Raw genomic sequence first — 56,713 nt, 5'->3', positions numbered from 1 at the left:
ACCGGCCCGGTGACAATGGTGCAATGGGCGTTCGTGCGCGACGATCAGCCCCGGTCCGAAACGGTGAAACAGGTCGCCCTGGCCATTCGCGACGAGGTCTGCGATCTCGAAGCCGCCGGTCTGGCCGCGATCCAGATCGACGAGGCCGCGTTTCGTGAAGGATTGCCGCTGCGTCGTGCGCAGTGGGACGAATACCTGCGCTGGGCGGTGGATGCCTTCCGGCTGGCCAGCTGCGGGGTCGCCGACGACACCCAGATCCATACCCATATGTGTTATTCGGAGTTCAACGACATCATCGGGGCGATCGCCGAGATGGATGCCGACTGTATCTCGATCGAAACTTCGCGATCGCAGATGGAGCTGCTGGATGCCTTCGTGCAGTTTAGCTACCCGAATGAAATCGGCCCCGGTGTCTACGACATCCATAGCCCGCGGGTGCCGGATACGCGCGAAATGATCCAGCTGCTGGAAAAAGCCAGCGACGTGTTGCCGGCCGAGCGCATCTGGGTGAACCCGGATTGCGGGCTCAAGACCCGTGGTTGGGCCGAGGTGGAGCCGGCGTTGCAGCACATGGTGGAAGCCGCCCGCCAACTACGTGAGCAACGCGCGGCCTGAGGTGTTGAGGTGATACGCAGTTTGGCGTAACAAAGCGCCCCGGTTCGCCGGGGCGTTTTTGATGGTCGTGCTTACCAGTAGCCCAGCAGCTTCCACCAGGCGATGCCGAGTGTTGCGAAGAGCAGGATATTGATCACCGACATCACGAAGCCGGCCAACCACCAGCGGCCCATCGTTACATAGCCGCTATTGAAGATCACCGGCGACGTGCCCGTGGCGTAATGGGTCAGCCCCATCATGATGGTAGAGGCAGCCACCATCATGAGCACGAATGCCTCGGTATAGTCGGCCGGTACGATCGCTACACCCACGCTCAGGAACGCGAGCATCATGGCGGTGATATGGGCCGTCGTGCTCGCGAACAGATAGTGGGAATACAAAAACAGCAGCACCAACAGAGCCGCCGCCGTCAGCCAGCTCAGCCCCAGCGCGCTCAGCCCGCTCTGGATGAGCCCCGAGAACCATTCGATCACGCCCTGTTCGTTGAGCTGGGCGGCCAGCATCACGAGCGCGCCGAACCAGATCAGCGTGTCCCAGGCGCTCTTCTCGGCGAGCACATCGTTCCAGTCGATAGTGCCGGTGATCACGATCAGGAACAGGCCGAGCAGGGCGACCGCGGTGGGGCTCAGCTCGAAGCTCGGTCCGAGAATCATCGCGGGCACGTTCGCCCACAGAATCAGCAGCAGGACGAAGATCGCGATCATCACGCGTTCGGCGCCGCTGAGCGGGCCCTTCTTTTCCAGTTCGGCCTGGGCGAATTCCACGGCATGGGGCGTGCGCTTCAATTCCGGCGGCGCCAGCAGCATGAGCACCAGCGGCATCAAGACCAGGCAGGCCAGGCCGGGCACCAGCATCGCTAATGCCCAGGTCGTCCAGCTCAGGTTGAAATTGCCGCCGGTGGCCTGCGAAACATAGCTGAGCACCAGCGGGTTGGGGGCGGTGGCGGTCACGAACATGCCCGAGGTGATGGCATTGGCATGCATGTTCACCAGCGCCAGATAACGCCCGATCCGGTTCTCGGTGCCCCTGTCGGGATCGGAATCGAAGGCATCGGCGATCGAACGCATGATCGGGTGGACCACGCCGCCGCCGCGGGCGGTGTTGCTGGGCGTGAGCGGCGCGAGCACCAGATCGCAAACCGCGATGCCGTAGCCAACGCCCAGCGTGCGCCGACCAAGCAGACGGATGAAGATCAGCCCGATCCGACTGCCCAGACCGGTTTTCTTGAGCCCGCAGGAGATCATGATCGCCACAACGATCAACCAGATCAGCGGGCTCGAGAAGCTGTCCAGCGCATCCGCGACCGCCGCGCCGGAGCTGTCCGCGGTGACCTGCGACAGCGACACGACCACGATCGCCATCAGCGCCATGACACCGATCGGCATCACCTTGAGGATGATGGCCACAATGGTTGTCGCGAAGATCGCCACCAGCCGCCAGGCATCCGGCGTCAGCCCGGCGGGCGTCGGCATCAACAGCATGCCCACGAGTACCGCGGTCGCAATGGCGGCGGGCACGATACGAAACGGAATCGTCTGCCGGAAAAACAGCCATGTGTCGCGAAGGGGGCCGATCATCGTGTTCGTCTTGTTGCTCACGGGTTGGGAGAAGTCGAGGGCGCGCCCGCGTTCAATCGAATCATCCCGGCGCGCGTAAAAGCTACACGCGCTTATCGAAACACGGCCCCGGCCGGCGATCTTTGATATAAATCAGATGCGCGAGCGCCGGGGCGTCTTTGCCTGTCTCAGCCAAGCCAGCGCTGGGGATGATCGTCGGCGAGCACGCCGTCATTCCAGTCCGCCCAGCCGGTGAACGGAATCGGCCGATCGGTAGCAAAGCGTTGCAGACGCTCGGTCCAGCGTTGCCGGCAGTCCTGCAGATGGGCGTCGAAGCCGTCGCGATCCTGATACGCGATCCCGCCGCCCTGAATACCGTGGGCGACGAACGGCGCCAATACATCGAAACCCATGTAGTGCAGCGAGTAGTGCATCGGCCAGAGCAGGCGCTCGATCGGCCCGCCACGCCCGTACGGCGAAAACGTCCGGGCCGGGCCGCCGGTGGTGACTGACAGGATGGCCCGCTTGCCGCGAAAAACGCCTTCGTCGTAGCGCATGCGCCCGGTATAGAGCGCGCCATAGACGAACACGCGGTCGAACCAGCCCTTGAGGATGGCCGGTTGGGCATGCCACCACAGCGGGAATTGCAGGATGACCAGATCGGCCGCGTGCAGACGATCGATTTCGCGTTGGATGTCCGCCGCACGGCGTTGCTGGTTGCCGGCATGGCGTTGTTCGGTCAGTGCCGAGAAATAGGCCGTGTCGGCCCGTGTGTCGTAGCGGGCCGGGCCCTCGACCGGGTCGAAACCCTCGCCGTAGAGGTCCGAACGAGTGACGGTATGCCCCTTGTTGGCAAGTGTTCGCTCGGCGGTATCGGCGAGCGCGCCGTTGAAGGAGGCGGGTTCGGGATGGGCGAATACGATATGGGCGTGCATGGCGCGGGCCTTTAGAAAACCAGGCGCGCAGTTTGTGGTTTGCGATACCGTCGCGAAATAGACAGAAACGAGGAATAGGTTTGCGTTTATGCAAGAAGATATCGCCTGGGACGATCTGCGTCTGGTGCTGGCCATTGAACGGGCCGGGACGCTGGCCGGTGCGGCCCGGACGCTGGGCCTGCATCACGCCACGGTCTATCGGCGACTAATCGCCTGCGAACGCGCACTGGGCACCCGGCTGTTCGAGCGTGATCGTGGTCGTCATGTACCGACCGCCGCCGGTGCTGAATGGGTGGCCGTAGCCGACGATATGGACGGCGCGGTGGTGGATGTCGCGCGTCGTATGGCCGGGCGTGATTTTCAGGCCGCCGGCACGGTACGCCTGACCACCACGGATACGCTGCTGCACGGCCTTGTTTCGCCCGTATTGGCAGCGTTTCGTCAACGTTTCCCGGCTATTCGTCTGGATGTGCGTTTGTCCAACGCGCCCCTCGATCTGGCACGCCGCGATGCCGATCTGGCGATTCGTGCCGGCGACGCGCCGCCGGATCCGTTGATTGCCCAGCGGCTTGGCGAGATTGCGATCGCGCGCTATCGCTGCGCGCAGCATCGGCCGCCGCCCAACGCCTGGGTCGGGTTGAGCGAAGCCGTATCGTTTGCGGCCCTGCATCGATGGATGGCGGCCCATGTCGATGAAGACGACATCGCCTTGCAGGTCGACAGCATGCTTGCCATACAGCGTGCGGCCGCCGATGGCCTGGGCGATGCGCTGCTGCCTTGTTATCTCGCCGATACCGATACGCAACTGCTGCGCGTTGGCACGCCCATACCGGAATTGGCCACGCCAGCCTGGCTGCTTGTGCATCCGGACATGCGACGCACGGCACGCGTTCGTGCACTTAGAGATGCACTCATCGACGCGTTCGCCAGCCCGGATGTGTGTTCGCGACTGGCGGGTGGATAGGCCGCCGATTCAGTTGCCGAGCGTGCGTTTAAGCCCTTCGTGGGATGCAACGAAACCCAGACTTTCATAGAAGCGCAGGGCATCGGGGCGTTGTTTGTCGGTGGTGAGCTGGATGAGTCGGCAGCCGTGTTCTTCTGCGCGCTCGATCGCCCATTCGAACAGCTTGCGGCCGAGGCCCTGGCCGCGTCGACTACCGGCGATGCGTACGCCTTCGCCAGCGCGCGCCAACTACCTTGATAGGTGAGATAGGGGATATAGGTTAGCTGCAGCATGCCCGCGATCTCGCCGTCCTGCTCGGCGACGATGAGTTCGTTGTTGGCGTCGGCATCGATCGCTGCGAACGCCTGTTTGTAACTTGTCGGCAACGGGTTGGAAGGGCACTCGCGTGTCGCGCCCAGGGCATCGTCGGCCAGCAGCTGCACGAGGGCGTCGAGATCTGCGGCCCGTGCAGTACGAAAAACGAGTTCGGACATGGTCACTCCCGGTGTTGTTGAACGCGGTCAGCCGGCGCGCTCGGCATCGGCGCTCTTGGCCTGTTTGTGGCTTTCTTCGTTCGCGCCGTGCTGCCAGTAGCTGGAGATATACATGTCCTCGCGCGCGACCTTGCGCTCTTGCTTGAGGTAGGTGCGCAGGCGGCGCATGACCTGGAATTCGCAGGCGCACCATATCGCGGCGCGGCCTGCGAGCCAGTCAAGTGCACAGACCGCATCGAGGAGGGCGTCGCTGTTCTCGCCGGGGTGTGGATTGATCACCCAATGCAGTTGCACGGGCTGTGGCGCGGCCAAAGGCTGGATATCGCGTTCGTCGAGCACTTCGATCACCGCATGGCCGCGGGTGTCGGCCGGCAGCTGTTCCAGGTTGGCGCTGATGGCCGGCAGGGCGGTCATGTCGCCGATGAGCAGCACCCAGTCGGCGCTGGCATCGACACGTTTTCTGGGACCGGGGCCGGCGATCGCGATGTGGTCGCCGGGCTGGGCGGTTTCTGCCCAGCGGGCAGCCGGGCCATCGTCGCTGTGGCGGACGAAATCGATATCCACGGCATCCGGGCGCTGGGCACGAATGGTGTACGTACGCAGCAAGGGCCTTTCACGCTCCGGGTGCGGGAGCTGTAGCTTCACATAGGCGCTCGGCTGGTCGGCCGGGAAGTCGATCATGCCTTCGCCGCCCAGCGTGATGCGCCACATGTTGGGCGTGATTTCGTTCTTGTCGAGCACGGTGAAATTACGGGGCGGGGCTTTTCGGTTCATTGCGGGTTCTCGTGGGTTTCGAGATTGACGATCATCGCTTCCGCGAGTTCGACGAAGCGCTTGATATCGGTCTCGGGCAGTGCGCGGGCCATGCGGGCGCCGGCCTCGGCTTCGACCGTGCGAATACGCTCGGCCATGGTGGAGCCGGCTGGGGTGAGTTCCAGTTGTCGATAGCGGCTGTCCTGGGGATGCGGGTAGCGCGTGAGCAGGCCTTCGCTTTCGAGATCCTTGATCAGGCGGGCGATATGGCCCTTGTCCTGGCGTGCGCGCGCAGAGATGTCCTGGGCAGATGTGCCGGGGTGGCTGGCAATGCCTTTGATCATGCGGATCTGGGCGACGCTCAACTCGATGCCCGCTGTCGCGTAGCCATCGCGCATCGCGCGTTTATAGGCGTGCAGCAGCTGATGCAGGGTTTCGCCGATCGGTGAATGCATGGCGGCAGTTAGTTGACCAAGGCAACTAATTATTTGTGCATTGGTTGACGTTGTCAACTAATGCGCTGCCCGGTCCGTAATCAGACCACCCGTAATCTGGCGGGTTGTTAAACTACGCCGCCTGTCATTCCCTGCCCGGCCTTTTGTCATGACGATCACTACCCGTTTCGCGCCGTCGCCGACCGGTTATCTGCATATCGGGGGCGCACGCACCGCGCTGTATTCCTGGCTACATGCAAAAGCCAGCGGTGGGCGCTTCGTGTTGCGTATCGAGGATACCGACCGCGAGCGCTCCACCGACGAGGCCGTGCAGGCGATTCTGGATGCCATGGCATGGCTCGATCTCGAGCACGATGGCGAGATTTACTACCAGACCAAGCGCTTCGACCGCTATGCCGAAGTCATCGATTGGTTGCTCGCCGAAGGCAAGGCCTATCGCTGCTATTCGAGCGCCGAGGAAGTCGAAGCCATGCGTGAGGCCGCGCGTGCCAAGGGCGAAAAGCCGAAATACGACGGCACCTGGCGGCCGATGCCGGGCAAGACATTGCCGGAGCCGCCCGCAGGCGTGGACCCGGTCATCCGTTTTGCCACGCCGCTGGATGGTCAGACCGTCATCCACGACATCGTCAAGGGCGATATCACCATCTCCAACACCGAGCTGGACGATCTGGTGATTGCCCGTGCCGACGGCACGCCCACCTACAACTTCTGTGTGGTGGTCGACGATATGGATATGGGCATTACCCATATCATTCGTGGCGACGATCATGTGAACAACACACCGCGCCAGATCAACATCCTGAAAGCGTTGATCGGCGACTTTGCCGAGCTGCCGGTCTATGCCCATGTGCCCATGATTCTGGGCGCCGACGGCAAGCGCCTGTCCAAGCGCCATGGCGCGGTGGGCGTGATGCATTATCGCGAAGAAGGATTCCTGCCGGGCGCGCTGCTGAACTATCTGGTGCGCCTGGGCTGGGCGCATGGCGACCAGGAAATCTTCACCCGCGAACAGATGCTCGAGCATTTCGATATCGAGCATGTCCAGGGCGGGGCCTCCACCTTCGACCCGGACAAGCTGCTATGGGTGAATCAGGAACACCTGAAGATGGCCGCGCCCGAGGCGCTGGTGGGCGAGCTGCGCTGGCATCTGGCACGGCTGGGCATCGAGGGCGTGGACGATACCCGGCTGGCCGAAATCGCCGCGATCCAGAAAGGCCGGTGCAAGACGGTGCTGGAAATGGCCGAGCAGAGCCTGTTCGTGTTCCAGCCGGTGGCTGAATACGAGCCCAAGGCGGTCAAGAAACATATCAAGACCGCCACGCCCGATCTGCTCGCCCAGGTACGCGACGGACTCGCGAAACTGGACGACTGGAACGGCGACGCCGCGAGTGCGGTGGTCAAGCAGGTCGCGGCCGACAACGAGGTCGGCATGGGCAAGGTCGCCCAGCCCATTCGTATCGCGGTGACCGGCGGGCCGGTGTCGCCGTCGATCGACGACACACTCGTTCTGCTGGGTCGCGATGAAACGCTGGCACGCCTGGATGCGGCGGTGGCCGCGTTTGCCGAGGGATAGGGTTATATACCGGGCACATCAACGGACTTGATTATGTACAAAGTTCAGCCTACGGGGTGAACATCAGGCCACTTCGCCCCTCGAGCGATCTGTCGTTCGCGGTTAGGGGCGGGTAAACCTGCTTGCGTGCGCACAGCTAGCTGAGTTTATAACGCATCAAGAAGTCATTTATCCGCCGGTCATGCCGATTCATTGACTTGGGCCGCGTTGGGACATCGACTGTATTGGCGCTGCAGCATCGGCGGCATTAGCGGTGCTCCGCAGATCGCACAGATCAAAGACAGGAAGGCGCGGCCGTTCGTTGCTGTCCGACGCATGGGCCGAGCGCTTTTTCATCTGTGTAATCTGCGAAATCTGCGGTTGCGCTTGAAGAACGAAGCCATCGCGCCGGCGAACACCGAAATCTACACACGGCGATGCCGGTAAAGCAGGGCGTTCAATTCGGCCAGGCTCGTGATCGTGTAATCGGGCACGATCGCCGTGTCATTCTCCGTACCTTCGCGGTTGAGCCAGACCGACGTCGCGCCGATCGCGTTGGCGCCGGCGATATCGGTGTCCAGCCCGTCGCCGATATGGATCATTTCTGTCGGGCCGCAGCCGGTATGCGTGAGCGCGTACGAGAACATGTCGGCTGCCGGTTTGGGACGGTGGGTGTCGTCGGCAAACGCGATTACGTCGAAGTAATCGGCGATCCCCAGCCGCTGTGGATGGGTATTGCCGTTGGAAAGCAGCGCGAGGCGCGGACCCGGATCAAGACCGGCGAAAAACGGGGCGGTGTCGGCATACAAGGGCGTCGAACCCAGCCGGTATTGCAGATAAGCCGTATAGAGTTGATCGGCCAGCCGGTCATCGCGCCGATCGTGTTCGGCGAGCAGCGCCTGAAATGCACGCCGGCGAATCTCGGCAAACGACAGGCCCGAGGCGCCTTCAGCGGCGAGGATGCGATCGCGTATCGCCATCATCGGCGCGATATTGACGAGTGTCGCGGCCAGATGCGGGCGCCGGTCGATGAGCAGCCCGCGCACCCGTTCCAGCGCCGTGCGCATGCCGGTGTCGAAATCCCAGAGCGTCATGTCGCCGTCGAAACTGAGCAGCCGATATCGCAACGCGCGGGTGACCGGATTCGTATCAAGGGAAATACCATAACAGCCACGCGCTCGCTACAATGCTTGTTCAATTGTCGAGGTCCGCATGTCCACTACCTATCTAGAACTGCAGGTGCTGAGCACCGGCCAGACCTCGCGCCTGGCCGAAATGTTTCGCCTGCTGGGCGAGCCCAATCGCCTGTCGCTGGTCTATGCCTGCCTCGAAGAGCCGCAGAGCGTGCAGACGCTGGCGGCCGATATCGATATTTCCATGTCGCTGGCCAGCCATCATCTGCGCCTGCTGCGCTCGGCACGCCTGCTACGCGCCGAACGGCGCGGCAAACAGGTCTTCTATGTCGCCGCCGACGCGCATGTACAGCGTGTGCTGCGAGATATGGTCCGGCACAGCGACGAGGCGTAGACGCCATGAGCCATGCACACGATCACGACCACGACCATGATCACGGTCTGGGCGGGCATCATCATCACGGCGGCAGCGGCCGCGTGCTGCTGTTCTCGTTGTGTCTGACGCTGGCCTTTGCCTTCGTCGAGGCGGTTGGCGGCTGGTGGGCGGACTCGCTGGCATTGATGTCGGATGCCGGGCACATGTTCACCGACAGCTCGTCGCTGGCGATCGGCGCGCTGGCGGCCTGGATGGCCAAGCGCCCGGCTTCCAAGGTGCATTCCTTCGGCCTGCAGCGTGCCGAGGTGCTGGGTGCGTTGATCAATGCCGTGCTGATGATCGCCGTGGTCGTCGCGATCGCCGTTTCCGCGATCCAGCGCTTTGCCGAGCCGCGAGACGTGGCCGGCATGCCGGTGATGATCATTGCCGGCATCGGTCTGGTGATGAATATCGTCGTGGCCGCGATTCTCATGCGCGGCGAACAGACCATGAACGTGCGCGGCGCACTGATTCACGTAATCGGCGACCTGTTGGGTTCGGTAGCCGCGATCGTGGCGGGTGCGGTGATCCTGCTCACCGGCTGGATGCCCATCGATCCGCTGTTGTCACTAGGCGTGAGCGCGCTGATTCTGGTTTCGGCGTGGCGGCTGCTCAAGGACGTGGTGCATGTACTCATGGAAGGCGTGCCCAAGGGGCTGGATGCTGCGCGTGTGAGCGATGAACTGGCGGGCGTCGAAGGCGTGCACTCGGTGCACGACCTGCATATCTGGAGCCTGTCCTCGAGCCAGCGCGCGCTGGCCGCGCATATCGAGATCAGTCGCATGAGCGACTGGCAGGCCATCCTGCCGCGGCTGCAGACACTGCTCGCCGAGCGATTTTCCATCACCCATACCACGCTGCAGCCGGAAGACCGCCAGACCGCGATGGCCTGTGCAATGGATTCGGATTGCGGCGTGGCCACGTAAGGGCAGACAACGGGCAGGGGTCGGCCATGTCGATACAACTCAAGCGTATCTACGACTCGGTATCCGAGAACGACGGACGCCGCGTTCTGGTGGACGGCATGTGGCCGCGCGGCGTCAAGAAAGCCGATGTGGAACTGGACGACTGGTACAAGTCGGTGGCGCCGTCGCGCGATCTGCGGCGCTGGTTCGGCCACGATCGCGATCGCTGGGAGACATTTCGCGAGCGCTATCGCGCCGAGCTGGATGGCTCCGACAATGAGGATCTCGACGCCCTGCGCGAAATCGTGGCCCGGCAAGACCAGGTAACGCTGCTTTTTGCCGCCCGCGATACCGAATGCAACCACGCCGTCGTGCTCAAGGACTGGCTGGAAGACGCCGCATGAGCGACACGGCCGGCATGAACGAGGCCGAACGCGTACGCGCGGCCTGTATCGAAGCCGCGCTCGCCGGCTACGAGGAGGCCGCTATCGCCGGTCTCTGCGGGGAAGGGGCGCTGGAGATGGCGATTAGCGCGATACGCCGTCTCGATATGGCCGAGATCCTAAACCACGGCGACGCCTCGGCGGCCGAAAATACCCGGCAAGGGGATAGCCCAGGCGCATAGCCGCGCCGCGGGCGAGCATGAAAAAGCCCGGGCGGCGTCCTGCGCACCCGGGCTTTGGAACTACGCGCGAGCGTCGGGCGAGCTATTTGCTCTGGTAGTACTGCATCAGAATCTCGGCGACTTCCGGACGCGAGAATTCTTCCGGCGGGGCGATGCCGTTGCCGAGCATTTCGCGCACCTTGGTGCCCGAGAGCAGCACGAAGTCGTCCTTGGTGTGATCGGGTACGTCGCGCATCATCACGACCTTGCCGAGTTTCTTCGAAAAGGCGGTGTGATCGGCCGCGAAGATCTCGATCTCCAGGGCATCGTCGGGCACGCGCTCCTCGAAGATGGTCTGGGCATCGAAGGGGCCGTAAAAGTCGCCCACGCCGGCATGGTCACGGCCGACAATGAGATAGGAGCAGCCGGCGTTCTGGCGGAACACGGCATGCAGCACGGCTTCACGCGGGCCGGCATAAAGCATGTCGAAGCCGTAGCCGGTGATCATCACCGTGTTCTTGGGGAAATAGTGGTCCACCATCGTACGGATGGCGGCATCACGCACGTTGGCCGGAATATCGCCGGGCTTGAGCTTGCCCAGCAGCATGTGCACGAGAATGCCGTCGGCGCCGGTGGCTTCCATGGCCATCTTGCAGAGTTCTTCATGCGCGCGGTGCATGGGGTTGCGGGTCTGGAAGGCCACGACCTTTTCCCAGCCGCGTTCGGCGAACTCGTCGCGAATCGACTGCGCGGTACGGAAGGTATCGGGGAAATCCTTCTCGAAATAGCTGAAGTTCAGCACCTGAATTGGCCCGTGCACGACATGGCGGCCAAGCGATTTGAAGGTGGCCACGCCGGGGTGTTCTTCGTCGGTGGTGGTGAAGATCTGCTCGAGCAGCGTGTTCAGCTCGTCGTCGCTGAATTCGTCGACGCCCTCGATGTCCTGCACCGCGATCACCGGGTTGCCTTGGACGTTTGGGTCGCGCAGGGCGATACGGGCCGCACCCTTGATCGGCTCGATATCGTCGACCAGGTTGAGCACCGGCACCGGCCAGAAAAGGCCATCGGCGGTGCGCAGGTTTTCGCCGACCGACAACGCATCGGCCTTGCTCATGAAGCCGGTCAGCGGATTGAAATAGCCGGCACCCAGCATCACGGCGTTGGCGGCGGCCGCGGAACTCACCGTAATCGCCGGCAGCTCGCGGGCTTCCTGTATCAGTTGCTCGCGGTCGGCCTCGTCGGCCACATACAGCGGATTGAGCGTATCGGAACCGTGCGGTTTGATCATGTCGTCGCGCCTTGGATTGTCGAATGGCAAAAACGAATCGCGCGGCGCCATCGGCGCTCGCGCGAGCTGCCACGGCCGGGCTGGACTGTGGCGCTCGGTTTTAGAATTTTGCGGATTCTAACGTATTGCGCGTGGGGATCGCGCAATGCCTGCCCGTAACGGGCGGGACAGCGCTTTACGAGCTTTTCTTGCTGGTATCGTTTTCGCAGTTGTCCGCGCGACACTCGCCGTAGAGCACGAGCGTGTGCTTGGACAGGTCGAAACCGGACTTCTGGGCCACGTCGCGCTGGCGCTGCTGGATCTCGGTATCGAAGAATTCCTCGATCTTGCCGCACTTCACGCAGATGAGGTGATCGTGCGGGCCCTGTTCCAGCTCGAACAGGGCATGGCCGTCCTCGAAATGGTGGCGAATCACCAGGCCGGCGTCCTCGAACTGGGAGAGCACGCGATAGATCGTGGCCAAGCCGATATCTTCGTCCTCCGCCATGAGGCGGCGATAGACATCCTCGGCCGAGAGATGATCTTCCCGGTTGTTTTGCAGCACTTCCAGGATTTTCAGGCGCGGCAGTGTCGCCTTGAGTCCGGCTTTGCGCAGATCGCTGGTTTCCATGCGTCGGCACCTCGATGAATCGCAGAACGGCCCGTGTCGATCGGGACCGTCCGGGCGCTGAATGCTTCAGCCCGGTCGTGGCGCCGTCCTAACGCGTATGATCGCGATCGTAGGTCAGCGCTCGGCCGATACAGCCTCGGCTAAGTTTACCTTCATGATAGGCCAATTGGCCAGACACGAAAGTGCTCATGATGCGGCTTTCAAACGTATGGCCGGCAAACGGCGACCAGCCGCACTTGGCCAGAATCGGTTCCCGGTCGACCACGGTCTGACCGGTCATGTCCACCAGCACCAGATCGGCCCAGTAGCCTTCGCGAATATAGCCGCGCTCTTCGATATCGAAGCGATCGGCAACATTATGCGCGCTCTTGGTCACCAGCTGTTCCAGGCTGAAGTGCCCGGCGCTGACCTGGTCGAGCAGCGACGGCATCGCATGCTGGACCAGTGGCAGGCCGGCGGGCGCGGCGAAATAGGGCTGATTCTTTTCCGAGAGTTGATGCGGTGCGTGATCCGTGGCCAATACATCGATGCGGTCGTCGGCCACTGCTTTCAACAGCGCCATCCGGTCGGCATGGGTCTTGATCGCCGGGTTGCACTTGATCAGCGTGCCGCGGGCGGCGTAATCGCTGTCCTCGAAAAACAGATGATGGGTACAGGCCTCGGCGGTGATCTGCTTGTTCGCCATCGGCCCGGTTTCGAACAGATCCAGTTCGTCGGCGGTGGTGATATGCAGGATATGCAGCCGTGCGCCGTGGCGCCGGGCCAGATCGATTGCCTTCGACGATGAGGCATAGCAGGCCTCGCGCGAGCGAATCACCGGATGCTCGCTCATGGGCACGTCCTCGCCGTAGAGATCGCGCGCGCGTTGTGCGTTGGCCTCGATCATCGGCGTGTCCTCACAGTGGGTGAGGATGGTCAGCGGCGAATGCTCGAAGATCTGTTCGAGCGCGGTGTCGTCATCGACGAGCATGCGTCCTGTGGAGGCGCCCATGAAGATTTTCACGCCGGCGGACAGGCGCGTGTCGAGCTTCTTGATTTCTTCGATGTTGTCGTTGGTGGCACCGAAGTGGAAACCGTAATTCGCCGTGCAGCGGCCTTTCGCCAGCGCATGCTTGGCCACCATCGCGTCGTGGTCGACGGTCGGCGGCTTGACGTTGGGCATGTCCATGAAGCTGGTGATGCCACCGGCCACCGCCGCGGCCGATTCGCTGGCCAGATCGGCCTTGTCGGTCAGGCCTGGCTCACGAAAATGCACCTGGTCGTCGATCATGCCGGGCAACAGGTAGTGCCCCCGGGCATCGATGACTTCGACATCGGACGGGGCAGCGATATGGGGGGCGATCTTTTCGATACGCCCGTCGCGAATCAGCACATCGGCTTCGCTGCGCTGGCCTTCGTTAACGAGACAGGCGTTCGCAATCAGATAATCGGTCATGCGGCGAGGCAGGTAGGAATTTGCCCCAGTTTATGACCTGTGAACGTTTCGTACGAGTCCACGGTCTCGGCTATGCCGGGCCGTGGCAGCCGGGATTGTCTTCAGGCGTGGCTCGACAAGTCGATGCCGCGCTCGGGCAGCATCACCGGAATGCCGTCGTCTACGCGATAGGCGGTATGCCGGTCGGCGGTGACCAGCGCGGCCTCGAGCGGGGCGTCGACCGGGCTGTCGTCGGCATAGCGTGCCTGGCCGGACTCGACCCGCGCGTTCAGCCGGGTGAGCGTGTCCTGATCGGCCAGCGTGACCGCCGCGCCCGATACCGGGCACACCAGAATATCCAGCAGTTTCTTGTCCACGAAGGCCACTCGTTGGGATCCAGGCCGGCGATTCTAGCATCGCCGGGTCGCCGGTCGCGCGCTATTCAAGAATCGCGGCCCGCGGCCGCTATCCGCTGTCAGGATATAAGGCGTAAACGAACGCAAACATGCGCTCGGCGCGCGAAGAGAATGGCATGCAAGACGCGACCGACTCCCTCATGAGTGTCTATCGACAGCGCATCCACCTGCATATGGTCTGGATCGCGCTCGGGTTCATTCTGCTGTGTGTCGGCGTGGGGCTGGTCACGGCCAGCCTGCTGCTCGCGCTGGCCGTGATCGTGCCGAGCGCAGCGTTGAGCCTGCTGGTCGTCTCTGTCGCCCCCGGCACGCGGGCGAGCGCGTTCATGCTCGCGCTGCAGTTCGTCGTGCTCGCGGCATTGCTGGTCGAACAGACCGGCGGCATGGTCGAAGCGCATCTGGGAATTTTCATCGGGCTGCTGGCCCTGGTCGCCTATGCCGACTGGCGTGTCATCGTCGCGGCAACCGCCATGGCGATCCTGCATGCGTGCCTGTTTGCTTATCTGCAATCACGCGGTCTGGTCACGTTCTATGCCGAGCCGGGCGATACGGCGGCCTTGGTGCGCCGGCTGGCGATGCACGTGAGTGTGCTGCTGGCCTATGCCGGTGTGCTCGTGTATCTGACGCGGCTGTCGGGGCGGGCCATTCGGGATCTGTGCGATATCCAGGTGTTCGCCGAAGTCGCCGAACGCGGCACGCTCACCCAGGCGTTTACAGCGGCGCGCCTGCAACGTCCGGCGATCGCGGCGGTCGCGCGTCTGCAGGCGCGGTTTTCGCAACGCCTGGCCACGGCCGGCAAGGCCGCGGATGCAGTACGCCGGCTCAGCGGCGATGCCACGCAGGCACAACAAAAGCTTCGGCTTCAGGCCGAGCGCAGCGGCGTGCATATCGAGCGCATGACCAAGAGCACCCAAACGCTGGCCAGCGCCAGCCGTGAAAGCACCGGCCAGGCCGAGCAGACCCGGGAACTGGCCACGAATGTGGGCGGCGCGCTCGATCAGAGTGCCCAGAGCGTACAGCGCCTGGACGATACGATGGCCCGGGTCGACGAAAGCGCGCGCGATATCGCCCGGCTGCTCGGCGAACTCGATGCGATCAGCCGACAGACCAACCTGCTCGCGCTCAATGCGTCGGTGGAAGCGGCCCGCGTGGGCGAGCAGGGGCGCGGTTTCGCGGTGGTGGCTGGCGAGGTGCGCACGCTCTCCCAGCGCAGCAGCGATGTGGCACGCGCGATCCGCGAACGCGTCGAGCATTCGCTCGGCCATGTCGAAACCGGGGTCGACGATGTCGAGCGCGCCGCCGAACGTATGCAGGCTGTGGTCGACGTGTTCGAACAGATCCAGCAGCGCATGCATGAAATCAGCGCCTCGAGCGGGGGCCAACAGGTCGGACTCGATGTGCTCGACGAGGGCATTCGCGCCATGCAGCAGGCAATGGCCGCCTCGGCGCAATCCATCGAAACCACGCGCGAGGTTGCTGATCGCCTGAATCGCGAAGCCGATCTGCTGGGCGAGGCGATCGGTTATTTTCGTATTCCCGACGACGATACACCCGGGCCCGGCGGGCGACGCGAACGCCGCCATCGTCAGCGTCCGCCCAAGGAATCGGTGACCGAGTCCGTACGCCGCGGCGTCTTGCCGACCTGAGCCGGGCGCTGCGGCAAAACGTCGCGACGCGTTTGAAAACAGCGGACAAGGTCAGCTGTCTGGGCACCGGATTAATATATGCTGTGTCGCCTGTTGTTCTGCACACGAGTGATCATGCGTGACGAGGTCAAGGACTACTACGGCCGTCAGCTCACCGGCAGTCAGGATCTGGCCACCACGGCCTGCTGCGATCAGGCCCCGCCGGCGCATCTAAAGCCGGTATTGGCCAAGCTCCACGACGAAGTGGTCAGCCGCTACTACGGCTGTGGTCTGGTGGCACCGGCCGCGCTTGAGGGCATGCGTATTCTCGATCTCGGCAGTGGCAGCGGGCGTGATGTCTATCTGCTGTCCGCCCTGGTGGGCGAAACGGGTGAAGTCGTGGGCGTCGACATGACCGACGAACAGCTGGAAGTCGCCCGCCGCCATCAGGACTACCATCGTCAGGCCTTCGGCTTCGAGCGCTCCAATGTGCGTTTTCTCAAGGGCTATATCGAGGCGCTCGACGAACTCGACCTGGCGCCGGCGAGCTTCGATATCGTGATCTCGAACTGCGTGATCAACCTGAGTACCGACAAGGCCAAGGTGCTGGCCGACGTCAAACGGTTGCTCAAACCCGGCGGCGAATTCTATTTTTCGGATGTCTATGCCGACCGCCGCGTGCCGGCCGAGCTGGCACGCGATCCGGTACTCTACGGCGAATGTCTGGCCGGCGCGCTCTACTGGAACGATTTCGAAAATCTCGCCCGTGCCAGTGGCTTTGGCGACCCGCGTCTGGTGGAATCGCGACGCCTGGGCATCGACAACCCGGCCATCGAAGCACGTCTGGGCAATATTCGTTTCTATTCGGCGACCTATCGGCTATTCAATATCGATGCGCTGGAGCCGGCCTGTGAGGACTACGGTCAGGCCGTGATCTACCACGGCACGCTCGCCGACATGCCGGATGCCTTCGTGCTCGATGGCCACCACAGAATCGAAACAGGCCGGGTATTTCCCGTCTGCGGCAATACCTGGCGCATGCTCGCCGAGAGCCGTTTCGCTGCGCATTTCGAGTTCATCGGCAATTTCGATACCCATTACGGCATCTTTGCCGGCTGTGGCACGACACTGCCTTTCGATGAAAATGTGCCCGCGCCAGCCGAGGCCGGTGGCTGCTGTTAGCACGAGGCCGCGGAGATTGGCTTAGGCCGCCAGGACGTAAGCCAACATGGAAAGCCCGCCTCGGGGTTGAAAGCGTTGGCAATCGGCCCCGCGGGCTGCGTTCCCTGTTGGATTACGCTGCGCTAATCCAGCCTGCGTCCTTGGTACCCATCTCCGGACTTTATGGGGCGTCGGCCGAAGCCGCGTAGGTTGGCTTAGGCCGACAGGCCGTAAGCCAACAGGGCACGGTTTCTGTGGCGCGTGCAAAAGACGCGGGTCGAATCGCTAACCCTTATTTGCGCTTTTAGCGTTCATTTGCGGACTTGCGCGCCGGCCGGAGCTCGCTAGCGTCAATAACTGCTCTTGAGCCCGATAACTGCGACCACGATTGCCAATACGCACACAAGCCGCGCCGGGCGGGCGGAATCGCCCCAGAACAGGATGCCCAGCAGGGTGCTGCCCACCGCGCCCACGCCGGTGAACACGCCGTAGGCCATGGCCATGGGAATGCTGTGCATGGCGTAATGCAGACAGGTTAGCCCCAGGCCGAAGCCGCCCACGCCCAGCACGAGACCAGAGAGATAAACGCGCCGGGTCAGGCGTTCGAAACCGGCCACGCCCACGATTTCAAAAGCCCCGGCACAGAGTAGGGCCAGCCAGCTCATGACGCGGTCTTCGCGGTCGATGTGGCGGTGAGCTTGAGCCCGCAGACCGCCGCCAGCAGCAGCGTTAGCCAGGCCAGCGCGGCCGGGTCGAAATGCATGCCGAAGGCGAAATGGTCGAGCAGGGTGGTGCCGGCCGTACCCAGGCCGACGAACAGGATATAGACCGTGGTTGCGGCCAGCCGGCGTGCGGCAACCAGCGCCAGGCCGAAACTGGCGATCACGCAGGCGCCGGTGGCGAGCCAGTCGATCACGCTATCCGCGGCGTTGAGCCCGGAAATCCAGCCAACTTCCGCGGCGGCCGCCAGGATCAGCCAGATCAGATTCCACATTGTTCGCTCCTCGCTAACTAACGGTCGTTAGTATAGCCGAGTACAATCGGAGTGCAAGGCCGGCTCGGTAATCCCGGCCGCGCTAGAATGGGCGCGATGAACGACGCTGCCGCATCGACCGCCGAACGTATCGAAACAGTTGCCCTCGCGCTGTTTGCACGCCAGGGCTATGAAGCCACCACGCTTGCGCAGATCGCTGACGGGGTGGGCATTCGCAAGCCCTCGCTCTACAACCATATCGACAGCAAGGCGGCGCTGTTTCTCGATCTCGTGGCCCAGGTCGAGGCCGCCTTCTTCGTGGTTCAGGACACAAGCCTTGCGCGGCATGCCCAAGCCGATGTGAAGACCCGGCTGCATGCGCTCGTCGAGGATTTGAGCGGGTTCATCTTCACCGAGTCCCAGGGCGCGTTCTACAAACGCTGCCTACTGTTTCCGCCGGAGGCGCTCGCTGCCCAGATCCGTGACATCAACGCCGCCAACGAACGCCGTATCGATAGCGCCCTGCGTGATCTCTACCTCCAGGGCCAGCGCGAGGGCTGTTGGCGCGATATTGGCGAGCGCGCCTTTCTCGATGCCTTCTATTGCCTGATGGACGGCCTCTACAGCCAGCGCTTCATTTACGACGAAGCCGAGTATCGGCGCCGTCTGGCTTCGAGTTGGTCGGTGTTCTGGGCCGGGCTACGCCACGTGCAGGGGTGAAGCACCGTTTGGGCTGGGGTTTACTCACATGATATAAATGTAATGTTATTTCATTTTATATTTGGTTGGGGACGTCATGCGGGGGAACTATCAATACGGGCCGGTCGCGGTACAGCGGCCGTGGCGGCGTTCGGCTGTCTGTCTGGCGCTGCTGTGCGTGCCGGTGTCGGCGTGGGCGGCCGGTAGCGATGTCGACACGCTGGCCTTGCCGGGCCAGGGCGCCGAGCAGCAGGAACTGGGCCCGATTTCGGTGACGGGCGCGCCGCTGCCGGGCAGTCCGTTGTCGCAGGCAGCGGATGTCGATGTGGTCGAATCCGACGCTATCGAAGCCAAGGGCGCCAGCAATCTGGGCGAAGCGGTCGAGGATCTGGCCGGCGTGGATTCGATCAGCACCGGCAATAGTGTCGGCAAACCGGTTATTCGTGGGCTTTCGGGCGAGCGCATCAAGATTCTGTCCGATGGTGTGGGCGTGGATCATCAGCAGTTCGGCGTACGCCATATGCCGACCACCGACACCTTCCTGGTCGATCGGGTGGAAGTCGTACGCGGGGCCTCGAGCGTGTTGTACGGCTCGAGCGCGCTGGGTGGGGCGATCAACCTGCTGCCGCCGGAAATCGCCTGGGATACGCCGGTCGAAGGCGAGGCGCTCACCCGCTATTCGACCAATAACGACCAGTGGGATACCGGCATCAAGGCCACCGGCGGCAATGGCCGCTTCGGTTATGCCGCGGGCCTCATTCGGCGCAGCGCGGGCGATATCGAAACGCCCGACGAGACGACCTATTTCCCGCCGCCGCCGGCCGAGCGCTACCGCGATGCGCCGGCCTATACCGGCAAGCTCGGTTATACCGATTTCGATCAGGTCAACGGCGATTTCGCGCTGGGCTATCGCGACGACGACGGCGGCGAGTGGACTGCGCGCTACAGCCGCTTCAACGACGAACACAACTTCCTGTTGCCGCCGCCGGCCGGCACGCGCCCGCCCTCGGCGGGCGAAGAGGGCATCGGCCAGTACATCGATAACGAACAGGTCGAGCTGGCCGGTAACAAGCAGGCCGGTGGCATAACCTGGAAGCCCAAACTCGTTTGGCAGAACAATCGGCGTCGCTCCAATGCGGCCGGTACGCCGCGAGCGGCCGGTTTCGACGACGCGATCGATATCGAATTCGATCAGTACACCGCGCGTCTGGAGGGCCAGCACGGGCCCGTGCTCGGCCTGGACGGCGGCACCGTGGGTATCGAATATGTCACCAAGGATCAGGTATCGCGCGGCACCACCCAGCTCTCGCCGGGCGGTACGGTCGACAACGCCGCCATCTTCGCCTTCGAGGAAAAAGGCATCGGCGATCTGCTGCTTCAGGCCGGGCTGCGCTACGACCATCACGAAGTCGAGGGCGAGGCCTCGAAGACGGCCAATCCGTCGCAGAGCGTGATCGACGCGGAAAAACAGACCTATGACGTGATCACCGGTTCGCTCGGTGGTATTTATAGCCTGACCCAACAGCTGTCGGTGGCGGCCAATGTGGGCCGCGGCTTTCGCGCGCCGAGCCTGTTCGAGTTGTATGTCGCCGGCCAGCACGGCGGCGTGGCGGCCTTTCAGCAGGGCAATGCCGATCTCGACGAGGAAACCTCGTTGAATACCGATCTGTCGCTACGCTGGGCCTCGGATACGCTACGGGCCAAGGCCACGGTGTATCGCAATGCCATCGACGACTACATCTTTTTGCAGGACACCGGGCGTGCGGTCAACGGCCTGCCCGTGCTCGAAAATGCCCAGGCCGATGCCGTGCTCACCGGCGCCGAGCTGTCGATCGAGAAAGATGTCAATGCCTGGATGACACTCAGTCTGGCGGCGGAAACCGTCAACGGCGAACGTCGCGACAACGACGACGAACTGCCGTTGCTGCCGGCCGATAACGTACGCGTTGGCGCCCAGTTCAAGCCAGCCAGCGAGGGCTGGCTGCGCGATCCGCGGGCCTCGGTGAGCGTGCGTTACTACGCCTCGAAGGATGCCGCCCCGGGCGAGCCGTTTGCCCAGTTCGACAACGCGCCGTTCGGCTCGGCGTCGACCGACGATTACTATCTGGTCGATCTCGGCGCCGGCTTTTCGCCGCAAATCGGTGGCCAGACGGTGCATCTGGATATGGCCATCCACAATCTGCTGGACGAGGACTATCGCGGCTTTCTGGATACCTATAAGGGCTATGCCCTGTCGCCCGGCCGCGATGTGCGCCTGACCGCGCGCCTGCCGTTCTAGGCGTGATGGGTATTGAAACACGGGCAGGCAGGTGTCGGGCTCGCCCATCGAGCCAGGCCGGTCCGCGCAATCGCGGGCGCGGTCGTAACCTGCAATGACGCGATCGGTGGCGGATGTTCCGGTCGATCGGCCGGGGCGTAGCGCTGGCTATACGATCGCGGCGGTGTTTATCGTCGCGGTCGGCTTTGCGGCGCTTTCCGGCTATACGAAGGTCGCCTCGATCGCCCTGATTGCCTGTGTGGCCATGCTGGCCGGCGGCGTGCTCGGCTATCGGGCGCAGGGTACGAGTGCATTCTGGCAGGGTCTGGACGGGGTGGCCGGCGGCGCGATGATCGCGGCCGCCTGTATTCTGTTGTTGCCCAAGGCCGTCTCCCTGGATGCGGGGCTGGCGGGCGTGGGCGTGTCGTTCGGTTTGTTGTTCGGTCTGGCCCTGCATCGCGCCTGTCGCTTCCAGGCCTGGCGCCCCGGGGCGCTGGGCGAATCCAGCCTGCTGGCGCTGACCGTGCATTCGGCCGGCGCAGGCGTGGTGATCGGTATGCTGTATGCGCAGACGCCGAGCCTGGGGTTATGGGTAGGCAGCGTCATCGTGGCCCACAAGTTTCCGGCCGGCTATGCGGTCGCACGGCGGCTGCGCGCCAACGACGGGGCGCTGGCCGGAATCCTGCTACCGGCCTGTGCGGTGGGAATCGTTGCCGCGCTCGCGGCCATGGCCACCGGCGTACTACCGCCCTCGGTCGGGGTGGGGGCGCTCGCCCAGGGGCTTGCCGCCGGGGTATTTCTACACGTGGGGCTGGAATGTGTCGCGCTTGAGGGGCCGGCCTCTGCCAGTCCCGACACGCCGGGCTGGCATATCTGGCTGCCGGTCGCGATCGGCATCCTGCTGATGCTCGGGCTGAAACTCGTTCTGGGTTGAGCCGTCTGCGTGCCGCGAACTCGATGCTTGACAGCTTCTATATAGTTTAATTGTTATGTTATGACGTATAAAGTCATGACAGAAGATGAACTCCGGGCCATGCCCGCCAACCAGTACATGAGCCCGGACCAGCTCGAGTTCTTTCGCGGGCGGCTGTTGCAGCTGCGCGAAGAAGTGCTCGTACGCGAACGCGAGATTCGCGAACGGCTCAACGACAATACCTCGCTCGCCGATCCGGGCGATCGTGCACTGGCCGAGGAGACACGCTGGCTGGACCTGCGCCTGCGTGATCGCGAAGCCCAGCTGCGCAACAAGATCGACGCCGCGCTGCGGCTGATTCGCGACGGCGATTACGGCTGGTGCGAGGTCTCCGGCGAGCCGATCGGCGTCGAGCGCCTGCTGGCCCGGCCCACTGCGACCACCTGTGCCGACGTCAAGACCGACGCCGAATTGCGCGAGCGCGCGTTTCGCGCGGCGCGCTGAATCTTACCCCAGACGTTTTCAAGAGGATTGGATATGCGTGATACACGCCTGCCGGTCACCGTGCTTTCGGGCTTTCTCGGCGCGGGCAAGACCACCGTACTCAACCACGTACTCGCCAACCGCGACGGGCTGCGTGTGGCCGTAATCGTTAACGACATGAGCGAGATCAATATCGACGCCGCCCGTATCCGCGATACCGGCGCGCTGTCGCGGGTCGACGAAAAGCTGGTCGAATTCTCCAACGGCTGCATCTGCTGCACCCTGCGCGACGATCTGCTCGCCGAAGTCACACGGCTGGCACGAGAAGCGCGTTTCGACTATCTGCTGATCGAATCCACCGGCATCTCCGAGCCCATGCCGGTCGCAGCCACGTTCGCGGTACGCGACGAAGACGGCTTTTCGCTGGCCGACGTGGCGCGTCTGGATACCATGGCCACCGTGGTCGATGCCGCCGCGCTGCTGGCCGACTATGAAAGCGCCGACTTCATCGGCGATCGCGGCGAGTCGCTGGGCGAAGAAGACGAACGCAGCGTGGTCGATCTGCTGGTCGATCAGATCGAGTTTGCCGATGTCATCGTGCTCAACAAGACCGATCTGGCCACGCCGGAGCAACGCCGCGCGGCGCGTGGTGTGATTGCTGCGCTCAATCCGGCGGCGCAGGTGATCGAGGTCGAACACGGCCGAGTCGCCACCAGCGATATCGTCGGCACCGGGCGTTTCGACTTCGACCGCGCGGCGATGTCGGCGGGCTGGGTACGAGAGCTGCAGGGCGTGCATACGCCTGAAACCGAGGAATACGGCATCAGCAGCTTCGTCTATCGGCGCCGCCAGCCGTTTCATCCCAAGCGTCTGCTCGAACTGTTCCACGACGACTGGCCCGGCGTGCTGCGCAGCAAGGGCTGGTTCTGGCTGGCCACGCGGCCCGATTTCGTCGGCGAAATGGCCCAGGCCGGCGGCGCGCTCACCCACCAGGCGATCGGTCTGTGGTGGGCCAGCGACCGGGCGGGCCAGGCACCTCAAGATGCCGAAGCACGGGCCAGCGTCGAAGCGCTCTGGGACCCGCTCTACGGCGATCGGCGCCAGGAGATCGTGATCATCGGCATGGGCATGGATGAAGCCGCGCTGATCGAGCGCCTGGATGCCTGTCTGCTGACCGAGGCCGAATGCATGGGCGGGCCCGACATGTGGCGCGAGTTCGACGACCCGTTCCCGCGCTGGCAGCTCGCCGCCCACTAAACGCCTTCTGCAACAACCGGTCGTCCGTCTGTCCCGGCGCGCGTTTGCTCGCGACGCCGGGGCCTTTTTATCGCGCTGGCTATCCGCCATCGAAACAGCGGACGTGGTCAGTGGTCTCAACGCCGTTTCTGAGCATCCATGAAACTCAGCTGGCTGTTCTTAATCACGCAGGTTGTCCGCAAATGAACGCGAAGGAACGCGAATAGGGCGAAAGACAGATCGATCGAGGCTGGGCATTGCTTCCCGGCGCCTGCTTGATTTCGTGGATAACCAGGACGCGATTAAAAGGAAGGGCGGGTACCGGTTAGTCGTTTGTTTTTAAGCTTCGTGGCTGCGGGTTGCGACTCGCGTGGTTTTACGCGCTCGCTTGACCCGAAAAGTCATCGATTCTTTTGCCGGTAGATACTTCAAAGGCTATCGCGACGGGCGTTCCGTGTTTCGATTGCGGGCGCGCTGCGTTGCGCGGGCGTGCCGACTCAAGCGCGAGCCCAGGCTATGCCGTACTGTCCAGCGCGGCCAGAATGCCCGTCAGCGACTCGCGCGGAATATCGCGGGTAATGAATACCAGTCGCGAGCGTCGATCTTCGTCCGGCCAGACGTCGAGCCACGTCATGGGGTGAAAGATATGCTGCACCCCGTGGATGACGGCGGGTCGGGCTTCGCCGGCAATATGGATCAGGCCCTTGATACGCAGCATGCGCTCGCCCATGAGCGACACCATCAGCTGCAGCCATACCTCGAGGCGATCGGCGTCGATGGGCGTATCGAAGGTAAAGCAGTGCGCACGCACGCGATCGTCGTGGCGATTCGGATCGTTGCCGACCGACGTTGGCGCAAGCGTGGGCGCCGGGGTCGCCACGGCCGGGCCCAGGCGCAGGCCGGTAGTAGCCGGCTGGGGTGTCTTTGCGGCCGGGGAGTTGCCCAGCCAGCGTTCGATATCGGCCCCATGTGCGCTTTGCGGGTCAATGCCGAGATCGGTCAGTGCGCTGGCATCGACATGGCCGTGGGTCACCGTGAGCTGGCGTGCACCGTTGTTGAGCGCGCCGAGACGTGCGCGCAGGCTGGCCAGCGTCGCGGTATCGGCGAGATCGGCTTTGGTCAGTAGCAGCAGGTCGGCCATGGCGGCCTGCTTCATCGCCTCGTCGTGGGCATCGAGGCTGGCCTGACCGTGGACGGCGTCAACGCAAGTAACCACCCCGTCCAGCCGGTAGGCGCGGGCGATACGGGCATCGGTCATCAGGGTATGCAGAATCGGCGCCGGGTCGGCCAGGCCGGTGGTTTCGATCACCAGCCGGTCGAAATGGCGTTCGCCGTCGCGTGCGAAGCGCCAGGTGGCATCCCGCAGGGTACGTACGAGATCGCCGCGTACCGTGCAGCACAGGCAGCCGCTGTCGAGTGCGACGAGTTCGCTTTCGTGGCTGGCACTGAACAACTGATGGTCCAGGCCGATTTCGCCGAATTCGTTAATGACCACCAGCGTGCGGTTCATGCCGGGTTGGCGTACCAGCTGGTTGAGCAGGGTGGTCTTGCCGCTGCCCAGGAAGCCGGTCAGCAGGGTGATGGGAATGGGCGTGTCGGCGGATGCGGGCATTAGCGGTTGAAGGGGCGGGGTGTTTCGGCGCTCGGGCCTGTCAGCGTGCCGGATCGGTGGCGTTCAGCTCGGCGGCCGCGCGTTCGAACCAGCCGATGACGGCACGATGGTGGGCCGCGCCATAGACTTCGATGAATCGCCGGGTAGCGTAATCCGCGTCATCGCGCAGCGCGTGCAGCCGTTGTTCGATATAGGCCGGGGTCAATGCTATACCGCAGTCGACCGTGATGCAGTGACGCCACTGTTCGTAGCGGCGGGGAACGACGTCGTTATGCGCTGTCATGGCGACCTCTTGCAGCAGTTTTGGGATCGGACTGGTCGAAAGCCCGCCGCATGAGCCATGCAGCGGGCCGGTTCGCGACGTGTCGTATCAGGCGGGTTCGACGACCGCGTTTCGGGATGTGACCAGTTCGCCCGGCAGATCCGGGGTGAGGGTCTCGTCGCGATAGTGAATCACCGAACGAATGGCCTGGCCGCTGCGTAACAGTTCGAATGCCGTGTTGAGCTGCTCGTGGTCCATGTTGTGGGTGATGTACGGGTCCACGTCGATGGTGCCGTTGAGCCATTCATCGACCATGCCGGGCAGCTCCGAGCGACCCAGCACGCCGCCGAAGGCGGAGCCACGCCATACCCGGCCGGTGACCAGCTGGAACGGCCGGGTCGATATTTCTTCGCCGGCACCGGCCACGCCGATGATGATGCTCTCGCCCCAGCCCTTGTGGCAGCACTCCAGCGCCGCGCGCATCAGCGCCACGCTGCCGACACATTCGAAGGAGAAATCCACGCCGCCGTTGGTCATGTCGATGATGACTTCGTGCAGCGGCTCGGAATAATCACGCGGATTGATGCACTCGGTCGCACCCAGTGATTCGGCCAGGGCGAACTTGTTGGGGTTGATATCGATGCCGATGATGCGGCCCGCACCCTGGAGAACCGCGCCCTGGATTACGGCCATGCCGACCGCGCCCAGGCCGAATACGGCGACCGTGTCCCCGGGCTGGACCTTGGCCGTATTGCGTACCGCGCCCACGCCCGTGGGCACGGCACAGCCCATGACACAGGCCTTGGACAACGGCGCGGCCGGGTCGATCTTGGCGACGGCGATCTCGGGCAGCACGGTGTATTCGGCAAACGTCGATGTACCCATATAGTGGTGCAGCATCTGCCCGCGGTAGGAAAAGCGGCTGCTGCCGTCGGGCATCAGCCCCTGGCCCTGGGTCTTGCGGATGGTCTGGCACAGATTGGTCTTGCCCGACTTGATATAGGGGCAGTTCGGGTCCTCCGGCTGGTAGAGCGGGATCACCACGTCGCCTTCCTTGACGGAGGTTACGCCCTTGCCGACATCTTCGACGATACCGCAGCCTTCATGGCCGAGAATGCAGGGGAAATTACCCTCGGGGTCGCGCCCCGAAAGGGTGAACATATCGGTATGACACAGGCTGGTGGTGACGATACGCACCAGGACTTCGCCCGCCTTGGGGCCTTGCAGATCGACTTCTTCGATCTCGAGCGGGGTGTTGGGTGCCCAGGCGATGGCAGCACGCGTTTTCATTTGCAAACCCTTGGGTTCTGTTAAGGACGTTATAACATGTCAACCTTGTCAAACATGCAGACCGGTCGGGCTTCGAAAGGATCGGTGCTGGCAAGGGCCGCCGGGCGGTGACCCGCGCCCGGCGATGTCGACCGGTGCTAGCGGTTGACGAGCCGGGCGTCGGTCAGGCGATAGAGCAGGCCGTCGTCGGTCTGGGTTTCGGCCTGGAGCGTGCCTTCAACGACCACCGGCTCCCAGGTCATTTCCATGGCGCGCTGGGTATGCACATCCACCACGGTGGCCGGGCCGCCCGGCATATGGAAAAAGCACACCGGCGGATTGGCCGAGAGGATGAACCGGGTCTGGGTGGTGGACATCTGCATGGGCAGCATATAGCCGACTAGGCGCACGCTCTGGCCGAAGCGCTCTTTCAGTGCCGCCGGGTAGGTCGCAGATACGCGAAACTGTTCGTCATAGTCGATCTGGGCCTGCATCAGCGCCGCCCAGCCCAGCACATTATCGCTGTCGTCGATGCCTTCCAGAGCGCTGGCATAGTCGTCCACCGCATCGGGTTCGCGCACGTCGAGGCCGATCTGGGTAGAAACCGAGCCGGCCGACACTGTGAGCGTATCGCGCCCCAGCGAACGGGCCACGAGGGCCAGATCGGTATAGCCGCCGTCGCGGGTCACCGGCTCGGGGCCGACGAGTGCGTTGTCGCGGGTGGAACTTAAGCTGATGGGGACATCGTCGAGCAGCTCGCCGTCGGCGTCGCGGACCTCGGCGGCCAGGTAGACAATGTCGTTCTTGATGGCCGGGATCACGGGCGCGCCGTCGCTCGGTGCGAGCTGTTCGTAGATCAGGTCGATGGACGCGGGCTCATTCGCCCAGGCCGAGCTGGCCAACAGCGCGACCGCCAGGCCTAGCAGCAGGCCGCACCCCCGCGCGAGACCACTCATTCGCCGGCCAGCGTACGGGCGATATCCACCCGATAGGCCTGAATCGCCGGCACGAGTGCTGCCAGCAGGCCCACGACCACGGCCATCACCAGAAGGCCCCATTCCGCGGGCTGCCAGGCCCAGCCGGTCAGATGAAACAGTTGTGCGTCTTCCAGCCATAACCCCAATCCCTCGGTCACCAGATGTCCGATCAGTAAACCCAGCGTGCTACCACCAAGCGCGAGCATCTGACCTTCGAGCAGGATATGGCGCAGAAGTTGCGCGCGGGAAGCGCCCAGCGAGCGCATCATGGCCAGGTCCACGCGCCGTGCGCGCAGGGCGTTGTAAAGCGCGACGAATACGCTCAGCGCGGCGGCTACGATCATCAGCGCGGCAAAGGCGGCGAGCGTGTCCAGGCCGAAGCCGATCAGCCCCAGCAGGCGGGTGATTTCGGCGACCGGCGCAGCCGCCTGCAGGCTGGAGACACGGTTGATCAGCCGTGGCAGCGTCAGGCCCGCCAGCGGCGAGTCGGAAATCAGCAGCAGCGCGGTGATCTGACGGCCCGTGGCTGGAAAGTCCGGGTCCAGGATCGACGGCAGGGGCGCCTGCTCGGCGGCTGCTTGCCGCTCGTGATTGTCGTGATTGTCGTGATCAGGGGAGCCCGGCTGTTCGGCGTGTCCGTGGGTATGCGCTTCGTCGTGCTCGTGCTCATGTTCATGGTCATGGTCATCGGCGGCGTGCGCGTCTTCGTCCGCATGGTTATGATCGTGACCGAGGCCGCCATGCAGTGCCCAGACGCTGCGTACATCGGTGAGCGCCAGCCGGTCGATCACGCTGCGCGTAGGCGCAAGCACCCCGACTACGCGATAGAGAGAATCATCATGGGTATGGCCGCTGGCGGCAAAGCCATGCACGCCAGCAAAAGTGTCGCCCACCGACAGGCCCGTAGCAGCCGCGACCTGTGCACCCAGCACGGCTTGCATGGGTGCACGCCAGCCGTGGCCATCCTCGATCTCGGCATCGTAGAGCGGCAGGAAGTCGTCGCTGGTGCCGACGATACGAAAACCCTGCACGCTGTCGCCGAGCGCGACCGGGATCGCACGGTCGACCAGCCGGTGGCGAGACCAGCGCCGGGCCTCGGCGAAATCGATGTTCCCGGTGGGCGCATCGATATGATAAATGCTCGACAGAATCAGCTGCAGCGGCGAGCCCTTGGCCCCCAGCACCAGGTCCACCCCGCCGGCATCGCGTACCAGGTTGTCCTTGAGCTGGGTCGATGCCAGCAGCAGGACCACGATGATGGCGCTGCCGAGTGCCAGCAGGAACACGTTCAACGCGGCCGTGAGTTTCTGATGGCGTAGATAGGCCAGGCTCAAGCGCCAGAGATTCATGCCACCACCGCGGCATCGCCGAGCGTGAGCCGGCGTTCAAAGCGATCGGCCAGGCGGCGATCGTGCGTGGTCACCACCAGCGCTGCACCCGCGGCCCGGGCCCGCTCGATCAGCAGCGTGGCTACGCGCTCGGCGTTGGCATCGTCCAGGCTGGAGGTGGGTTCGTCGGCCAGGATCAGCCGCGGTTCGTTGACCAGCGCACGCGCCAGTGCCACGCGCTGGCGTTGCCCCTGGCTGAGCTGGGCCGGGTAGCAGGCCTTGAAGGCGGCCAGGCCCACGCGTTCGAGCGTATCGTCAATACGGGCCGCGTCCGGCGCGAGGCCGGCAAGATAGCGTGCCAGGGCCAGATTGTCCGCCACCGAAAGCGCGGCGATCAGGTGCAGGCTTTGATAAACCAGCCCGATATGGCGGCCGCGAAAACGATCGCGGGCGGCTTCGCCCATTGTCGAAAGCGACTGTCCGCAGACATGGATTTCGCCACGCGTCGGCGTGAGTACGCCCGCTAGTAGATGCAACACTGTGGACTTGCCACTGCCAGAGGGGCCGAGAATCGCCAGCTGTTCGCCGGCGGCCACATCCAGATGTGCCAGGCGTACAACGGGCACGTCGGTATAGCGGTGCTCCAGATCGCGAATACAGAGCATGAATCGGCAGGCAGGTCAGGGACGCTATAACGTTACATTTTTTAAGCCAGGATGTCTGCTGATTTCGGTATCCCGCGCCCAAAAAAACCGGACGAGCCGGCGTCCGGGCATGTTACAAGCCCTGCGGATCGACGGCTTAGTTGACGACTTCGATCGGGCCGTGATCGTCGCAATGATCGCCGTGCGGGTGGTGCAGGTGGCCGTCGACGAGGTAGTCGATATGGTCACCATGCGGAACCGCCTCGTGGCCGCAGCCGGGGCCATGCGTGTGCGACGCGTCATGGCCGCCGCAGTCGTGGGCCGGGGTGCACTGGTCGGGGTTCTTGTCCGACACCTCGATCACGTGTTCGTCCACATGATCACCGTGCGGGTGGTGCAGATGGCCGTCATGCAGATAGTCCACATGGTCACCATGGCGCACGCCGGTGTGCTCGCACTCCGGGCCATGGGTATGCGGATGGGGCTGGTGATGGTCGTGATTGCATTCGGTCATGCTGAACTCCTGGCGTGAATGATTCGAGGCTGCGTTCGCGCATCAGCGCGAGACGGTGTCCTCGGCTGAATGTTCGAGGGCCGTGATGACGATCTGCAGTACGTGATCGTCGGTGAGTCGGTAATACATATGCTTGGCCTCACGCCGGCGGCTGACCAGGCGTGCGCCAAGCAGCAGCTTGAGTCGCGCCGATACGGTCGTGACCTTCTGGTCTTCCAGCGCGGCCAGCTCGGTAACGCACGTCTCGCCGTCGGCCAGCCGTGCCAGCAGGCGCAGGCGATCGGGGTCGGCGAGTGCCTTGAACATATCCGCGGCAAACGAGAGATCGGCATCGAGCGGCAGCCGTGGTGGCTGGGGATCGACCGAATGTTCGCAGGCGCTGTGTGCTGTAGCCGTCATCGATAATCTGTCATTCAATGAATCGATGGAATGATAGATTCAGCGAGCGGTTGATGCAAGCGTTTCGAGAACTCGGAACGGTTTTCCCGTGCGGGCGGGCGAAGGCCTCCCGGTTTCCGCCGCGCGCCAGCACAGCCAGTGCGCAGCGCTTAGCCCCGTGGAAACGCGCCCCTTTATTCGGCCCGCAGCGGCGGGGCGGCGGAGGATGGCAACGGTTCGACATCGCCCGAAAACGCGCGCAGGAAGCGTTCGTAGAAGGCGTCCATCCGCCAGACGGGTGTTGCCGCGCCGGGTGTCATGCCGGTCTGCCACTGCCAGCTGTCGATGGCGCCGAGCACGGCCGGATCGGTTGAGAGGATATGGATCGGCACGTCCCGTGAGGCCTCGCTGCCAGTGATGATGGGGGCCGGCTGGTGGTCGCCCAGAATGACCAGTACCAGATCGTCGTGTGCGCGTTCGGCGACGAACGAGGCCAGGGTGGCCAGCGAATAGTCGATGGCCTTGAGATACTGGGTGCGGACCTGATCGGGATCTTTCCAGACCTCCACCGGCGGATCGCCCGCGCGGGCATAGTCGTCGAATACGGTTCCGTCGCCGATCGTGGCCCAGTCCAGCAGCGGCGGGATAGGCACCCAGGGCGCATGGCTGGAAATGAGCGCGGCTTCGATCATGACCGGCTGGCCACTGGCGCGGTCGAGTTCGGCGCGCTGCAGGGCGGCCAGCGTGTACTGATCGGGCATGGTCACCCAGTTGAAGGGCTCGCCTTCATAGCCCAGATCGTCGCTGGCATAGACCCGGTCATAGCCGAACCAGGCGGCCTCGGGCCAGGCCCGGGTGATCGCGGGCATGACCGCTGCCGTACGCCAGCCGGCCTGGCGAAAACGTCGGTTCAGCGAGATGCGGTCGCTGTCGATCAGGGCTTCATAGCGGGGCTGGCCGTCGATCCACAGCCCGGACAACAGCGTGGTATGGGCCAGCCAGCTCTGGCCGCCGACCGTGGGCGAGGTGAGCCAGCCGCTGCGTGCGCGAAATCCGGCGGCGGCAATGGTGTGTTCGAAGGCGCGCAGCCGCGGGCCGATGGCCTCGGCATAGAGTGCGCGCTCGAAGACCGTACGCCCGTAGGACTCCACGAAAACGAACAATACGTTTTTGCCGGCGAGCCGGGCGAGGTCGGTACCGGCGTCTACTGCTGGCGTTTGCAGGCCGCGCTGGAGCGCCCGGCGCTCGGTGCGACGCGCGAGGTACTGATGCGCATGCCGGGTGATGCGCTCGTAAACCGGGGCGGCGGTTTGCGAACGCGTCAGGCTGACCGTCAGGGGCGCAATCAGCAATGCTGCGACGAGCGCCGCGTAGCGCAGGCGGTGCGGCCCGGCTGTACGCGTCCAGACCGCGAGGCCGCGAAACAGCAGGTAGAGCAGCAGGGCGATAACAACGATTGCTGCAACGAGCGCCACCACGGCCAGCCCGTAACCCACGACATGGGCGAACACATTCCAGCCGAAGACGGGCAGGCGGTAATCGCGGGCCAGCTCGAACGGACGACCGAAGGCAAGCCCGGTGCCCCAGTCCGCGGTAGTGAGCGCCAGTAACAGGCCATACCCCAGAACCACGAGCGCGCGCAGCCCCCGTTCGGCACGGCGCGGCACACATAGCATGGCTGCCAGTACCAGCGCCGGCTCGATGGGCATCCAGGTAGCGCTGCCACCCGGGCGCAGCGGCAGGGCGGCCAGCGCATAAAGCAGCAGTGGCGCGACCAGCACGCGGGCGGCGGTGGTCAAACGAGAAACAGGCAAAACGATACGGCCCCGCTTAATGGCAGTCACTGGACGGTTGCGAGCTTACCCGGGCGGGTAGCGGTGCGGGGCGATTTCGACAACGGTGCGGCCGCGTCGTGATGCGGTGGTCGGTAATGTCGGCAACCCGAACTCTCGGCCTGGCCATTGGCCAAAGGTCGAATGGGCCACGCTCTGGCCGGTGCTGCACTGTGCAACGACAACAACAAGCGGTTCGGCCCGGGCAATGCGTGCCCGTGACGGACCGACAAAACGAGGAGATGACCATGACGATATGGCGAAACGCCCTGTTGGGCGTAGCGGCGGCGGGCCTGCTCACGGTCGGTACGGCCCAGGCGGCCGGCAACGACGACGGCCAGGTAACCATAGGCGTGCTCGGGGATATGTCCGGCGTCTATGCCGATGGTTTCAGCGGGCCCGGTGCGACCGCTGCGGTGAAGATGGCGGTCAAGGATTTCGGCGGTAGTGTGCTCGGCGAGGATATCGAGGTGATCTCGGCCGATCATCAGAACAAGGCCGATATCGCCTCGTCCACCGCCCGCGAATGGATCGATCGCGACAAGGTCGATGTCATCATGGATCTGACCAACAGCGCGGTCGGTCTGGCCGTACAGCAGCTGGCCTCGAACAAGGGCATCATCACCATCAATACCGGCAGTGCCACCTCGGCGCTGACCAACGATGCCTGTACGGCCTACGGTATCCACTACGGCTACGATACCCATGCCCTGCCGGTGGGTACGGCCACGGCCATCGTCAAGAACGGCGGCAAGAAATGGTTCTTCATTACCGCCGACTATGCCTTCGGCCAGGCCCTGGAAAGCAATACCTCGGATGTGGTCAAGGAACTGGGTGGCAGCGTCGTCGGTTCGGTACGCGCGCCGCTGAACACCAATGACTTTTCTTCGTATCTGTTGCAGGCCCAGAGCTCCGGCGCGGATGTGATCGGTCTGGCCAATGCCGGCACCGATACCATTAACGCGGTCAAGCAGGCCAACGAGTTCGGCATCGTCTCGCGTGGCCAGTCGCTGGCCGGCATGCTCGTACTCATCAGCGACGTAAAAAGTCTCGGCCTGGATACGGCCAAGGGCCTGCAGTTCACCAGCGGCTGGTACTGGGATCACGACGAAGACTCGCGGCAATGGGCGAAACGCTATCTGGCCAGCGGTGGCACCACGCCTACCTTCCCGCACGCGGCATTGTATTCGGCGACTACGGCCTATCTGAATGCAGTCAAGGCAGCCGGCACGGATGAAAGCGATGCGGTGCGCTCCGCCATCGGCAACAAGCCGATCGACGATTTCTTTGCCCAGGGCGGCACCATCCGCGATGACGGTCTGCTCGAGCACGATATGTATCTGCTCAAGGTCAAAAGCCCGGATGCGTCGAAAGGCGAATGGGATGTCGCCACCGTCGAGCGTACGATTCCAGGAGATCAGGCCTACCCGTCGCTGGCCGAATCGGGTTGCGCGCGCCTGAAGTAGTTCAAGACGGTTGTTGTGCGTAGACACCGGTACGTGCTTTGTGTGCGTGCCGGTGTATTTTTAAAAGTCGGCGCTTAGCCGGCCTGATGCTCGCGCCGATAGTCGCGCGGCGGCACGCCCATGACCTTCTTGAACAGCCGCGAAAAATAATAGGGGTCGTCATACCCCAGATCGCTGGCGATCTCGCCGACGTTCCAGTCGGTGATATCGAGCAGATAACAGGCCCGGCTGATCTTGAGCCGCTGAAAAGCCTGCATGGGCGTCTGGCCGGTCTGGCGGCGGTATTCGCGGATGAAGTGATAGCGCGAGATCGTGCTGGTCGCGGCTACCAATTCGTCGAGATCGATGCGTTCGTGCAGATGGGCCTGCAACCAGGCCTGGACGCGATCGATATCCAGCGCCGCGCCGCGATCGCGGTGCTGGTGATGGACCAGCGCCATGAACGACAGAATGCTCTGCAGCAGATTCGCCGCATAGACGAAGTGCTGGCTCTTGAAGCGATCCGCCACGGTCAGCAGCAGGTTCAGATCCTCGGTCAGGCGTGGGTGCAGGCCCACCGGCACCACGAAGTCATCGTGCCCGGCCGCGATCTCGTCGAAGAAACGCGCGACCGCATGGCCGCCCAGATGCGCCCAGTAGATCGACCACGGCTCGTGACGGTCGGCGCAATAACTATGGCGCTCGCCTTCGCGCAGCAGCAGCACGTCGCCGGCCTGTACCGCCTGGCGCCGGCCCTCGCGCCGGGCCACCCCGGCGCCGGACAGGCAATAGATCAGCAGATGATCGCGCGGATTGCGGCGGCCCATGCGATGGCCCGCCGCCCTCGGGTAGTACCCCACGCCATGCGGCAGGCAGTCGCGACACAGCGGGTTGGCGGCCATTTCGTCAACGAGTTTCTGCGGCAGGATCACGCGCCGTCCGGTTTCCGGCAGCGGCCAGCGTGAGGTCTCGATACCGGCATACGTAGGTGTGCGGGGCGCTAAGTTCACGACATGAATTTCGCGTGGGTGTGGCGAATTTGCGTTAGACGACACTTGATCATGCACGAAGCAATTTTGTCCAGCCGGTGGCAATTAAGACTATTTCAGACGCCGGATCGGCGTGATCTGATTGGCAATAAGTTATAAACGCGGCACAAAAAACAAAGCAGGGCCGCGATGAAACAGCAGGCAGTGCCGGGCTGTTTCGATATCGAACAAAAAAAACGGCAGCGTGTCCCGCATAACGAACGCTGACCGCCCAATACAACGCCACGGAGGAGATCCAATGCGTACCGCCTGCCTCATTCAGCGCTCGAGTGCTAAGCACGTGTCGGCGTACGCCGACGCTCATGCCGCCGCCTCGCCAAACCGTCGTTTTCTCGCCGTGTCGAACACCCTCGGCTAGCGTCGACGGCGGCACAACGCCGGTGCGTTTTGCCACCGTGTTTCTTCCATGACCTTTTCAACGGCCAGCTCGACCCCTGCGCTGCAGGCTCAGCGGTTCGACACGAATACGGCCAACCCGTGATCCCATCAGGAACAAGCCCATGTCTTCATCCCGTATCGACACGATTCGACAGAGCCAGAAAGTCCCGCTGTTCATCGACGGCGAATTCGTCGACAGCGCCACTTCGGAGTGGATCGAGCTCAATAACCCGGCCACCCAGGAAGTGATCGCCCAGGTGCCGGTCGCTACCGACGAGGAAATGCAGCGGGCGGTCGAATCTGCCAAGGCGGCCTTCAAGAGCTGGCGCGATGTGCCCACCGTCGAGCGCGTGCGTTATCTGTTCAAGTATCAGACCCTGCTCAAGGAACGCCAGGAAGACATTGCGAAGGTGCTCTCGGAAGAAACCGGCAAGACTTTTGCCGATGCCATGGGCGATGTCTGGCGCGGTATCGAGGTCGTCGAACACGGCTGCGGCATGACCACGCACATGATGGGCGAAACCGCCGAGAACGTGGCCCGCAATATCGATACGCACAGCTATGTGCACCCGATCGGCGTGTGTGCGGGCATCACGCCCTTCAATTTCCCGGCCATGATCCCGCTATGGATGTATCCGTTGGCGGTGGCCTGCGGCAACAGCTTCATCCTCAAGCCCTCGGAGCAGGACCCGCTCACCCCGGTCATGCTCACCGAGCTGTTCGCCGAAGCCGGTTTCCCCAAGGGGCTGTTGCAGCTCATCCACGGCGACAAGCGGCAGGTGGACGCCATTCTCGATCACCCGGACGTCAAGGCGGTGTCATTCGTGGGTTCGGTGCCGGTGGCCGAGCATGTCTATCGCAAAGGCACAGACAACCTCAAGCGTGTGCAGGCCATGGCCGGGGCCAAGAACCACATGATCGTCATGCCCGATGCCGACAAGGAGCAGGTGGTGTCGTCGCTGGTCGGTTCCTCCTGTGGTGCGGCCGGTCAGCGTTGCATGGCGATTTCGGTGGCCGTACTCGTCGGCGAAGCGACCCGCGACTGGGTCGACGACATCAAGAACGCGCTTGCCGATATCCGCCCCGGTGCGCCGGGCGACGAGGGCGCGGCCTATGGTCCGTTGATCAACCAAAAATCGCGCGATCGCGTACGCGATCTGATTCAGGGCGCGGCGGCCGAAGGCGCCGATGTGCTGCTCGACGGATCGAATTGCACCGTTGAAGGCTATCCCGACGGGAACTGGATCGGCCCCACGCTGTTCGACAACGTCACCACCGATATGAAGATCTATCAGGAAGAGATCTTCGGCCCGGCGCTATGTGTGATGCATGTCGATACGCTCGAAGAAGCGATCGAGCTGGTCAACGCCAATCCCTACGGCAACGGCACGTCGATTTTCACCAAGTCCGGCGCGGCCGCACGCAAGTACCAGCACGAAACGGAAGTCGGCCAGGTCGGTATCAATCTGCCGATCCCCGTACCGGCGCCGTTCTTCTCCTTTACCGGCTCGAAGAACTCGTTCTTTGGCGATCTGCATGCCTATGGCAAGCAGGCGGTGCGTTTCTATACCGAAACCAAGACCGTGATCTCGCGCTGGCCCGAGGACGATGTGCCGGCGGGGCCGAATATGACGATCAGTATGCGCTAGGCCCGCTTATGGATTTCGAACTCAACGAGACACAGATCGCGCTGCGTGAAGCCGCCGAGGATTTCGCCCGCTCGGCACTCGCGCCCAACGCCGCGCAATGGGACGCCGAGGCCTATTTCCCGCGCGAGGTGATCGCCCAGGCGGGCGAGCTGGGCTTTTGTGGTTTGTATACGCCCGAGGATCAGGGCGGGCTGGGGTTGGCGCGGCTCGATAGCGCCATGATCTTCGAAGCCCTGTCGGCCGGCTGTACCTCGACGGCGGCCTATATCAGCATTCACAACATGGCGACCTGGATGGTTGCGACGTTCGGGGGCGACACCGTGCGCGAGCAGTGGTGTGGCGAACTCACGGCTGGCCAGAAGCTGGCCTCCTATTGCCTCACCGAACCCGGGGCGGGCTCGGACGCGGCCTCGCTCAAGAGCAAGGCCGTGCGCGACGGCGACGACTATGTGCTCAACGGCAGCAAGTGCTTCATTTCCGGCGCGGGCGATACCGATCTGCTGGTAGTGATGGCGCGTACCGGCCAGGCCGGCGCGGGTGGCATCAGCGCCTTTGCCGTGCCGGCGGATGCGCCGGGCATCAGCTATGGGCGCAAGGAACCCAAAATGGGCTGGAACAGCCAGGCCACACGCACCATCACCTTCGAGGACGTGCGCGTACCGGCGGCCAATCGGCTGGGCGAAGAGGGCCAGGGTTTTTCCATTGCCATGAAAGGCCTCGACGGCGGGCGGATCAATATCGCCTCCTGTTCGTTGGGCACGGCCCAGGCCGCGCTCGATGCGGCGCGCCGCTACATGAGCGAACGCCAGCAGTTCGGGCGCAAGCTGGCGGAATTTCAGGCCCTGCAATTCAAACTCGCCGATATGGCGACCGAACTGGTCGCGTCGCGCCAGATGGTCTGGCTGGCGGCCAGCCGGCTCGATGCCGGACATGGCGAGGCCACGGCGTTCTGTGCCATGGCCAAGCGCTTCGCGACCGACCGCTGTTTCGATATCTGCAACACCGCGCTGCAGATTCACGGCGGCTATGGCTATATCCGCGAGTATCCGCTGGAACGCCATGTGCGCGACGTACGCGTACACCAGATTCTGGAAGGCACCAACGAAATCATGCGTTTGATCATCGCGCGTCGTGTACTGGCCGATCACGACGGGGACAGTCTGCGGTGAGCGACGGCCTGCCGAGGCTCGAACGCCGCGCGCCCGTGGCGATACTCACGTTCGACAATCCGCCGGCGCATGTCTTCACGGCCGCGATTCTGCGTGAACTGGCTGCGCAACTGGATACGCTTGAGGCCGAGCCCGCGATCGATACGCTCGTGATTACCGGCACCGGCGATCGGTTCTTCTGTGCCGGTGACGATCTCAACATGTATGTCGGCATCAGCCCGGCCGCGGCCCGCGAACTCACGCGCCTGCTCGCGGCGGTGGTGACCCGGCTGCACGATTTTTCCGGGCTCACGGTCGCTGCGATCAATGGCTGGTGTCTGGGTGCCGGGCTGGAATGCGCGCTGGCCTGCGATATTCGCATCGCAGAACGCCATGCCCGTTTGGGCTTGCCGGAAGGGCGGGTCGGGCTGCTGCCCTGTGGCGGCGGTACGGCCACGCTGGCGCGCCAGATCGGCCGCGGCTGGGCCAAGCGGCTGATTCTGTGCGGCGAAACCGTGGACGTAGAAACCGCCGAGCGTATCGGGCTGATCGAACAGTCCGTGGCCGGCGGCGAGAGCCTGCCGGCCGCATTGGCGCTCGCCGAACAGGCCGCCCGCCAGAGCCCGGCCGCGCTTGTGGCCAGCAAGCGCCTGATCGACGCCAGTCAGGGTGCGGCGCTGACCACGGCGTTGGCGAGCGAGCGGGCGGCTTTTGGCACGCTGTTCGAAACCGCCGACGCCGCCGAAGGTGTCGCCGCCTTTCTGGGCAAACGCGAGCCCGTATGGACACACGACAGGAGCCGCAATCGATGAGCGAAGCAACGACCGACAGTAGCGTGGTCTTCGAGGAACGTAGCACGGCCAAAGGCTATTGCGTGGCCTTTGCCCAGCTCAAAGCACCCCGTGCGCTGAACTCGCTCTCGCGCACGATGATCGACCGCCTGCAGGCACAGCTCGACGCCTGGGCCGAGCGCGACGATATCGTGTGTGTCGTGCTCCACGGTGCCGGCGAAAAAGCCTTCTGTGCCGGTGGTGACGTCATCGGGTTGTACAAGGCGATGACCGCGACCGGCGATGCCCCCAGCGCGGATGCCGAAGCTTTCTTCGCCCACGAATACCGGCTCGATCATCGTATTCATCGCTATCCCAAACCGGTGTTGTGTTGGGCAACCGGCACGGTCATGGGCGGCGGTCTGGGTGTGATGGCCGGGGCCAGCCATCGTGTGGTCACCGAGTGCAGCAAGATTGCCATGCCTGAAGTCACCATCGGGCTGTTTCCCGATGTGGGCGCGAGCTGGTTTCTGGGGCGCATGCCCCAACGCATTGGCCTGTTTCTGGGGCTGACGACCACGCCCATGCAGCCGGGCGATGCGCTCTGGCTGGGCCTGGGCGACTATCGCATCGACTCGGGCCAGCGCGAGGCGGTGTTCGCTGCGCTTACGCAGCTCGACTGGCAGGGCGAGCGCGAGGCGGACGACACGGTACTCGCGCGTGGTCTGCGCGAATTCGAGGACATCGCCGAAAGCGACAACGCTCGGCGCGAATCCATGCTCTTCGCTAATCAACAGACTATCGCACGGCTGACCGATACGCACAGCGTGGCGGCGTTCACCCAACGCTTGACCGCGCAGGCCGAAGCCGACGACTGGTTCGCCTACGGCGCCAAGGCCATTGCGGGCGCATCGCCGTTATCGCTGGCGGTGGTGCATCGCCAGCTCGCCCGCGATCCGAAACTGTCGATCGAACAGGTGTTTCAGCGCGAACTCGCCATGGCCATTGCCTGTACCCGCCGGCCCGATTTCGCCGAGGGCATTCGCGCCCTGCTGGTCGACAAGGACAAGAACCCGCAGTGGTCGCCGGCCACGCTGGATGCGGTTACGCCCGAACAGATAGCGGCCCATTTCACGCTGCCCGACGATTACGCGCAGCACCCGCTGGCCGATCTTTGATCGGCCGTACGCGGCAGCGCGCGAAACCGATAAACAAGTACGACAAGGAGGAGAGAATGGCCAATAAAATCGCTTTCATCGGCCTGGGAAACATGGGCGCGCCGATGGCCGCCAACCTGATCAAGGCCGGCCATGCGCTGACGGTGTTCGATCTGGTCGAACAGGCCATGGCCGACGCCGTGGCACTGGGCGCCGAGCGCGCCGAGAGTGCAGCCGCCGCAGCGGAGCACGCCGATATCGTCATCTCCATGCTGCCCGCGGGCAAGCACGTCGCCACGCTCTATCAGGGCGAAAACGGCCTGCTGAATGCTGTCGCCGCCGGCACGCTACTGGTCGACTGCTCCACCATCGATGCCGAAACCGCGCGCCAGGTCGCCGCGGCCGCGGGCGAACGCGGGCTGTCCATGCTCGATGCGCCGGTTTCCGGCGGCGTGAACGGGGCCAAGGCGGGCGGGCTGACGTTCATGGTCGGCGGCGAGGCCGAGGCGGTCGAACAGGCGCGTCCGCTGTTCGACGTCATGGGCAAGACCTATTTCCATGCCGGGCCGGCCGGCGCGGGCCAGGTCGCCAAAATGTGCAACAACATGCTGTTGGGCATTCTCATGACCGGCACCTCGGAGGCCATCAATCTGGCCGTGGCCAACGGCCTCGACCCGAGCGTGGTGTCCGACATTATGAAAAACGCCTCCGGCGGCAACTGGGCGCTCAACGTCTACAACCCCTATCCGGGCGTGATGGACAACGCCCCGGCCTCGAACGGCTACAAGCCTGGCTTCGGGGTCGATCTCATGCTCAAGGATCTGGGGCTGGCGATGGATTCCAGTCTGAAGAAAGGCGTGGCCACGCCACTGGGCTCGATGGCCCGCAACCTGTATTCGGTGCATAGCCAGGCCGGCCACGGCGGCGACGATTTCTCGAGCATTCTCAATCTGTTGAAAGGCTATTCCAACGACAACGCAAACGGCTGAATACAAAGCCGCAACGATTAAAACCATAACGACGGCGGGCTTAAAACGGACCCGCCGAACGCGATAAAAGGAGAGGGCGATGCATTCGGCAGACGCATTCAAGGCCGCGCGCCAACAGCTGTTGGACCTGCGCGAGGACTATGCCCGGGCCTACGAGGCTTTCAAGTGGCCACAACTCGACGAGTTCAACTGGGCACTGGACTGGTTCGACGACTATGCACACGGCAACGACAAGATCGCCCTGTGGCTCGTCGATGCCGACGGCAGCGAACAGCGCTACAGCTTCGACGCCATGCGCCAACGCTCCAACCAGGTCGCCAACTTCCTGCGCGACCACGGGCTCGGGCGCGGCGATACGCTGCTGGTGATGCTCGATAACGTGGTCGAGCTGTGGGAGACGATGCTGGCGGCGATCAAGCTTGGTGCGGTGGTCATCCCGGCTACCACGCTACTGTCGCAGAAGGACCTGGGCGATCGCCTCGGGCGCGGCGGGGTCAGTCATATCCTGGCCGCCGAAGAACATATCGCCAAGTTCGAAGGCGTGGCCGATGGTTTGACCTGTATCGTCGCCGGCGAACCCGCCGGGCAGTGGATCGGCTATGAAGCGGCCTACGAATGCGCCACCGCGTTCGAGCCCGGGGGCACCACCCATGCCACCGATCCGATGCTGCTGTATTTCACCTCGGGCACCACGTCCAAGCCGAAGCTGGTGCTGCATACGCATCAAAGCTATCCGGTGGGCTCGCTATCGACCATGTACTGGCTCGGCCTGCAGCCGGACGATATCCATTTCAATATCAGTTCGCCCGGCTGGGCCAAGCATGCCTGGTCGAACCTGTTCGCGCCCTGGGATGCCGGGTGCACGGTATTCGTCTATCGCAGCGCGCGGTTCTCGGCCCCGGATGCATTGCAGATCATCGCCGACAAGGGCGTGACCAGCCTGTGTGCGCCGCCGACCGTCTGGCGCCTGCTCATTCAGGAAGATCTGTCTGCCTACGATATGAAGCTCAAAAGCCTCGTCGGCGCCGGCGAGCCGCTCAATCCGGAGGTCATCGCACGCGTCGAACGCCTCTGGGGCCTCAAGATTCGCGATGGCTATGGCCAAACCGAAACCACCGCCCAGATCGGCAACCCGCCCGGTCAGCCGATGAAATCCGGCTCCATGGGTCGGCCGCTGCCGGGCTATAAAATCGCGCTGCTCAATGCCTTCGACGAAGAGGGCGACGAAGGCGAAATCGCCATCGACGTACGCGCCGATCGCCCGCTCGGGCTCATGCAGGAATACCGCGACGACCCGGAGCGCATGGCCAAGGCCCTGCATGACGGCTATTACCGTACCGGCGATGTCGCCAGCCGCGACGAAGACGGCTACTACTGGTATGTCGGCCGTGCCGATGACGTGTTCAAGTCGTCGGACTATCGCGTATCGCCGTTCGAGTTGGAATCCATCCTCATCGAACACGAATCCGTGGCCGAGGCCGCCGTGGTGCCGGCGCCGGACGATATGCGCCTGAATATACCCAAGGCCTATGTGGTGCTGCGGCGGGGCCACGAACCCGGCCGCGACGCTGCCAAAGCGTTGTTTGCCTTCAGCCGCGAGCGTATGCCCGCCTATATGCGTATCCGCGAACTCGAATTCGCCGAATTGCCCAAGACTATTTCTGGCAAGATCCGGCGGGTGGAATTGCGGGCGCATGCGGCCGCGGATGAGAAAGGCGAGTTTGCCTATAGCGAAGCGGATTTTCCCGAGCTCAAGGGTTAGCGCACGAGTTGTCGGGTGCTCATGCGTGTGTCGAGGCTTTGGTTTCAAGCCGCGAGTTTTTCGGCACCCATGAGTTCGCTGACTTTTGGTTTTCGCGCTTTGGTTTCGCGCTGATACGCGGGTTGCGCGTCGGCGCTGCGCGCCGAACCACTGCCAGAGCGATCATCAGTTCTCGGGCCGACGGCATGCGGCCAGAACTCGAACCGCTTTGGCGGTCCTCAAACAGCCTGAACGCACCAGCGCAATGCCCCGGACACCCTTCGGCCTGTGCTTCCCGTTCGCTTCACACGGGGTGCGAATACAGGCGGCTAACCCGTACCACGGCGTCCAACCAACTATGCGCTTGAGACTGCGGCTGTGGCTACGTTCTTGTCGGCTTACGCTTCGCTAAGCCGACCTACGCGACTTCGGGCGGGCCTTCGAAAGCGCTGCGGCCGCGGTCATTGGCGTGCCCCGAGCTTCGGCGCTACCACCACCATGAAGTCGTCGCGCGATGCAGCACATGCCATACGGCGCCGAGAAAGCGCGTGAAGCGACGCGGAAGCAAAGCAGGCCAGGAACACAATGGCTGCGACGAGCCATCCCGTGCCGACGGATGCCTGGTGGAATGGGAAGGGGTGGAAAGCCAGATGCCGGTTGAGTGCGAACCAGATGAAGGCCGCGGTCGGTATGCTAAGGAATCTCTGCGCAACCTCTCGCGGTTCGCGTTCGAGTCCTCAAATGCGTTGCGGCAAGGCGTCCGAGCGCAGCGCCTGCCTTATTGGCAGGTCAAGCTCGGCAACGCAGTCGCAGCGCATTTGAGGCCGAACCCCTTCGGGGCCGGGGCTTTGCGCGCGTCTGGTCGGCGTCGAGGCAGGCGCACCGTGCAACCAGCACGCTACGCCTACCTCTCCTTGCCAGCCACGCGCAAAGCACGCCGGCGCGACCGCGACAGGTTGTGCAGAGATTCCTTAAAGAACAGACTGGCGGCAGCGCCAGCCAGCCGATCGCCCCAGCGATCGCCGTCCTGCTGTGCGCGTCGTGGTTGCATAGAACGCCAACGTTAACCGGTGACAGCGTACCCCGCTAGCTGGATTTGGCCTTGACCAGCCGCGCCAGTTCGCCCACGAAGCCGCGCCTGAACAGCAGTACGCACACCACGAAGATGCCGCCGATGGCGACCTGTACCCAGGAGCCGAAGGAGGCGAGTTCGTCCTGCAGCGTGATTACGGCTGCGGCACCGGCGATGGGGCCGAACAACGTGCCCATGCCGCCGAGCAGGGTCATGAGCACCACTTCGCCCGACATCTGCCAGTGCACGTCGGTGAGCGATGCGAACTGGAAGATCACGGCTTTGGTGGCGCCGGCCGTACCCGCCAGCGTGGCCGATAGCGTAAAGGCGATCAGCTTGAAGCGTTCGACGTTATAGCCCAGCGAGCGGGCCCGCGGTTCGTTTTCGCGGATCGCGGTGAGGATCTGGCCGAAGGGCGAGTGAATGGTGCGATAGATGATCAGAAATCCGATCATGAAAATCGCGAACACGAAGTAATACATCGTGATCGGGTCGTTGAGGTCGAGCACGCCCAGCAGTGTGCCGCGCGGAATCCCCTGCAGTCCGTTTTCGCCGCCGGTAAACGGCAGCTTGAGCGCGAGAAAGAAGATGATCTGCGCCAGGGCGAGCGTGATCATGGCGAAATAGATGCCCTGGCGTCGGATCGCCAGCGCGCCGAAGATCGCGCCCAGCACCAGGGCGAAGAGCGTACCGGTAAGAATGCCGGGCAACGGGCCGAAGCCCCAGGCGGTGATCACGTGCCCGGTGATATACGCCGCCCCGCCAAAGAATGCGGCATGGCCGAACGACAGCAGGCCGACATAGCCCAGCAGCAGATTGAAGGCGCAGGCGAACAACGCGAAGCACAACAGCTTCATGGCGAATACGGGGTAGGTCAGCCACGGCGCGGCCAGGCCCAGCACGATCAGCAATACCCAGAAGACCTTGTTCATCCTTCCGCCTTCCCGAACAGGCCCGCCGGGCGGATCAGCAATACCACGACCATGATGAAAAAGATCACGGTATTGGCCGCTGGCGGGTAGAGCGCCTGGGTGAGCCCCTGCACCAGGCCGAGCGTGAGCCCGGTGACGATGGCGCCCAGAATCGAGCCCATGCCGCCGATGACCACGACCGCGAACACGGTGATGATCAGATCTGCGCCCATAAGCGGGCTCACCGAATAGATGGGTGCGGCCAGCACGCCGGCCAGCGCAGCCAGGGCCACGCCGAAGCCGAAGGTGAGCGTGACCATCAGCGGTACGTTGATGCCGAAGGCTTCAACCAGCTTCGGATTTTCCTGACCGGCGCGTAGCACGGCGCCGAGGCTGGTGCGCTCGATCATGTACCAGGTGGCAAAACACACCACCACCGACAGCACGATGGCGAACAGCCGGTACTTGGGGAAATACATGAAGCCGAGATTGACGATGCCGCGCAGCGATTCCGGCGTGGCCGGATAGGCGGTGCCGGAGATATTGAAATAGTTCGACAGCAGGCCTTGCAGCACGAGTGCCACGCCAAAGGTCAGCAGCAGACCGTAGATATGATCGAACTTGTATAGCCGGCGCAGCATGAAGCGTTCCATGAGCATGCCGAAACAGGCGACCACGAGCGGTGCGACGATCAACGCCCACCAGAAGCTGAGCTGGAAGTCCGGATAGCCCAGCCACGGCCCGATATAGGAATAGCCGATCAGCGCCACGAACGCGCCCAGCATGTAGAGCGCGCCGTGGGCGAAGTTGATGACATTGAGCAGCCCGAAGATGATCGCCAGCCCCAGGCTGAGCATGGCGTAGAACACGCCCTGGCTTAAGCCGAGCATGGTCTGCGCCAGAATGGCGTCGATATTCATCGTGACCGATCCTTGAACCGTACCGGTTTACTGCTTGACCAGTGGGCAGCTGCTTTCGGAAACCGGGATGTAGGCCTTGTCGGCCGGAATCGTGCTCACGATATCGAGCAGATCCCAGTCGCTCTTCGACTGATCCGGCGTCTTCACCTTGGCCAGATACATGTCGTGCGACATCAGGCCGTTGGCTTCGATCTTGCCGTTCTTCACGAAGAAATCGTTGAGTTCCATATTGCCGAGTTCGGCGCGAACTGCGTCGGCGTCATCGGTGCCGGCGGCCTTGATCGCTTCCAGATAATGCATCGTGGCCGAATACACGCCGGCCTGCACCATGGTCGGCATCGCCCCGTGTTTATCGAAGAAACGCTGCGACCATTCACGGCTTTCGTCGTTGCGGTCCCAGTAGAAGGCGGTGGTGAACTGCAGCCCCTTGGCGGTATCCAGGCCCAGCGCTTTCACGTCGGTGAGAAATACCAGCATGCCGGCCATCTTCTGGCCACGGGCGACGATGCCGAATTCGTTGGCCTGCTTGATCGAATTGACCGTATCGCCACCGGCATTGGCCAGGCCGATCACATCCGCGCCGGAACTGCTGGCCTGCAACAGGTACGACGAGAAATCGTTGGTGCTCAGCGGCGCGTTGACGCTGCCCACCACTTCGCCGCCCAGTTCCTTGACCACGCGCGCGGTGTTGTCCTGCAGCGAATGGCCGAAAGCATAGTCGGCGGTGATGAAGAACCACTTCTTGCCGCCGTTTTTCACCATGGCGGTTGCCGTGCCGACCGGCAGGGCATAGGTGTCGTAAACGTAATGGATGCCGTAGGGCGAACACTGGCTTTCGGTGAGCTCGACCGTGCCCGCCCCGGTATTGATGGCGATGGTCTTCTTGTCGGAGGCCAGGCCTTGCACCGCCAGGCCGACCGCCGAGTTGTCCATGCCCACGAGCATGTCGACATGGTCGCGATCGATCCAGCGGCGGGCGATCGACGAGGCCACGTCGGCCTTGAGCTGATGATCGGCCGAAACCAGCTCGATATCCTCGCCCAGCACCTTGCCGCCGAAATCGTCGATGGCCATCTGCGCGGCGATCACCGCGCCCGGGCCTTCAATGGCCTTGTAGACGCCGGACATGTCGCTAAGCACGCCGATCTTCACGCTGCCATTCGACAGGCCCTTGGCTGCGAATGCCGTGCTCGATGTCAAAGCGGCCAGGCCCGCGGCGCATATCGCCCCGATGATGGTCTTGTTCATGTTGTCTCCCTCCGGTCGCACCGGTTTTTATGATTCAAACGCTCAGGAATTCGTTGATGCGCGCTTTCTTGGCCTCGGCCTCGTGGCCTTCGACCACCTCGGCGACTTCGCCGTGTTCGATGATGTAATGCCGATCCGCCAAGGGTGCTGCGAAATGAAAGTTCTGCTCGACCAGCACGATGGTCAGCCCGCGTTGCTTCATCTGGCGGATGGTGTTGCCCAGCGCTTCGACGATCACCGGCGCCAGGCCTTCGGTGATTTCATCGAGCAACAGCAACCGTGCGCCGGTACGCAGTACCCGCGCCATCGCCAGCATCTGTTGCTCGCCGCCGGATAGCTGGGTGCCCATGCTCCGTCGGCGCTCGGCCAGGTTCGGAAACATGTCGTAGATTTCGGCCACGCTCATCCCACCGTCGCCGAGTTTCGGCGGCAGGGCGAGGTTTTCCTCCACGTTCAGGCGCGCGAAGATGCCGCGTTCTTCCGGGCAATAACCAAGCATGCCCAGGCGCGCGATCTTGTGCGTGGGCTGTTTGATTACCTCGGTACCGTTGACCATGATCGAGCCCGTACGCTTGTCGACCAGCCCGAGGATGGATTTCAGCGTGGTCGTGCGCCCGGCACCGTTGCGCCCGAGCAGGGTGACCACCTCGCCTTCGTTCACGCGCAGGTTCACCCCATGCAGGATGTGCGATTCGCCATACCAGGCGTTGAGATCGTCGATGCGCAGCAGCTCAGTCATGAGCCACCTCGGCGCTGCCCATATAGGCTTCCATCACCGAGGGATTCTTCGATACCTCGGCATACGGGCCTTCGGCCAGGATCTCGCCGCGGTTGAGCACGGTGATCCGGTCGGCCAGCGTCGATACCACCTTCAGGTTGTGCTCGACCATCAGAATGGTGCGATCGGCGGCCACCTGACGGATGAGCGCGGTGACCTTGCCCACGTCCTCGGCGCTCATGCCCTGGGTGGGCTCGTCGAGCAGCATCAGTTTGGGGTCGAGGGCCAGGGTGGTGGCGATCTCCAGCGCGCGCTTGCGGCCGTAGGCCAGTTCCACGGCCGTGGTGTCGGCGAATTCGGCCAGGCCCACTTCATCGAGCAGGGCCATCGCACGATCGTTGGTGCTGTCCAGCACCTTGTGCGAGCGCCAGAAGTGATACGACAGCCCCAGATGGCGCTGTAGGGCGACACGTACGTTATCGAGCACGCTCAGGTGTGGAAAGATCGCCGAGATCTGAAACGAACGCACCATGCCGCGATGGGCGATAGTGGTGGGTTTGGTGCGGGTGATATCCACGCCGTCGTAGACGATCGAGCCAGCACTGGGCGCGATAAATCGCGTGAGCAGATTGAACACCGTGGTCTTGCCGGCGCCATTGGGGCCGATCAACGCATGAATGCTGCCGCGCTCGACGTCCAGGTCGATCCCGGAAACCGCCGTGAAGCCGGCAAAGGTCTTGCTCAGACCCCGCGTTTGCAGAATTGCGTCAGCCATGCGCAGCCGTGGCGCAGGGCGTATCCGCGGCGATGGTCGTCGGCCGTCGCGTCATAACCCGTTGTCCCGCGATGAATAGAAACGAACCTGACAGTCAAGTCAGCTCTCGTTGGACTCTACTCACGCGCCCGGCGGCGAGTTATTCGACGTTAGTCGCTTCGACCTAGGTCGAAAGCCGAATCAAGCGTTGCCGGCAGCCGGCTCGCGCTGCGCGCAGGCCGCGCAGGTACCGCCGATTTCGATGGTTTCGTGATCGATGGTAAAGCCGGCGCGCCGGGCTTCGCGCGCCAGCGCATCGTCCACGGCCGGGCTCGGGATCTCGGCCACGCGCTCGCAGGCGCGACAGATCAGGAATTTTGGATGCGCTTCGCCGTGGCCGGCGTCGCAGCCGATGAAGGCATTGAGCGACTCGATCTTGTGAATCAGTCCGGCATCGAGCAGGAAATCCAGCGCCCGATAGACCGTGGGCGGCGCGGCATTGCCACGCTCGGCGTTGATCGTGTTGAGAAGATCGTAGGCCTTGGTGGGGCGATGGTTATCCCAGATCAGCTCGAGCACGCGCCGGCGAATCGCAGTCAGACGCAGGCCTTTCTGCTGGCACAGCGTTTCCGCGCGGGCCAGCGCATCGTGAATGCAGGCGCCGTGATCGTGGCCACCGGCATCGAATACGGAGTTCTGAGCATCAATCATGACAACGAGAGTGCGCTTTCAGCGTGTAAAAGGCCAGCCAGCAACGCGGCCCGAGGCGCGCGTTGTACGTGTCAGACACTCGACACGGGCGCGCGTTCATGGCGATGGTCGTGACTGTTGCGGGTCAGCCGGTAATTCTGGATATGCGCGGCCGCCAGCAGCAAGCCACCGGCCACGGTTACGCCGCGTTCGATGATTTCCGCGCCCAGGGCATGCGCGCCGAAGGCGGCCAGTACCAGTAGAAGAATGCCGGCCAGCCCCAGCGTCGGCAGGGCGATATGGCGGTGGCGCCAATAGCCCATGCCCAGCGCGAATGTCGTGGTCGGCACGACCACCAGCAGAATGAGCTGATGAAAGGTTGCGTGCGACACAAACGAAAAACCGAATACCGGAAACAGCGCGATCAACAACGGAAACGCCAGGCAGTGCACCAGGCATATCCCCGAAAGGATCACTGCGACCTTGTCGAATTTGCCGGTAAAATCGGAAGACGAGCCTCGGCTCACGGCGATGCCCTGATGAAAGAAGATTCAATCGTTAGTATATAACATTTTAAATGGAGCAAGCGATGGCACGAGCATTGATCGGCGCGCGCGTACGGCGCGGCGTTGGAATCGCGCTGATGGGGGCGTTGGCATGGCCGCTGGCGGCCTGCAGCACATCCGAAGCCCCGGATTGCGGATCGCTTCGCGTCGAGCAGCCCTGGGTACGGGCTGCGCCGGCCGGCGCCGATGTCATGGGCGCCTATTTCACCCTGGCCAACGACGGAGAAGACAAGGTGGTGGTCAATGGCGTGAGCAGTACCCAGTTCGATCGCGCCGAAATGCACGAAACCGTGGTCAACGATAATGGCCAGGCCAGCATGCAGCCGATCGAAAAAGTCGTGGTCGGCCCGGGTGAAGAGGTCGTATTCGAATCCGGCGGCCGTCATGTGATGCTGTTTTCACCCAGCCAGCCGTATGCGGCCGGCGATCAGGTCGAACTGATTCTGGCCTGCGGCAGCGAAAACGCCGAATTGCCGGTGGCCGCGACCGTGCGTGCCGATGGGCCGGGCACGAATGCGGGCCATTCGGGGCATTCGGGTCACGACATGAGCGATATGGATCACGCCAATATGAATCACGCGGATATGGATCACGGTCAGAAGGCTGACGAGGCCGATCTGCCTGCCGATGCCGATAACACCGGCAATGCCAACGAGGATTCGGCCAGCGCCGAATAGCAGCGGTCATGCGTTTTACCAAGATGCACGGGCTGGGCAACGATTTCGTTGTGCTCGATGCCACCCGCGAGCCAATCGCCCTGGACGCAGCCAGCGCCCGCGCGATTGCCGATCGGCATTTCGGTATTGGCTGCGACCAGATTCTCATCGTCGAGCCGCCGCGCCGCGATAACGCCGATTTCGGCTATCGCATCCTCAACTCTGACGGCAGCGAATCCGGCCAGTGCGGCAACGGCGCGCGCTGTTTCGCCCGCTATGTGCGCGAACAGGGGCTGACCGACAAGGATCGGGTGGTGGTCGACGTACGCGATGGCCAGATGGTGCTGGAAAGCCTGGGCGATCATCACTATCGCGTGGCCCTGGGTGTGCCCGTGTTCGACGCGGCCGATATCCCGCTGCGCGGTTTCGATACCGCCGATGAATACCGCCTCGACGAAGTTGCCGGTCGTACGCTGCGGTTTGCCGCGCTGGCCATCGGCAACCCGCACGCGGTTTTGCGCGTAGAGGATATTGATCGTGCGGATGTGGCCGTCGTTGGCCCCGCGCTGGAAAGCCACCCGGCTTTCCCCGAGCGGGTGAATGTCGGTTTCATGCAGGTGCTCACGCCGGATCGAATCCGCCTGCGCGTGTACGAACGCGGCGCGGGCGAGACGCTGGCCTGTGGTAGTGGCGCGGCGGCGGCAGCGGTTAGCGGTATACGTGCCGGCGTGCTGGATTCGCATGTGGCAGTCGAGTTGCCCGGCGGCACGGCCCATGTGGACTGGGCCGGGCATGGCAAGCAGGTATATTTGAGTGGGCCGGCCGAGCGCGTATTCGACGGCGAACTGGTATTGTCGAATACCAGCGAATAATGCGGATCGCGCCTTGTGTGGCGCGGTTCGTGCGTTATACGGCGGTGGGTGGGTCTTCACCTCTTTAGAAGAGATGCTCCGACATGAACGAAGCCAAAAAACAAAATCCAGCGCCGGCATTGGACGAAGCCGAAGTCGCCGCCTATCTGCAGGCGCATCCCGATCTGGTCAGCCGCTATCCGGCGGTGCTGGAAGCGTTGGACGTGCCCCATGACAGCGGCAACGCGGTATCGCTGATCGAACGCCAGGTCGCCGGCCTGCGCACGACCAACCGCCAGTTACAGGCGCGCTTCAACGAACTGGTGGAAACCGCGCGTGACAACGAACAGCGCGTTGTCCAGCTCAATCGTCTGGCCAAGGTGCTGGTCAGCGTGCAAAGCGCTGCCGAGCTGGTGCCGGAACTGGCGTATTGCCTGCAACAGCATATGGATGTCGACCATATCTATGTGGGGCTGTCGGGCACGGCCGGCGAGGTCGAAGCCCTGGCCAACGGCGAAATCCATGCGATTGTCGACGACACCCCGGCCGGCAAGGCGCTGACCAATGTCTATCGTCGTGGCAAACCGATTTGCGGGCCGTTGTCGGAAGAACAATCGGAAGCCCTGTTCGCCACCCGCAGCAACGATGTGCCGGCGCTGGCGAGTGCAGCGATGATTCCGCTGGGCGCGCGCGGTGTGCACGGTGCGCTGGTGCTGGCCAGCCGCAAGGGCGATCGCTTCGTACCGGATATGGGCACGCTGTTTCTGGAACTCATGGGCGAGCTGGTCACGGCGGCCCTGCAACGCCTGCTCGGCCGCGACGCGTTGCCGTAGCCATGCTCCGGCTGCACGGCACCTCGTGAGCGCGCTGGCCGACCGGGTCGATGCCTTTCTGGCCCATCTGACGCACGAGCGCCGCGTGTCGGCCCATACCCAGGCCGGCTATGCGCGCGATCTGGCGCGCGCGGCCGACTGGCTGGAAGAACGCGGCATCGCCGACTGGGCGCGCGTGACCACGGCCGACCTGCGCGAATTCGTGGCCGCGCGCCATCGCGCCGGGCTCAAGCCCGCCAGCCTTGCTCGGTTGGTATCGGCATTGCGCAGTTTCTATGTCTGGCAGATGCGCGAAGGCCTGGCCACGCGCAATCCGGCGGTCGATGTGCGGGCGCCCAAGCGCGCCGCCCGGCTGCCGGAAACCGTCGACGTGGACGATCTCGCGGCCCTGCTCGACGCCACGCCGCAAGACGATCTGGAAATCCGCGATCACGCCCTGCTGGAGCTGTTCTATTCCGCGGGCGTGCGTCTGGCCGAAGCCGTGGGCCTGGATATCAACGATATCGATCTGGCGGGCGGCGAAGCACGGGTTCTCGGCAAGGGCTCGCGCCAGCGCAGCGTGCCGATCGGCTCACGTGCGATCGCGGCCCTTCGAAACTGGCTCAAGGTGCGCCCGCAGATGGCGTCGGCCAACGAAGCGGCGTTGTTCGTCTCCCAGCGCGGTACGCGTCTGTCGCGCTCGAGCGTGGCTGCGCGCATGCAGCGCTGGGCTGTGCAACACGGCCTGCCCGTGCACCTGCACCCGCACAAGCTGCGTCATTCCTTTGCCACCCATCTGCTGGAATCCAGCGCCGATCTGCGCGCGGTACAGGAGCTGCTCGGCCACGCCAATATCGGTACCACCCAGATCTATACCCATCTGGATTTCGCCCACCTGGCCAAGGTCTACGATGCTGCGCATCCGCGGGCCGGCCAGCGTAGCGAAACCGGCGAAAGCTAGCGTTGGCGATATCGGGCGCAAGCGCGCGCAGCGGCGGTTTGACGTCAAGCTGAACGGCGACCGAACAGCCGCAGAAAACGGTTGCTTGAATCGTGTTGTGCATGGCCCCAACTCGAACCAGACCGACGTCAATGAAGGTCGAAGGAGCACCTCTTGAAACAATTCGACGGCACAACAATTCTTGCTGTGCGCCACAACGGCAAGGTGGCCCTGGCCGGCGACGGCCAGGTTTCCATGGGCGACACCATGTTCAAGGGCAATGCGCGCAAGGTGCGCCGGCTCTATAACGACAAGGTGCTCGCCGGCTTTGCAGGCGGCACGGCCGATGCCTTCACGCTGTTCGAGCGTTTCGAAGGCAAGCTGCAGGAACATGGCGGCCAGCTGGTCAAAGCCGCGGTCGAAATGGCCAAGGACTGGCGCACCGACCGCGCCCTGCGGCGTCTGGAAGCGCTGTTGCTGGTGGCCGACGAAACCGCCACGCTGATGATTTCCGGCAATGGCGACGTCATGGAGCCGGAATTCGCCTGCATGGCGATCGGCTCCGGCGGCTCCTATGCCCAGGCGGCCGGGCGCGCGCTGGTGGAAAACACCGATATGGATGCCCCCACCATCGCCGAAAAGGCCATGCATATCGCAGCCGACACCTGCATCTATACCAATCACCACATCACCGTCGAGGTGCTGGACAATGTCTGATACAGCCTCCGAGACCATGGCCGACGACAGCCGCGAACAAACCGCCGTGCTGCCGCGCCACGAAATGACGCCGCGCGAGATCGTGGCCGAACTCGACCGCCATATCATCGGCCAGGGCGAAGCCAAGCGCTCGGTCGCCATCGCGCTGCGCAACCGCTGGCGGCGCATGCAGCTGGATGAATCCATCCGCGGCGAGATCACGCCCAAGAACATCCTCATGATCGGCCCCACGGGTGTGGGCAAGACCGAAATCGCCCGGCGTCTGGCCAAGCTTGCCAATGCGCCGTTCACCAAGATCGAGGCGACCAAGTTCACGGAAGTGGGCTATGTCGGCAAGGAAGTGGATTCGATCATCCGCGATCTGGTGGAAGTGGCCATCAAGATGACCCGCGAGGCCGCCAAGAAGGCGGTGCGCATCAAGGCCGAGGACGCCGCCGAGGAACGCATTCTCGACGCGCTGCTGCCCAAGCCCACTACCTGGGACGAAGCCGGCGAATCCGACCAGAAGGCGGTCGAATCCAGCGCCACCCGGCAGGTGTTTCGCAAGCGCCTGCGTGAAGGCAAGCTCGACGACAAGGAAATCGAGCTGGAGCTGCAGCAGGGCGGCCAGAGCTTCGAGATCATGGCGCCCCCGGGCATGGAGGAGATGACCAACCAGCTCCAGTCCATGTTTCAGAACATGAAGGGCGACAAGACCAAGCGCAAGAAGATCAAGATCGGCGATGCCTATCGCCAGATCGTCGACGAAGAAGCGGCCAAGCTGGTCGACGAAGAGCAGATCAAGACCCAGGCCATCGATCAGGTCGAAAACTCCGGCATCGTTTTCATCGACGAAATCGACAAGGTCTGCAAGCGCTCCGACGCCGGCGGCGGCTCGGGCGGCGATGTCTCCCGCGAAGGCGTGCAGCGCGACCTGCTGCCGCTGGTGGAAGGCTCGACCGTGTCCACCAAGTACGGCATGGTCAAGACCGACCATATCCTGTTCATTGCCTCCGGTGCCTTCCACGTAGCCAAGCCCTCGGATCTGATTCCCGAGCTGCAGGGTCGCCTGCCGATTCGGGTCGAGCTCGACGCGCTCAAGGCCGAAGACTTCGTGCGCATCCTCACCGAGCCGCACTGCTCGCTCACCGAACAGTACGGCGCGTTGATGAACACCGAAGGCGTGACCATCGAGTTCACCGACGACGGCGTGCACCGGATCGCCGAAATGGCTTTCAAGGTCAACGAAGGCACCGAGAACATCGGCGCCCGGCGTCTGCATACCGTCATGGAACGGCTGATGGAGGAAATCTCCTTCGAAGGCCCGGACAAGGCCGGTGAAACGCTCAAGGTCGACGCCGAGTACGTCGACTCCAAGCTCAAGGATCTGGCCGCCGACGAAGACCTGTCGCGCTATATTCTGTAGGCGACAGGCTGGCCATCAGACACACGCCGTGTCTGCGAAGCCGGGGCGGGTTTATCCTGTCCCGGCTTTTTTGTTCGTTCGTGAAAAGGATCGTCCGCAAATGAACGCGAATGAACGCAAATAAGACAGCTAGCGCGGACTCTTGCGGGAGCGACAGCGTCGTCCATTCAACCGCTGCTTGAAATTGGATTAAATGGCGTAGATTCGCGGATAGGGCAGACGAAGGCGCGCCAGCCGCGGTGCGCCGCCGAACGAGATGATGCTGTCACGACGTCTCCCATTCGCGTTAATTTGCGTTCATTCGCGGACCGTCTTGAACGAACGCACCGACAAAACCGAACCCGAAAAGGTGACCCATGGACGCCCCGACAGACATTACCCTGCACCAGAAATCCAAGGTGCTCGAAGTCGAATACCCCGACGGCGCCAATTACAAGCTGCCGCTGGAATACCTGCGCGTGTACTCGCCGTCCGCCGAAGTCCGCGGCCACGGCGGCCCCATGCAGCTGGTGACCGGCAAGCGAGACGTGGGCGTGGAAAAGATCGAACCGGTCGGCAACTACGCCATCCAGCTCTACTTCGACGACGGCCACAACACCGGCATTTTCTCCTGGCAAACGCTGCGCGAGCTGGGCGAGCAGTACGAAGACAACTGGAATGAATACCTCGGCCGGCTGGAAAAGGCCGAAGCCTCGCGCGACAAGCTCTGGCATTAGCCGCTTAGAGATCGCAGCTCGCGCGGAGCGGGCGAATTCGCAGGGCGCCGAGCGACTCGCGTATCCATTGCGCCGCTTTGCTTCGCGAGTTTTCTAAGACGAAAGGCTGATCAAGGCCCGCTCTGGCAGGCCTTTTCTATGCGCGCTTTTCGTGCAATGTTCGCTAAAACCATTTGGCTGCATTGCGCACTCACGCGCTATGGGGCGCACGCACCCGCGTGCGAGACGAGGGGACAATCTTGATCAGCCGAATCCTGTTCGGGCTGGCGATCTTCGGCAGTACGGCGACCTGCGCCTATACGGACGGTGCCGCGAATACCGTCGGCCGCGTGTTCGGCCGCTTGGGCCCAGCGTTAGCCAGGCGGCGACTGAGCCCCTGCGAAGCAGTCAGCCGCAATGGATCAACATTGAACCGCGAGGGAAAGAGGGCTGCTTCGCTGAACAGAGCGGTGTCGTAACTTCCACTTCTGTGCCTTGTCCGCGTGTGCGGGGGAATAGACGCGTTTGGATGGGGCTGGGAATTGGCTGGTTTTATTAAGTGAGGGGGATTGCAAAGCGGTGACCGTATCGAGCGCCAAATACCTATTTAACGAAACCCGAAATTCGCATAGCGATTTTATGGGCTCTTCAAATACGAGCAGCTCGGCAAATCGAGCAGCGCTATGCGAATTCTGGCCTAAGCGTTGTACGTGGTTTCGTTCGTATACTTCGCGTTAGAGTTCTAGGGGGAGGGTATGGCGCAATCAAACCGAAAGCACTACGGGGAGGCACAAAACGTCGCCTTAACTTCACAGGTTGATGGGGTATGCCCGCGCTGTGACAAACCGCTCTTTTACAAGAAAAAGGGAAAAAGCTTCAAAGCATACGAGATCGCGCACATCTATCCGCTAAACCCAAGCCACGAGGAGGATGAGCTGCTCAAAGAAGAACGGCTTAGCCAAGATGTGAACGATGAAGACAACCTCATTCCACTATGCAAAGGCTGTCACGGCAAATTCGATAAGCCGAGAACGGTTGAGGAGTATCGTGAGCTCGTCGAAATCAAAAAACACTACATCGCGCGATCGGGTCAAGAGACTTTGTGGTCTTTGCATCATCTAGATGTGTAAACCCACCAGGTTGTTCACGTCCAAGCGGAGTCGGCTAATGGGTGTTTTGTA

General features: G+C 63.3%; 57 protein-coding genes and 1 pseudogene (1 of these 58 cut by a window edge). 29 read left to right on the top strand and 29 right to left on the bottom strand.

Annotated elements, in window-relative coordinates:
- On the top strand, positions 1-615 hold the end of the coding sequence (gene metE, locus S4A8_RS16955; protein WP_353221041.1) for a 5-methyltetrahydropteroyltriglutamate--homocysteine S-methyltransferase. The gene continues 1,662 nt to the left of window position 1, outside the view; 615 of the gene's 2,277 nt are visible here — the last part of the coding sequence; its start codon lies off the left edge, out of view; the stop codon is at positions 613-615.
- 71 nt (positions 616-686) lie between these two features.
- Here metE and S4A8_RS16950 read toward each other — a convergent pair whose 3' ends face one another.
- Both S4A8_RS16950 and S4A8_RS16945 read right to left on the bottom strand, forming a co-directional pair.
- Complete coding sequence (locus S4A8_RS16950; protein WP_353221040.1) at positions 687-2,192, bottom strand: DASS family sodium-coupled anion symporter; 1,506 nt, start codon at positions 2,190-2,192, stop codon at positions 687-689.
- Positions 2,193-2,359: 167 nt separating this feature from the next.
- Positions 2,360-3,106 (bottom strand): NAD(P)H-dependent oxidoreductase, encoded by a 747-nt coding sequence (locus tag S4A8_RS16945; RefSeq protein WP_353221039.1) that lies wholly within the window; start codon positions 3,104-3,106, stop codon positions 2,360-2,362.
- An 88-nt stretch (positions 3,107-3,194) separates the two neighbouring features.
- Between S4A8_RS16945 and S4A8_RS16940 the strand changes: the two genes are divergently transcribed.
- Entirely contained in the window at positions 3,195-4,070 is an 876-nt protein-coding gene (locus S4A8_RS16940; RefSeq protein WP_353221038.1) for a LysR family transcriptional regulator, read from the top strand.
- A 9-nt stretch (positions 4,071-4,079) separates the two neighbouring features.
- On the opposite strand, the pseudogene S4A8_RS16935 reads toward S4A8_RS16940, so the two are convergent.
- The 3 genes and pseudogenes from S4A8_RS16935 to S4A8_RS16925 form a co-directional block, all read right to left on the bottom strand.
- Positions 4,080-4,543: pseudogene (locus tag S4A8_RS16935) on the bottom strand (GNAT family N-acetyltransferase).
- A gap of 27 nt (positions 4,544-4,570) precedes the next feature.
- Positions 4,571-5,317, bottom strand: coding sequence for a siderophore-interacting protein (locus S4A8_RS16930; RefSeq protein WP_353221037.1), 747 nt, complete (start codon positions 5,315-5,317; stop codon positions 4,571-4,573).
- A complete protein-coding gene (locus S4A8_RS16925) occupies positions 5,314-5,751 on the bottom strand; it encodes a MarR family winged helix-turn-helix transcriptional regulator (RefSeq protein WP_353221036.1) in 438 nt (145 codons plus the stop codon). Before S4A8_RS16925 ends, S4A8_RS16930 begins: the two co-directional genes overlap by 4 nt.
- Before the next feature lie 148 nt (positions 5,752-5,899).
- Between S4A8_RS16925 and gltX the strand changes: the two genes are divergently transcribed.
- The gene (gene gltX, locus S4A8_RS16920; RefSeq protein ID WP_353221035.1) at positions 5,900-7,324 is read left to right on the top strand and encodes a glutamate--tRNA ligase; all 1,425 of its coding nucleotides are present in this window, start codon (positions 5,900-5,902) and stop codon (positions 7,322-7,324) included.
- A gap of 404 nt (positions 7,325-7,728) precedes the next feature.
- Here gltX and S4A8_RS16915 read toward each other — a convergent pair whose 3' ends face one another.
- Positions 7,729-8,430, bottom strand: coding sequence for an HAD family hydrolase (locus S4A8_RS16915; RefSeq protein ID WP_353221034.1), 702 nt, complete (start codon positions 8,428-8,430; stop codon positions 7,729-7,731).
- Positions 8,431-8,515: 85 nt separating this feature from the next.
- Between S4A8_RS16915 and S4A8_RS16910 the strand changes: the two genes are divergently transcribed.
- From S4A8_RS16910 to S4A8_RS16895, 4 genes are read left to right on the top strand one after another with little or no spacing between them, the layout of a single operon-like run.
- Entirely contained in the window at positions 8,516-8,830 is a 315-nt protein-coding gene (locus tag S4A8_RS16910) for an ArsR/SmtB family transcription factor (protein ID WP_353180755.1), read from the top strand.
- Positions 8,831-8,835: 5 nt separating this feature from the next.
- Positions 8,836-9,777: a cation diffusion facilitator family transporter gene (locus S4A8_RS16905; protein WP_353180756.1), complete on the top strand. Its 942-nt coding sequence runs from the start codon at positions 8,836-8,838 to the stop codon at positions 9,775-9,777.
- Positions 9,778-9,803: 26 nt separating this feature from the next.
- Complete coding sequence (locus S4A8_RS16900; protein ID WP_353221033.1) at positions 9,804-10,160, top strand: DUF488 domain-containing protein; 357 nt, start codon at positions 9,804-9,806, stop codon at positions 10,158-10,160.
- Positions 10,157-10,381, top strand: coding sequence for an acetyltransferase (locus S4A8_RS16895; RefSeq protein WP_353221032.1), 225 nt, complete (start codon positions 10,157-10,159; stop codon positions 10,379-10,381). The genes S4A8_RS16900 and S4A8_RS16895 overlap by 4 nt, the downstream gene beginning before the upstream one ends.
- 82 nt (positions 10,382-10,463) lie before the next feature.
- Here S4A8_RS16895 and sat read toward each other — a convergent pair whose 3' ends face one another.
- The 4 genes from sat to S4A8_RS16875 all read right to left on the bottom strand — a co-directional run bounded on the left by sat (position 10,464) and on the right by S4A8_RS16875 (position 14,049).
- Entirely contained in the window at positions 10,464-11,648 is a 1,185-nt protein-coding gene (gene sat / locus S4A8_RS16890; protein WP_353221031.1) for a sulfate adenylyltransferase, read from the bottom strand.
- A gap of 175 nt (positions 11,649-11,823) precedes the next feature.
- Positions 11,824-12,258, bottom strand: coding sequence for a ferric iron uptake transcriptional regulator (gene fur / locus S4A8_RS16885; protein ID WP_293623592.1), 435 nt, complete (start codon positions 12,256-12,258; stop codon positions 11,824-11,826).
- Positions 12,259-12,346: 88 nt separating this feature from the next.
- On the bottom strand, positions 12,347-13,693 hold the full coding sequence (locus tag S4A8_RS16880; RefSeq protein WP_353221030.1) for a dihydroorotase: 1,347 nt from the start codon (positions 13,691-13,693) through the stop codon (positions 12,347-12,349).
- A gap of 101 nt (positions 13,694-13,794) precedes the next feature.
- A complete protein-coding gene (locus tag S4A8_RS16875) occupies positions 13,795-14,049 on the bottom strand; it encodes a Trm112 family protein (RefSeq protein ID WP_353221029.1) in 255 nt (84 codons plus the stop codon).
- Between the two features lie 155 nt (positions 14,050-14,204).
- Between S4A8_RS16875 and S4A8_RS16870 the strand changes: the two genes are divergently transcribed.
- Entirely contained in the window at positions 14,205-15,734 is a 1,530-nt protein-coding gene (locus S4A8_RS16870; RefSeq protein ID WP_353221028.1) for a methyl-accepting chemotaxis protein, read from the top strand.
- A gap of 114 nt (positions 15,735-15,848) precedes the next feature.
- The gene (locus S4A8_RS16865) at positions 15,849-16,895 is read left to right on the top strand and encodes a methyltransferase domain-containing protein (RefSeq protein WP_353221027.1); all 1,047 of its coding nucleotides are present in this window, start codon (positions 15,849-15,851) and stop codon (positions 16,893-16,895) included.
- A gap of 329 nt (positions 16,896-17,224) precedes the next feature.
- Here S4A8_RS16865 and S4A8_RS16860 read toward each other — a convergent pair whose 3' ends face one another.
- Positions 17,225-17,539, bottom strand: a complete 315-nt coding sequence (locus tag S4A8_RS16860; RefSeq protein WP_353221026.1) for a DMT family transporter — start codon at positions 17,537-17,539, stop codon at positions 17,225-17,227.
- A complete protein-coding gene (locus tag S4A8_RS16855; RefSeq protein WP_353221025.1) occupies positions 17,536-17,868 on the bottom strand; it encodes an SMR family transporter in 333 nt (110 codons plus the stop codon). Before S4A8_RS16855 ends, S4A8_RS16860 begins: the two co-directional genes overlap by 4 nt.
- A gap of 96 nt (positions 17,869-17,964) precedes the next feature.
- On the opposite strand from S4A8_RS16855, the gene S4A8_RS16850 reads away from it, so the two are divergent.
- The 5 genes from S4A8_RS16850 to zigA all read left to right on the top strand — a co-directional run bounded on the left by S4A8_RS16850 (position 17,965) and on the right by zigA (position 23,456).
- Positions 17,965-18,567: a TetR/AcrR family transcriptional regulator gene (locus tag S4A8_RS16850; RefSeq protein ID WP_353221024.1), complete on the top strand. Its 603-nt coding sequence runs from the start codon at positions 17,965-17,967 to the stop codon at positions 18,565-18,567.
- Positions 18,568-18,643: 76 nt separating this feature from the next.
- A complete protein-coding gene (locus S4A8_RS16845) occupies positions 18,644-20,824 on the top strand; it encodes a TonB-dependent receptor plug domain-containing protein (protein ID WP_353221023.1) in 2,181 nt (726 codons plus the stop codon).
- Positions 20,825-20,930: 106 nt separating this feature from the next.
- On the top strand, positions 20,931-21,737 hold the full coding sequence (locus tag S4A8_RS16840; protein ID WP_353221022.1) for a ZIP family metal transporter: 807 nt from the start codon (positions 20,931-20,933) through the stop codon (positions 21,735-21,737).
- A gap of 75 nt (positions 21,738-21,812) precedes the next feature.
- Positions 21,813-22,220, top strand: coding sequence for a TraR/DksA C4-type zinc finger protein (locus S4A8_RS16835; RefSeq protein ID WP_353221021.1), 408 nt, complete (start codon positions 21,813-21,815; stop codon positions 22,218-22,220).
- 33 nt (positions 22,221-22,253) lie between these two features.
- Positions 22,254-23,456 (top strand): zinc metallochaperone GTPase ZigA, encoded by a 1,203-nt coding sequence (zigA, locus tag S4A8_RS16830; protein WP_353221020.1) that lies wholly within the window; start codon positions 22,254-22,256, stop codon positions 23,454-23,456.
- Positions 23,457-23,949: 493 nt separating this feature from the next.
- On the opposite strand, the gene S4A8_RS16825 is transcribed toward zigA, so the two are convergent.
- The 9 genes from S4A8_RS16825 to S4A8_RS16785 form a co-directional block, all read right to left on the bottom strand.
- On the bottom strand, positions 23,950-25,047 hold the full coding sequence (locus S4A8_RS16825) for a CobW family GTP-binding protein (RefSeq protein ID WP_353221019.1): 1,098 nt from the start codon (positions 25,045-25,047) through the stop codon (positions 23,950-23,952).
- Between the two features lie 40 nt (positions 25,048-25,087).
- Complete coding sequence (locus S4A8_RS16820; protein WP_353221018.1) at positions 25,088-25,330, bottom strand: hypothetical protein; 243 nt, start codon at positions 25,328-25,330, stop codon at positions 25,088-25,090.
- An 87-nt stretch (positions 25,331-25,417) separates the two neighbouring features.
- A complete protein-coding gene (locus tag S4A8_RS16815; RefSeq protein WP_353221017.1) occupies positions 25,418-26,599 on the bottom strand; it encodes an S-(hydroxymethyl)glutathione dehydrogenase/class III alcohol dehydrogenase in 1,182 nt (393 codons plus the stop codon).
- Positions 26,600-26,736: 137 nt separating this feature from the next.
- Positions 26,737-27,534, bottom strand: coding sequence for a DUF3299 domain-containing protein (locus S4A8_RS16810; RefSeq protein WP_353221016.1), 798 nt, complete (start codon positions 27,532-27,534; stop codon positions 26,737-26,739).
- The gene (locus S4A8_RS16805) at positions 27,531-28,904 is read right to left on the bottom strand and encodes an ABC transporter permease (RefSeq protein WP_353221015.1); all 1,374 of its coding nucleotides are present in this window, start codon (positions 28,902-28,904) and stop codon (positions 27,531-27,533) included. The genes S4A8_RS16810 and S4A8_RS16805 overlap by 4 nt, the downstream gene beginning before the upstream one ends.
- Positions 28,901-29,548 carry an ABC transporter ATP-binding protein gene (locus S4A8_RS16800; protein WP_353221014.1) on the bottom strand — a complete coding sequence of 216 codons (648 nt, stop codon included), beginning with the start codon at positions 29,546-29,548 and terminating at the stop codon, positions 28,901-28,903. The genes S4A8_RS16805 and S4A8_RS16800 overlap by 4 nt, the downstream gene beginning before the upstream one ends.
- 136 nt (positions 29,549-29,684) lie before the next feature.
- Positions 29,685-30,041, bottom strand: a complete 357-nt coding sequence (locus S4A8_RS16795) for a hypothetical protein (protein WP_353221013.1) — start codon at positions 30,039-30,041, stop codon at positions 29,685-29,687.
- Positions 30,042-30,083: 42 nt separating this feature from the next.
- Positions 30,084-30,440, bottom strand: a complete 357-nt coding sequence (locus S4A8_RS16790; RefSeq protein ID WP_353221012.1) for an ArsR/SmtB family transcription factor — start codon at positions 30,438-30,440, stop codon at positions 30,084-30,086.
- Positions 30,441-30,613: 173 nt separating this feature from the next.
- Positions 30,614-32,218 (bottom strand): sulfatase-like hydrolase/transferase, encoded by a 1,605-nt coding sequence (locus tag S4A8_RS16785; protein WP_353221011.1) that lies wholly within the window; start codon positions 32,216-32,218, stop codon positions 30,614-30,616.
- 281 nt (positions 32,219-32,499) lie between these two features.
- Between S4A8_RS16785 and S4A8_RS16780 the strand changes: the two genes are divergently transcribed.
- A complete protein-coding gene (locus S4A8_RS16780) occupies positions 32,500-33,717 on the top strand; it encodes an ABC transporter substrate-binding protein (RefSeq protein WP_353221010.1) in 1,218 nt (405 codons plus the stop codon).
- Between the two features lie 74 nt (positions 33,718-33,791).
- Here S4A8_RS16780 and S4A8_RS16775 read toward each other — a convergent pair whose 3' ends face one another.
- Positions 33,792-34,706 (bottom strand): AraC family transcriptional regulator, encoded by a 915-nt coding sequence (locus S4A8_RS16775; protein WP_353221009.1) that lies wholly within the window; start codon positions 34,704-34,706, stop codon positions 33,792-33,794.
- A gap of 539 nt (positions 34,707-35,245) precedes the next feature.
- Here S4A8_RS16775 and S4A8_RS16770 point away from each other — a divergent pair.
- From S4A8_RS16770 to S4A8_RS16745, 6 genes are all read left to right on the top strand, one after another.
- Positions 35,246-36,772, top strand: coding sequence for a CoA-acylating methylmalonate-semialdehyde dehydrogenase (locus S4A8_RS16770; protein ID WP_353221008.1), 1,527 nt, complete (start codon positions 35,246-35,248; stop codon positions 36,770-36,772).
- Between the two features lie 8 nt (positions 36,773-36,780).
- The gene (locus S4A8_RS16765; protein WP_353221007.1) at positions 36,781-37,941 is read left to right on the top strand and encodes an acyl-CoA dehydrogenase family protein; all 1,161 of its coding nucleotides are present in this window, start codon (positions 36,781-36,783) and stop codon (positions 37,939-37,941) included.
- Positions 37,938-38,732: an enoyl-CoA hydratase gene (locus S4A8_RS16760; RefSeq protein ID WP_353221006.1), complete on the top strand. Its 795-nt coding sequence runs from the start codon at positions 37,938-37,940 to the stop codon at positions 38,730-38,732. Before S4A8_RS16765 ends, S4A8_RS16760 begins: the two co-directional genes overlap by 4 nt.
- Positions 38,729-39,868, top strand: a complete 1,140-nt coding sequence (locus S4A8_RS16755; RefSeq protein WP_353221005.1) for an enoyl-CoA hydratase/isomerase family protein — start codon at positions 38,729-38,731, stop codon at positions 39,866-39,868. Before S4A8_RS16760 ends, S4A8_RS16755 begins: the two co-directional genes overlap by 4 nt.
- A gap of 56 nt (positions 39,869-39,924) precedes the next feature.
- Complete coding sequence (gene mmsB, locus S4A8_RS16750) at positions 39,925-40,836, top strand: 3-hydroxyisobutyrate dehydrogenase (RefSeq protein WP_353221004.1); 912 nt, start codon at positions 39,925-39,927, stop codon at positions 40,834-40,836.
- Positions 40,837-40,915: 79 nt separating this feature from the next.
- A complete protein-coding gene (locus tag S4A8_RS16745; protein ID WP_353221003.1) occupies positions 40,916-42,598 on the top strand; it encodes an AMP-binding protein in 1,683 nt (560 codons plus the stop codon).
- A gap of 1,065 nt (positions 42,599-43,663) precedes the next feature.
- Here S4A8_RS16745 and S4A8_RS16740 read toward each other — a convergent pair.
- From S4A8_RS16740 to S4A8_RS16710, 7 genes are all read right to left on the bottom strand, one after another.
- Positions 43,664-44,581, bottom strand: a complete 918-nt coding sequence (locus S4A8_RS16740) for a branched-chain amino acid ABC transporter permease (protein ID WP_353221002.1) — start codon at positions 44,579-44,581, stop codon at positions 43,664-43,666.
- Complete coding sequence (locus S4A8_RS16735; protein ID WP_353177595.1) at positions 44,578-45,480, bottom strand: branched-chain amino acid ABC transporter permease; 903 nt, start codon at positions 45,478-45,480, stop codon at positions 44,578-44,580. The genes S4A8_RS16740 and S4A8_RS16735 overlap by 4 nt, the downstream gene beginning before the upstream one ends.
- A gap of 27 nt (positions 45,481-45,507) precedes the next feature.
- Positions 45,508-46,728 (bottom strand): ABC transporter substrate-binding protein, encoded by a 1,221-nt coding sequence (locus S4A8_RS16730; protein ID WP_353221001.1) that lies wholly within the window; start codon positions 46,726-46,728, stop codon positions 45,508-45,510.
- Between the two features lie 34 nt (positions 46,729-46,762).
- Positions 46,763-47,467: an ABC transporter ATP-binding protein gene (locus S4A8_RS16725; RefSeq protein WP_353221000.1), complete on the bottom strand. Its 705-nt coding sequence runs from the start codon at positions 47,465-47,467 to the stop codon at positions 46,763-46,765.
- Positions 47,460-48,221, bottom strand: a complete 762-nt coding sequence (locus S4A8_RS16720; RefSeq protein WP_502950754.1) for an ABC transporter ATP-binding protein — start codon at positions 48,219-48,221, stop codon at positions 47,460-47,462. Before S4A8_RS16720 ends, S4A8_RS16725 begins: the two co-directional genes overlap by 8 nt.
- A gap of 180 nt (positions 48,222-48,401) precedes the next feature.
- Positions 48,402-48,911 (bottom strand): Fur family transcriptional regulator, encoded by a 510-nt coding sequence (locus tag S4A8_RS16715; RefSeq protein WP_353177589.1) that lies wholly within the window; start codon positions 48,909-48,911, stop codon positions 48,402-48,404.
- 71 nt (positions 48,912-48,982) lie between these two features.
- Positions 48,983-49,417, bottom strand: coding sequence for a MerC domain-containing protein (locus S4A8_RS16710; protein WP_353177587.1), 435 nt, complete (start codon positions 49,415-49,417; stop codon positions 48,983-48,985).
- A 62-nt stretch (positions 49,418-49,479) separates the two neighbouring features.
- On the opposite strand from S4A8_RS16710, the gene S4A8_RS16705 reads away from it, so the two are divergent.
- The 8 genes from S4A8_RS16705 to S4A8_RS16670 all read left to right on the top strand — a co-directional run bounded on the left by S4A8_RS16705 (position 49,480) and on the right by S4A8_RS16670 (position 56,662).
- Complete coding sequence (locus tag S4A8_RS16705) at positions 49,480-50,133, top strand: copper chaperone PCu(A)C (RefSeq protein ID WP_353220999.1); 654 nt, start codon at positions 49,480-49,482, stop codon at positions 50,131-50,133.
- 8 nt (positions 50,134-50,141) lie between these two features.
- The gene (gene dapF / locus S4A8_RS16700; protein ID WP_353220998.1) at positions 50,142-50,984 is read left to right on the top strand and encodes a diaminopimelate epimerase; all 843 of its coding nucleotides are present in this window, start codon (positions 50,142-50,144) and stop codon (positions 50,982-50,984) included.
- A gap of 83 nt (positions 50,985-51,067) precedes the next feature.
- Positions 51,068-51,796: a DUF484 family protein gene (locus S4A8_RS16695; protein WP_353177581.1), complete on the top strand. Its 729-nt coding sequence runs from the start codon at positions 51,068-51,070 to the stop codon at positions 51,794-51,796.
- A 25-nt stretch (positions 51,797-51,821) separates the two neighbouring features.
- Entirely contained in the window at positions 51,822-52,736 is a 915-nt protein-coding gene (xerC, locus tag S4A8_RS16690) for a tyrosine recombinase XerC (RefSeq protein WP_353220997.1), read from the top strand.
- 153 nt (positions 52,737-52,889) lie between these two features.
- On the top strand, positions 52,890-53,432 hold the full coding sequence (gene hslV, locus S4A8_RS16685) for an ATP-dependent protease subunit HslV (RefSeq protein WP_006913869.1): 543 nt from the start codon (positions 52,890-52,892) through the stop codon (positions 53,430-53,432).
- A 64-nt stretch (positions 53,433-53,496) separates the two neighbouring features.
- Positions 53,497-54,837: an ATP-dependent protease ATPase subunit HslU gene (gene hslU, locus S4A8_RS16680; RefSeq protein WP_353177653.1), complete on the top strand. Its 1,341-nt coding sequence runs from the start codon at positions 53,497-53,499 to the stop codon at positions 54,835-54,837.
- Positions 54,838-55,193: 356 nt separating this feature from the next.
- The gene (locus tag S4A8_RS16675; RefSeq protein ID WP_353220996.1) at positions 55,194-55,553 is read left to right on the top strand and encodes a gamma-butyrobetaine hydroxylase family protein; all 360 of its coding nucleotides are present in this window, start codon (positions 55,194-55,196) and stop codon (positions 55,551-55,553) included.
- A gap of 734 nt (positions 55,554-56,287) precedes the next feature.
- Positions 56,288-56,662, top strand: coding sequence for an HNH endonuclease (locus S4A8_RS16670; protein ID WP_353220995.1), 375 nt, complete (start codon positions 56,288-56,290; stop codon positions 56,660-56,662).
- The last annotated feature ends 51 nt before the right edge of the window (positions 56,663-56,713 follow it).

The sequence above is a fragment of the Salinisphaera sp. S4-8 genome (genome assembly GCF_040361235.1).
GTDB lineage: Bacteria > Pseudomonadota > Gammaproteobacteria > Nevskiales > Salinisphaeraceae > Salinisphaera.
The sequence above is the reverse complement of the archived record's forward strand: the minus strand, read 5'-3'. Positions and strand labels throughout refer to the sequence as shown.

Coding starts and splice junctions, on each gene's coding strand:
- S4A8_RS16865 (WP_353221027.1), top strand. CDS start 15,849: ATGCGTGACGAGGTCAAGGACTACTACGGCCGTCAGCTCACCGGCAGT.
- S4A8_RS16895 (WP_353221032.1), top strand. CDS start 10,157: ATGAGCGACACGGCCGGCATGAACGAGGCCGAACGCGTACGCGCGGCC.
- S4A8_RS16835 (WP_353221021.1), top strand. CDS start 21,813: ATGACAGAAGATGAACTCCGGGCCATGCCCGCCAACCAGTACATGAGC.
- mmsB (WP_353221004.1), top strand. CDS start 39,925: ATGGCCAATAAAATCGCTTTCATCGGCCTGGGAAACATGGGCGCGCCG.
- S4A8_RS16870 (WP_353221028.1), top strand. CDS start 14,205: ATGCAAGACGCGACCGACTCCCTCATGAGTGTCTATCGACAGCGCATC.
- S4A8_RS16745 (WP_353221003.1), top strand. CDS start 40,916: ATGCATTCGGCAGACGCATTCAAGGCCGCGCGCCAACAGCTGTTGGAC.
- S4A8_RS16940 (WP_353221038.1), top strand. CDS start 3,195: ATGCAAGAAGATATCGCCTGGGACGATCTGCGTCTGGTGCTGGCCATT.
- S4A8_RS16730 (WP_353221001.1), bottom strand. CDS start 46,728: ATGAACAAGACCATCATCGGGGCGATATGCGCCGCGGGCCTGGCCGCT.
- S4A8_RS16820 (WP_353221018.1), bottom strand. CDS start 25,330: ATGACAGCGCATAACGACGTCGTTCCCCGCCGCTACGAACAGTGGCGT.
- S4A8_RS16850 (WP_353221024.1), top strand. CDS start 17,965: ATGAACGACGCTGCCGCATCGACCGCCGAACGTATCGAAACAGTTGCC.
- S4A8_RS16930 (WP_353221037.1), bottom strand. CDS start 5,317: ATGAACCGAAAAGCCCCGCCCCGTAATTTCACCGTGCTCGACAAGAAC.
- S4A8_RS16860 (WP_353221026.1), bottom strand. CDS start 17,539: ATGAGCTGGCTGGCCCTACTCTGTGCCGGGGCTTTTGAAATCGTGGGC.
- S4A8_RS16755 (WP_353221005.1), top strand. CDS start 38,729: ATGAGCGAAGCAACGACCGACAGTAGCGTGGTCTTCGAGGAACGTAGC.
- S4A8_RS16950 (WP_353221040.1), bottom strand. CDS start 2,192: ATGATCGGCCCCCTTCGCGACACATGGCTGTTTTTCCGGCAGACGATT.
- S4A8_RS16815 (WP_353221017.1), bottom strand. CDS start 26,599: ATGAAAACGCGTGCTGCCATCGCCTGGGCACCCAACACCCCGCTCGAG.
- S4A8_RS16945 (WP_353221039.1), bottom strand. CDS start 3,106: ATGCACGCCCATATCGTATTCGCCCATCCCGAACCCGCCTCCTTCAAC.
- zigA (WP_353221020.1), top strand. CDS start 22,254: ATGCGTGATACACGCCTGCCGGTCACCGTGCTTTCGGGCTTTCTCGGC.
- gltX (WP_353221035.1), top strand. CDS start 5,900: ATGACGATCACTACCCGTTTCGCGCCGTCGCCGACCGGTTATCTGCAT.
- sat (WP_353221031.1), bottom strand. CDS start 11,648: ATGATCAAACCGCACGGTTCCGATACGCTCAATCCGCTGTATGTGGCC.
- S4A8_RS16790 (WP_353221012.1), bottom strand. CDS start 30,440: ATGACGGCTACAGCACACAGCGCCTGCGAACATTCGGTCGATCCCCAG.
- S4A8_RS16805 (WP_353221015.1), bottom strand. CDS start 28,904: ATGAATCTCTGGCGCTTGAGCCTGGCCTATCTACGCCATCAGAAACTC.
- S4A8_RS16800 (WP_353221014.1), bottom strand. CDS start 29,548: ATGCTCTGTATTCGCGATCTGGAGCACCGCTATACCGACGTGCCCGTT.
- S4A8_RS16770 (WP_353221008.1), top strand. CDS start 35,246: ATGTCTTCATCCCGTATCGACACGATTCGACAGAGCCAGAAAGTCCCG.
- S4A8_RS16695 (WP_353177581.1), top strand. CDS start 51,068: ATGAACGAAGCCAAAAAACAAAATCCAGCGCCGGCATTGGACGAAGCC.
- S4A8_RS16780 (WP_353221010.1), top strand. CDS start 32,500: ATGACGATATGGCGAAACGCCCTGTTGGGCGTAGCGGCGGCGGGCCTG.
- S4A8_RS16715 (WP_353177589.1), bottom strand. CDS start 48,911: ATGATTGATGCTCAGAACTCCGTATTCGATGCCGGTGGCCACGATCAC.
- S4A8_RS16740 (WP_353221002.1), bottom strand. CDS start 44,581: ATGAACAAGGTCTTCTGGGTATTGCTGATCGTGCTGGGCCTGGCCGCG.
- S4A8_RS16905 (WP_353180756.1), top strand. CDS start 8,836: ATGAGCCATGCACACGATCACGACCACGACCATGATCACGGTCTGGGC.
- S4A8_RS16675 (WP_353220996.1), top strand. CDS start 55,194: ATGGACGCCCCGACAGACATTACCCTGCACCAGAAATCCAAGGTGCTC.
- S4A8_RS16725 (WP_353221000.1), bottom strand. CDS start 47,467: ATGACTGAGCTGCTGCGCATCGACGATCTCAACGCCTGGTATGGCGAA.
- S4A8_RS16825 (WP_353221019.1), bottom strand. CDS start 25,047: ATGCCCGCATCCGCCGACACGCCCATTCCCATCACCCTGCTGACCGGC.
- S4A8_RS16705 (WP_353220999.1), top strand. CDS start 49,480: ATGGCACGAGCATTGATCGGCGCGCGCGTACGGCGCGGCGTTGGAATC.
- S4A8_RS16765 (WP_353221007.1), top strand. CDS start 36,781: ATGGATTTCGAACTCAACGAGACACAGATCGCGCTGCGTGAAGCCGCC.
- S4A8_RS16810 (WP_353221016.1), bottom strand. CDS start 27,534: ATGAGTGGTCTCGCGCGGGGGTGCGGCCTGCTGCTAGGCCTGGCGGTC.
- S4A8_RS16670 (WP_353220995.1), top strand. CDS start 56,288: ATGGCGCAATCAAACCGAAAGCACTACGGGGAGGCACAAAACGTCGCC.
- S4A8_RS16880 (WP_353221030.1), bottom strand. CDS start 13,693: ATGACCGATTATCTGATTGCGAACGCCTGTCTCGTTAACGAAGGCCAG.
- S4A8_RS16735 (WP_353177595.1), bottom strand. CDS start 45,480: ATGAATATCGACGCCATTCTGGCGCAGACCATGCTCGGCTTAAGCCAG.
- S4A8_RS16910 (WP_353180755.1), top strand. CDS start 8,516: ATGTCCACTACCTATCTAGAACTGCAGGTGCTGAGCACCGGCCAGACC.
- S4A8_RS16855 (WP_353221025.1), bottom strand. CDS start 17,868: ATGTGGAATCTGATCTGGCTGATCCTGGCGGCCGCCGCGGAAGTTGGC.
- S4A8_RS16925 (WP_353221036.1), bottom strand. CDS start 5,751: ATGCATTCACCGATCGGCGAAACCCTGCATCAGCTGCTGCACGCCTAT.
- fur (WP_293623592.1), bottom strand. CDS start 12,258: ATGGAAACCAGCGATCTGCGCAAAGCCGGACTCAAGGCGACACTGCCG.
- S4A8_RS16900 (WP_353221033.1), top strand. CDS start 9,804: ATGTCGATACAACTCAAGCGTATCTACGACTCGGTATCCGAGAACGAC.
- dapF (WP_353220998.1), top strand. CDS start 50,142: ATGCGTTTTACCAAGATGCACGGGCTGGGCAACGATTTCGTTGTGCTC.
- S4A8_RS16795 (WP_353221013.1), bottom strand. CDS start 30,041: ATGACCGAATGCAATCACGACCATCACCAGCCCCATCCGCATACCCAT.
- S4A8_RS16845 (WP_353221023.1), top strand. CDS start 18,644: ATGCGGGGGAACTATCAATACGGGCCGGTCGCGGTACAGCGGCCGTGG.
- hslU (WP_353177653.1), top strand. CDS start 53,497: ATGACGCCGCGCGAGATCGTGGCCGAACTCGACCGCCATATCATCGGC.
- S4A8_RS16720 (WP_502950754.1), bottom strand. CDS start 48,221: ATGGCTGACGCAATTCTGCAAACGCGGGGTCTGAGCAAGACCTTTGCC.